At 63.3% G+C, this 56,836-nt stretch carries 50 protein-coding genes (1 of these 50 cut by a window edge); 19 read left to right on the top strand and 31 right to left on the bottom strand.

What is annotated here, in order from left to right; genetic code table 11:
- The 3 genes from PHW99_RS04810 to PHW99_RS04800 all read left to right on the top strand — a co-directional run.
- Positions 1–2,359, top strand: partial view of a DUF927 domain-containing protein gene (locus tag PHW99_RS04810; protein WP_300174328.1) — the 3' portion only. The gene continues 581 nt to the left of window position 1, outside the view; 2,359 of the gene's 2,940 nt are visible here — the last part of the coding sequence; its start codon lies beyond the left edge, outside the window; the stop codon is at positions 2,357–2,359.
- Complete coding sequence (locus PHW99_RS04805; protein ID WP_300174326.1) at positions 2,349–2,558, top strand: hypothetical protein; 210 nt, start codon at positions 2,349–2,351, stop codon at positions 2,556–2,558. The genes PHW99_RS04810 and PHW99_RS04805 overlap by 11 nt, the downstream gene beginning before the upstream one ends.
- A gap of 631 nt (positions 2,559–3,189) precedes the next feature.
- Positions 3,190–3,555: a YkgJ family cysteine cluster protein gene (locus PHW99_RS04800; protein ID WP_300174324.1), complete on the top strand. Its 366-nt coding sequence runs from the start codon at positions 3,190–3,192 to the stop codon at positions 3,553–3,555.
- A 49-nt stretch (positions 3,556–3,604) separates the two neighbouring features.
- Here the strand turns inward: PHW99_RS04800 and PHW99_RS04795 are convergent, their stop codons facing one another.
- Genes PHW99_RS04795 through PHW99_RS04765 form a run of 7 tightly spaced genes read right to left on the bottom strand, consistent with a single transcriptional unit; the run spans position 3,605 to position 9,727 of the window.
- Positions 3,605–4,510 carry an aminotransferase class IV gene (locus PHW99_RS04795; protein WP_300174322.1) on the bottom strand — a complete coding sequence of 302 codons (906 nt, stop codon included), beginning with the start codon at positions 4,508–4,510 and terminating at the stop codon, positions 3,605–3,607.
- 17 nt (positions 4,511–4,527) lie between these two features.
- Positions 4,528–5,571 (bottom strand): PLP-dependent cysteine synthase family protein, encoded by a 1,044-nt coding sequence (locus PHW99_RS04790; protein ID WP_300174321.1) that lies wholly within the window; start codon positions 5,569–5,571, stop codon positions 4,528–4,530.
- 1 nt (position 5,572) lies between these two features.
- Positions 5,573–6,349: an ATP-binding cassette domain-containing protein gene (locus PHW99_RS04785; protein WP_300174320.1), complete on the bottom strand. Its 777-nt coding sequence runs from the start codon at positions 6,347–6,349 to the stop codon at positions 5,573–5,575.
- A 32-nt stretch (positions 6,350–6,381) separates the two neighbouring features.
- Complete coding sequence (locus tag PHW99_RS04780) at positions 6,382–7,512, bottom strand: succinylglutamate desuccinylase/aspartoacylase family protein (protein ID WP_300174318.1); 1,131 nt, start codon at positions 7,510–7,512, stop codon at positions 6,382–6,384.
- A gap of 17 nt (positions 7,513–7,529) precedes the next feature.
- The gene (locus tag PHW99_RS04775; protein WP_300174316.1) at positions 7,530–8,243 is read right to left on the bottom strand and encodes an ABC transporter permease subunit; all 714 of its coding nucleotides are present in this window, start codon (positions 8,241–8,243) and stop codon (positions 7,530–7,532) included.
- Positions 8,243–8,929: an ABC transporter permease subunit gene (locus PHW99_RS04770; protein ID WP_300174314.1), complete on the bottom strand. Its 687-nt coding sequence runs from the start codon at positions 8,927–8,929 to the stop codon at positions 8,243–8,245. Before PHW99_RS04770 ends, PHW99_RS04775 begins: the two co-directional genes overlap by 1 nt.
- A gap of 30 nt (positions 8,930–8,959) precedes the next feature.
- A complete protein-coding gene (locus PHW99_RS04765) occupies positions 8,960–9,727 on the bottom strand; it encodes a transporter substrate-binding domain-containing protein (protein ID WP_300174313.1) in 768 nt (255 codons plus the stop codon).
- Between the two features lie 253 nt (positions 9,728–9,980).
- On the opposite strand from PHW99_RS04765, the gene PHW99_RS04760 reads away from it, so the two are divergent.
- On the top strand, positions 9,981–13,121 hold the full coding sequence (locus PHW99_RS04760; RefSeq protein ID WP_300174312.1) for an EAL domain-containing protein: 3,141 nt from the start codon (positions 9,981–9,983) through the stop codon (positions 13,119–13,121).
- Here the strand turns inward: PHW99_RS04760 and PHW99_RS04755 are convergent.
- The 9 genes from PHW99_RS04755 to PHW99_RS04715 all read right to left on the bottom strand — a co-directional run bounded on the left by PHW99_RS04755 (position 13,105) and on the right by PHW99_RS04715 (position 23,032).
- Positions 13,105–15,648 (bottom strand): ABC transporter permease, encoded by a 2,544-nt coding sequence (locus PHW99_RS04755; protein ID WP_300174311.1) that lies wholly within the window; start codon positions 15,646–15,648, stop codon positions 13,105–13,107. The two genes, PHW99_RS04760 and PHW99_RS04755, sit on opposite strands and share 17 nt — an antisense overlap.
- 5 nt (positions 15,649–15,653) lie before the next feature.
- Positions 15,654–17,384 carry an aminodeoxychorismate synthase component I gene (gene pabB, locus PHW99_RS04750; RefSeq protein ID WP_300174310.1) on the bottom strand — a complete coding sequence of 577 codons (1,731 nt, stop codon included), beginning with the start codon at positions 17,382–17,384 and terminating at the stop codon, positions 15,654–15,656.
- Positions 17,368–18,030 carry an ABC transporter ATP-binding protein gene (locus PHW99_RS04745; protein WP_300174309.1) on the bottom strand — a complete coding sequence of 221 codons (663 nt, stop codon included), beginning with the start codon at positions 18,028–18,030 and terminating at the stop codon, positions 17,368–17,370. The genes pabB and PHW99_RS04745 overlap by 17 nt, the downstream gene beginning before the upstream one ends.
- On the bottom strand, positions 18,027–19,046 hold the full coding sequence (gene miaA, locus PHW99_RS04740) for a tRNA (adenosine(37)-N6)-dimethylallyltransferase MiaA (protein ID WP_300174307.1): 1,020 nt from the start codon (positions 19,044–19,046) through the stop codon (positions 18,027–18,029). Before miaA ends, PHW99_RS04745 begins: the two co-directional genes overlap by 4 nt.
- 16 nt (positions 19,047–19,062) lie before the next feature.
- Positions 19,063–19,488: a DUF6691 family protein gene (locus tag PHW99_RS04735; RefSeq protein WP_300174305.1), complete on the bottom strand. Its 426-nt coding sequence runs from the start codon at positions 19,486–19,488 to the stop codon at positions 19,063–19,065.
- Entirely contained in the window at positions 19,485–19,958 is a 474-nt protein-coding gene (locus tag PHW99_RS04730; protein ID WP_300174303.1) for a YeeE/YedE thiosulfate transporter family protein, read from the bottom strand. The genes PHW99_RS04735 and PHW99_RS04730 overlap by 4 nt, the downstream gene beginning before the upstream one ends.
- A 41-nt stretch (positions 19,959–19,999) precedes the next feature.
- Complete coding sequence (locus PHW99_RS04725) at positions 20,000–21,313, bottom strand: MFS transporter (protein ID WP_300174301.1); 1,314 nt, start codon at positions 21,311–21,313, stop codon at positions 20,000–20,002.
- 62 nt (positions 21,314–21,375) lie between these two features.
- Positions 21,376–22,404: a MerR family transcriptional regulator gene (locus PHW99_RS04720; protein ID WP_300174300.1), complete on the bottom strand. Its 1,029-nt coding sequence runs from the start codon at positions 22,402–22,404 to the stop codon at positions 21,376–21,378.
- A gap of 190 nt (positions 22,405–22,594) precedes the next feature.
- Positions 22,595–23,032, bottom strand: coding sequence for a hypothetical protein (locus tag PHW99_RS04715; protein WP_300174299.1), 438 nt, complete (start codon positions 23,030–23,032; stop codon positions 22,595–22,597).
- A 388-nt stretch (positions 23,033–23,420) separates the two neighbouring features.
- On the opposite strand from PHW99_RS04715, the gene PHW99_RS04710 reads away from it, so the two are divergent.
- From PHW99_RS04710 to PHW99_RS04695, 4 genes are read left to right on the top strand one after another with little or no spacing between them, the layout of a single operon-like run.
- Positions 23,421–24,041: a response regulator transcription factor gene (locus tag PHW99_RS04710; RefSeq protein ID WP_300174298.1), complete on the top strand. Its 621-nt coding sequence runs from the start codon at positions 23,421–23,423 to the stop codon at positions 24,039–24,041.
- Between the two features lie 35 nt (positions 24,042–24,076).
- Positions 24,077–25,834 (top strand): hybrid sensor histidine kinase/response regulator, encoded by a 1,758-nt coding sequence (locus tag PHW99_RS04705; protein WP_300174297.1) that lies wholly within the window; start codon positions 24,077–24,079, stop codon positions 25,832–25,834.
- Positions 25,835–25,837: 3 nt separating this feature from the next.
- The gene (locus tag PHW99_RS04700; RefSeq protein WP_300174295.1) at positions 25,838–29,674 is read left to right on the top strand and encodes an AAA family ATPase; all 3,837 of its coding nucleotides are present in this window, start codon (positions 25,838–25,840) and stop codon (positions 29,672–29,674) included.
- A gap of 7 nt (positions 29,675–29,681) precedes the next feature.
- Positions 29,682–33,563 carry a BTAD domain-containing putative transcriptional regulator gene (locus tag PHW99_RS04695; protein ID WP_300174293.1) on the top strand — a complete coding sequence of 1,294 codons (3,882 nt, stop codon included), beginning with the start codon at positions 29,682–29,684 and terminating at the stop codon, positions 33,561–33,563.
- A 131-nt stretch (positions 33,564–33,694) separates the two neighbouring features.
- Here PHW99_RS04695 and PHW99_RS04690 read toward each other — a convergent pair whose 3' ends face one another.
- From PHW99_RS04690 to PHW99_RS04680, 3 genes are all read right to left on the bottom strand, one after another.
- A complete protein-coding gene (locus PHW99_RS04690) occupies positions 33,695–34,423 on the bottom strand; it encodes a hypothetical protein (protein WP_300174291.1) in 729 nt (242 codons plus the stop codon).
- A gap of 240 nt (positions 34,424–34,663) precedes the next feature.
- A complete protein-coding gene (locus PHW99_RS04685) occupies positions 34,664–35,278 on the bottom strand; it encodes a YitT family protein (RefSeq protein WP_300174289.1) in 615 nt (204 codons plus the stop codon).
- 29 nt (positions 35,279–35,307) lie between these two features.
- Positions 35,308–36,312, bottom strand: a complete 1,005-nt coding sequence (locus PHW99_RS04680) for an LLM class flavin-dependent oxidoreductase (protein WP_300174287.1) — start codon at positions 36,310–36,312, stop codon at positions 35,308–35,310.
- An 86-nt stretch (positions 36,313–36,398) separates the two neighbouring features.
- Here PHW99_RS04680 and PHW99_RS04675 point away from each other — a divergent pair, with 86 nt between their 5' ends.
- On the top strand, positions 36,399–36,767 hold the full coding sequence (locus PHW99_RS04675; protein WP_300174285.1) for a TfoX/Sxy family protein: 369 nt from the start codon (positions 36,399–36,401) through the stop codon (positions 36,765–36,767).
- A gap of 6 nt (positions 36,768–36,773) precedes the next feature.
- Positions 36,774–37,082 carry a DUF1653 domain-containing protein gene (locus tag PHW99_RS04670; protein WP_300174283.1) on the top strand — a complete coding sequence of 103 codons (309 nt, stop codon included), beginning with the start codon at positions 36,774–36,776 and terminating at the stop codon, positions 37,080–37,082.
- Positions 37,083–37,091: 9 nt separating this feature from the next.
- Here the strand turns inward: PHW99_RS04670 and PHW99_RS04665 are convergent, their stop codons facing one another.
- A complete protein-coding gene (locus tag PHW99_RS04665; RefSeq protein WP_300174282.1) occupies positions 37,092–38,747 on the bottom strand; it encodes a DUF4139 domain-containing protein in 1,656 nt (551 codons plus the stop codon).
- A 304-nt stretch (positions 38,748–39,051) separates the two neighbouring features.
- On the opposite strand from PHW99_RS04665, the gene PHW99_RS04660 reads away from it, so the two are divergent.
- Positions 39,052–39,435, top strand: a complete 384-nt coding sequence (locus tag PHW99_RS04660; RefSeq protein ID WP_300174281.1) for a VOC family protein — start codon at positions 39,052–39,054, stop codon at positions 39,433–39,435.
- Between the two features lie 88 nt (positions 39,436–39,523).
- On the opposite strand, the gene PHW99_RS04655 is transcribed toward PHW99_RS04660, so the two are convergent.
- Complete coding sequence (locus PHW99_RS04655) at positions 39,524–40,537, bottom strand: NAD(P)-dependent alcohol dehydrogenase (RefSeq protein ID WP_300174279.1); 1,014 nt, start codon at positions 40,535–40,537, stop codon at positions 39,524–39,526.
- A 101-nt stretch (positions 40,538–40,638) separates the two neighbouring features.
- On the opposite strand from PHW99_RS04655, the gene PHW99_RS04650 reads away from it, so the two are divergent.
- Positions 40,639–41,559, top strand: a complete 921-nt coding sequence (locus tag PHW99_RS04650) for a LysR family transcriptional regulator (protein WP_300174277.1) — start codon at positions 40,639–40,641, stop codon at positions 41,557–41,559.
- Here PHW99_RS04650 and PHW99_RS04645 read toward each other — a convergent pair.
- The 4 genes from PHW99_RS04645 to PHW99_RS04630 all read right to left on the bottom strand — a co-directional run bounded on the left by PHW99_RS04645 (position 41,459) and on the right by PHW99_RS04630 (position 45,246).
- A complete protein-coding gene (locus PHW99_RS04645; RefSeq protein WP_300174275.1) occupies positions 41,459–42,883 on the bottom strand; it encodes an AarF/ABC1/UbiB kinase family protein in 1,425 nt (474 codons plus the stop codon). The two genes, PHW99_RS04650 and PHW99_RS04645, sit on opposite strands and share 101 nt — an antisense overlap.
- Positions 42,858–43,397, bottom strand: coding sequence for a DUF2867 domain-containing protein (locus PHW99_RS04640; RefSeq protein WP_300174273.1), 540 nt, complete (start codon positions 43,395–43,397; stop codon positions 42,858–42,860). The genes PHW99_RS04645 and PHW99_RS04640 overlap by 26 nt, the downstream gene beginning before the upstream one ends.
- Entirely contained in the window at positions 43,394–44,149 is a 756-nt protein-coding gene (locus tag PHW99_RS04635; RefSeq protein WP_300174271.1) for a TetR/AcrR family transcriptional regulator, read from the bottom strand. The genes PHW99_RS04640 and PHW99_RS04635 overlap by 4 nt, the downstream gene beginning before the upstream one ends.
- Positions 44,150–44,388: 239 nt before the next feature.
- Positions 44,389–45,246, bottom strand: coding sequence for a LysR family transcriptional regulator (locus PHW99_RS04630; protein WP_300174269.1), 858 nt, complete (start codon positions 45,244–45,246; stop codon positions 44,389–44,391).
- A 73-nt stretch (positions 45,247–45,319) separates the two neighbouring features.
- Between PHW99_RS04630 and PHW99_RS04625 the strand changes: the two genes are divergently transcribed.
- Entirely contained in the window at positions 45,320–46,267 is a 948-nt protein-coding gene (locus PHW99_RS04625) for a DMT family transporter (protein WP_300174267.1), read from the top strand.
- Positions 46,228–46,449, top strand: coding sequence for a 4-oxalocrotonate tautomerase family protein (locus PHW99_RS04620; RefSeq protein WP_300174265.1), 222 nt, complete (start codon positions 46,228–46,230; stop codon positions 46,447–46,449). The genes PHW99_RS04625 and PHW99_RS04620 overlap by 40 nt, the downstream gene beginning before the upstream one ends.
- On the opposite strand, the gene PHW99_RS04615 is transcribed toward PHW99_RS04620, so the two are convergent.
- Positions 46,440–48,206 carry an alpha/beta fold hydrolase gene (locus PHW99_RS04615; RefSeq protein ID WP_300174263.1) on the bottom strand — a complete coding sequence of 589 codons (1,767 nt, stop codon included), beginning with the start codon at positions 48,204–48,206 and terminating at the stop codon, positions 46,440–46,442. The genes PHW99_RS04620 and PHW99_RS04615 overlap by 10 nt on opposite strands.
- A gap of 93 nt (positions 48,207–48,299) precedes the next feature.
- On the opposite strand from PHW99_RS04615, the gene PHW99_RS04610 reads away from it, so the two are divergent.
- Positions 48,300–49,682, top strand: a complete 1,383-nt coding sequence (locus tag PHW99_RS04610; protein ID WP_300174261.1) for an AMP-binding protein — start codon at positions 48,300–48,302, stop codon at positions 49,680–49,682.
- A 6-nt stretch (positions 49,683–49,688) separates the two neighbouring features.
- Here PHW99_RS04610 and PHW99_RS04605 read toward each other — a convergent pair whose 3' ends face one another.
- Positions 49,689–49,937 carry a hypothetical protein gene (locus PHW99_RS04605; protein WP_300174259.1) on the bottom strand — a complete coding sequence of 83 codons (249 nt, stop codon included), beginning with the start codon at positions 49,935–49,937 and terminating at the stop codon, positions 49,689–49,691.
- A 337-nt stretch (positions 49,938–50,274) separates the two neighbouring features.
- Between PHW99_RS04605 and PHW99_RS04600 the strand changes: the two genes are divergently transcribed.
- On the top strand, positions 50,275–51,195 hold the full coding sequence (locus PHW99_RS04600; protein ID WP_300174257.1) for a M14 family metallocarboxypeptidase: 921 nt from the start codon (positions 50,275–50,277) through the stop codon (positions 51,193–51,195).
- Between the two features lie 70 nt (positions 51,196–51,265).
- On the opposite strand, the gene PHW99_RS04595 is transcribed toward PHW99_RS04600, so the two are convergent.
- The 4 genes from PHW99_RS04595 to PHW99_RS04580 all read right to left on the bottom strand — a co-directional run bounded on the left by PHW99_RS04595 (position 51,266) and on the right by PHW99_RS04580 (position 53,871).
- Positions 51,266–51,592: a hypothetical protein gene (locus PHW99_RS04595; RefSeq protein ID WP_300174254.1), complete on the bottom strand. Its 327-nt coding sequence runs from the start codon at positions 51,590–51,592 to the stop codon at positions 51,266–51,268.
- Between the two features lie 23 nt (positions 51,593–51,615).
- Positions 51,616–52,257 (bottom strand): uridine kinase, encoded by a 642-nt coding sequence (gene udk / locus PHW99_RS04590; RefSeq protein ID WP_300174253.1) that lies wholly within the window; start codon positions 52,255–52,257, stop codon positions 51,616–51,618.
- A 161-nt stretch (positions 52,258–52,418) separates the two neighbouring features.
- Positions 52,419–53,210: a restriction endonuclease gene (locus PHW99_RS04585; protein ID WP_300174251.1), complete on the bottom strand. Its 792-nt coding sequence runs from the start codon at positions 53,208–53,210 to the stop codon at positions 52,419–52,421.
- 262 nt (positions 53,211–53,472) lie between these two features.
- Positions 53,473–53,871 (bottom strand): DUF924 family protein, encoded by a 399-nt coding sequence (locus PHW99_RS04580; protein ID WP_300174249.1) that lies wholly within the window; start codon positions 53,869–53,871, stop codon positions 53,473–53,475.
- A gap of 149 nt (positions 53,872–54,020) precedes the next feature.
- Here PHW99_RS04580 and PHW99_RS04575 point away from each other — a divergent pair, with 149 nt between their 5' ends.
- The 3 genes from PHW99_RS04575 to PHW99_RS18815 form a co-directional block, all read left to right on the top strand.
- Positions 54,021–54,821, top strand: a complete 801-nt coding sequence (locus tag PHW99_RS04575; RefSeq protein WP_300174247.1) for a hypothetical protein — start codon at positions 54,021–54,023, stop codon at positions 54,819–54,821.
- A 185-nt stretch (positions 54,822–55,006) separates the two neighbouring features.
- Positions 55,007–56,347, top strand: a complete 1,341-nt coding sequence (locus PHW99_RS04570) for an IS4 family transposase (RefSeq protein ID WP_300174245.1) — start codon at positions 55,007–55,009, stop codon at positions 56,345–56,347.
- 337 nt (positions 56,348–56,684) lie between these two features.
- The coding region (locus PHW99_RS18815; protein WP_366913030.1) for a CoA-binding protein at positions 56,685–56,836 on the top strand (152 nt) is incomplete at its 3' end.

Raw genomic sequence — 56,836 nt, 5'->3', positions numbered from 1 at the left:
CACTGACAAACTGTTTTTGAAGGGTGGCCGCAAGTCGGGCCTGTGGCACTTGATTGGTGATCTGGGCACCGACCCCGCCGGGCCTGCTGTGCTGATGATTGGGGAGGGCTACGCCACTTGCGCCAGCGTGCACCAGGCCACGGGCTACCCGGTGGCTGTGGCCTTTGACGCGGGCAACCTGATCCACGTGGCCAAAGCCCTGCGCCAACTCTACCCCGCAGCCTTGCTGGTGCTGTGTGGTGACGATGATCGTCAGACCTTTGCAGAAAAAGGCCACAACCCCGGACGCACCAAGGCCGAAGCAGCGGCCAAGGCAGTGGGTGGCCTGGCAGTTTTTCCCGAAGGTTTGCCCGAGGTCGGTAGCGACTTCAACGACATGGCGGCAGCCGCAGGCATTGAAGCCGTGCGCCTGGTGCTGCATCACGCCATAGACACCCGCGAACCCTACCCAATGACCCCAAGCGCCCCGCCATCAGAAAAGACAAGCAACCCCACCAAGGCCACACCACGCAAGCCCAGCGGCCCCAAATCAGCACCGCCCGAAAACGCTGCAAGTGCTGGCGCTTTTGATCGTTTCCAAGTCAATAATGATGGCCTGTGGTTCACACCACCCGGCGACGATGGCGGCACACCGCGCAGGGTGTGCGGCCCGCTTCGCGTCACCGGGCTGGCACGCGATGCGCAAGACAACCAGGCCGCGCTGCTGCTGGAGTTTGACACCCCGTTCAAGAAGGGCCGCTGCTGGTTGATGCCCTTGACCATGCTGTCAGGCGATGGCACGGCCTACCGCGCCGCGTTGCTCAGTCAGGGCTTCATGACCCCCACCGATGCCAAGCGCAGGGGCTGGCTGACCGAATATTTTCAAAGTCGTAACCCTGCCACTTTGGAGCTGGTGCGGCACGTGCCCCGTGTGGGCTGGCATGGCCGCTGCTACGTTTTGCCCAACGAAACACTGGGAACCAACCCCTCCGGGGAGCGGGTGATTTTTCACAGTGAGGCGGGCATTGAAGCCAACTTCAACCAGCGCGGCCATCTGGATCAATGGCAGCAAGACCTTGGGCGGCTGTGCATTGGCAATAGCCGGGCTGCGTTTGCGGTGGCCACGGCCTTTGCCGGGCCGCTGTTGGTGTGGGCACCGGGCACCACAGGCGGCGGGGTGCACTACACAGGGAAAAGCAGTATTGGTAAAACCACATGCTTTCTGTTGGCCGCTAGCGTGTGGGGCAAGGGCACAGAAAAAGACCCTGACAGCTACATGCAAAAGTGGCGGGCCAGCTCAAACGGCCTTGAGTACCAGGGCGAACAGCACAATGACTGCACGCTAATCCTTGACGAGCTGGGGCAAATGGATGCGTCAGACGCGGGGCAGTCGGCCTATATGTTGGCTGACGGAATGGGCAAAACCCGCAGCAAAGGGGCAGGCGGCTTACGCCCTAAAGCCACCTGGCGGCTGCTGTTCCTGAGTAGTGGTGAAGTCACGTTGTCCCAGCACATGGAAAGCGTGGGCGGCAAGATGAAGGGCGGGCAAGAAGTGCGGATGATCCCCATCCCTACCGAGGTAGCTCCAGAGTCAGCGCTTGAGACACTCCATGAATTCGCCAGTGGGCACGAGCTATCGGGCTGGGTGATGCAACACGCGGGCCGCTGCTATGGCACACCAGGGCGGGCCTGGCTTGAATACTTGGTCAGTCACACCGATGGCCTGGCGGCGCTGATGCGTGAGCGCATCGACGCGACCGAGGCGATGCTGTTGCCCAGCGGTGCAGCCGGGCAGGTCAAGCGTGGGGCGCGGCGCTTTGCATTGATAGCCGCAGCGGGTGAGCTGGCTACGCAAGCGGGCTTAACGGGCTGGCCTGAAGGTGAGGCTACCAGGGCGGCAAAGATTTGCTTTGATGCCTGGATAAGCTCACGCGGCGGCGCTGGCAGTAGTGAGGTGACAGCCATGCTGCGGCAAGTGCGCCGCTTTCTGGAAACCCACGGTGAAGGCCGCTTTGCCATGTGGCACCGTGGCAGTGATGATCACGCCCCCAAGACCTTGCAGCGGGCCGGGGTGCGGCGCATGCTCAACGATCAAGGTGAACCCATCAAGACCAACAGCCAGCACGGTGCAGAGTTTGGCGACCGCATGCCCGCAGCCCTGGGTGAAGGTGTGAGCTTTGAATACTTCATCCTGGCTGAAACCTTCAGGGGTGAGGTGTGCCAAGGGTTTGACTACAAGGCCGTGGCCAGCGTGCTGCTTAATCATGGGTGCCTGTTGCCCGACAAGGGCCGCCTACATGACTGCAAGGCCCGTCTGCCTGGCCTTGGCAATACGTGGTGCTATCGCATCCCGCCTGCCATCTTTGAGCTTGAGCTGTAAGCACCAGACCAATGCCATTGCCCACCTGGCCAACAGTGCCAGCGTGGCCACTGCGTCAGCGTGTACCGGTCCGCGTGTGGGCGGCGGCGTGGTGGAGTTCTACCCGCGCTGCAAAAGCCTGGCGCTGCTTGATTCCAGCACCAAGGTGGGGGTGACACCCCCCCATAGGTACTCCTGGAGCAAAACGCCATCCGGGTAATTCGACCCCCGTGCTTCCGCTAGCTGCTGTGGCGTGGAAAAGTCCGGTTTTTGGTCCTATTTCTTGCCCGTTGTCCGGTTTCTGAACGTCAGCGAACGACAACGGAACGATTTGCCCCCAGTGCCCCCAAACAAAAACGATTTGCCCCCAAAATTTTGGGGGCAGATTTCATCAATGGCGACAATGACTTAGGGCAGTTATCCACAGTTGCCCCCAGTGCCCCCAACTTTTTTGGGCGCCTCTCCGATGAAATACGCACAAATCACCTCAAATCCTGCCGGGTTGGATGGGGTTCGCTGATCTGACATGACATGGTGACACCCCCCTATAGGTACTCCCACACCAAAACCCTTCGGGGGTAATTCGACCCACGTCGTCCGTGCGTGCGCACATGTTTGGCTTGGGTAGTCACCCGATACACGATACAGGTGTATCCAGCAACCGGACACTACCGCCGATCACCAGAAATACCCCCAGCGGTTGTAGCCTGGGGGTATTTCTGGGGGTACTTTTTAAATTTTGAAAATCAAAACCCAGCATTCATGCGGGTTTTCTGCCATCTTTCGAACGACTCCGTTCCGCCAATATAAAAAGCGCCTCTTGAGGCGCTTTTTTGTTTCTGACGCATGCCATGTCTGACCACATCGACAATCCCTGTGTCTCCTGCGGTGCCTGTTGTGCCTATTACCGGGTGTCTTTTTATTGCGGTGAGTTGTCTGACGGCTCGGGCGGGTGGGTGCCTGCCGAGCTGGCCAGCAAGGTCAATGACGTGATGGCCTGCATGAAAGGCACCGAGCGTGGTGGCGGGCGCTGTCTTGCCTTGCAGGGCCAACTGGGCCAGCCGGGTATCCGTTGCAGCATCTATGCCAACCGGCCGTCGACCTGCCGGGAGTTTGTGACCTGGCTGGCCGACGGCTCGCCGAATCCGGATTGTCTTGATATGCGCGCCAGGATCGGCTTGCCGGCACTGCAACGGCGTGAATGTCAGACGGATTGATTCACCGTCTGACGGGTGTGGTCATCCATCTGTCCAGGTTGTCCCGGCCTTAGCGCGAATAATCAATCGCCAGGCTGTAGGCCGGGTTTTGGTGCCAGTCCCAGTAGGTCTGGATCAGCTGGCGAGTGATCGGGCCTGGGCGGCCGTCACCAATCTGGCACTGGTCGACCCTGGTCACCGGCAGGATGCCACCGCCCGAGGTGGTGATGAAAACCTCGTCGGCATGTCTTAATTCGTCAGCCGGCAGCGGGCGCAGCTGCGGGGTCATGCCCCGTGACTGGGCGATTTCAATCACGGTGCGGCGGGTGATGCCTTCAAGCATGCCGGCATCCGGCGTGATCAGGGCGCCGTGACGGAGGCAGAACACGTTGAATCCCGGGCCTTCCACCACGTTACCCTGCGCATCCACCAGCAGCACGCTGTCAGCGCCGGCGTCCAGGGCATCAAGCAGCCCCATGGTCAGGTCGTTCCAGTGGTAGTTCTTGGCCCGTGGGTCTACCGAGGTGGACGGAATCCGCTGCACCTCGCTGATCTTCAGATGCAGGCCCTGGTCGCGTTGTTCGGCATTGGCGATCCAGACATAGGGCACGGCAAAGGCATAAAACTGGTTGACCGCCTGGCGTGGGTCACGCGACCCCCAGGCGGGTTGGCCACGGGTGCAGATCATTTCGACATAAGACGAGCGCAAGCCGCTCAGACGCACACATTGCGACAGCACCTCGGTGATCTGCTGGGCATTCAGGCCCGGGTCGAGGCGCCAGCGCTGGCAACTGTGGAGAAAGCGCTCCAGATGGGCCTCCAGACGGAAAAAAGCGCCGTCCCAGACCGTCACTACGTCGTAAGTGGCGTCGGAGCGCAGGAACCCCCAGTCAGTGATGGGAATGGCGGCCTCGGCAATGGGGACATAACGCCCTTGGACAAAGGCCATGCCGTCGGGAAATTGGGTTGGGGTCATGGTGTGATGATGGTCAATCAGGTCAGTTGTTCCCGTAGCCGCGCCTGCGCGGCACCGCTGTCACCAATGTGGTTCAGTGCCCATACCGGGTCGAAGTACGACCCCAGATAACGTTCTCCGGAGTCACACAGCAGCGACAGGATCGAGCCACGTTCCCCTTTGTGGCGCATCTCGCAGGCCAGTGCCAGCATGCCGACAAAGTTGGTGCCGGTGGACGGCCCGACCTTGCGTCCCAGCAAATCGGTGAGGATGTGCATGGCCGCCACCGAGTCCACATCCGCGACGTCGATCATCCGGTCAACCAGGGTGCGGATGAAACTGGCCTCCACTCGGGGGCGGCCAATCCCTTCGATGCGTGAGCCCGGGCCGGTCAGACTGGCATCGCCGCTGCGGTAATACGCGCCAAACACCGAGCCCACCGGGTCAGGCACACAGACCTGGGTGGCGTGCCGCTGGTAGCGCACATAACGGCCAATGGTGGCGCTGGTTCCGCCGGTGCCAGCTCCCACCACAATCCAGCGGGGCACCGGAAACCGTTCGCGCGCCATCTGGCTGAACATGCTCTGCGCAATGTTGTTGTTGCTGCGCCAGTCGGTGGCGCGTTCGGCATAGGTGAACTGGTCCATGTAGTGCCCGCCGGTCTGGGTGGCCAGCGCCCGGGCCTCGTCGTAAACCGCTGAGGCACTGTCCACCAGGTGACAGCGACCGCCGTAAAACGTGATTTGCGCAATTTTTTCTGCCGAGGTGCTTTTGGGCATGACCGCAATGAAGGGCAGGCCCAGCAGGCGGGCAAAGTAGGCCTCGCTCACGGCGGTGGAGCCGCTGGAGGACTCCACCACGGTGGACCCCTCGTGCAGCCAGCCATTACACAGGCTGTAGAGAAACAGCGAACGCGCCAGCCGGTGTTTCAGGCTGCCGGTGGGGTGGGTGGATTCGTCTTTCAGGTACAGGTCAATGCCGTGCCGGGCAAAACCGGGCAGCGGCAGGGCGATCAGGTGGGTGTCCGCACTGCGCTGGTAGTCGGCCTCGATCTGGGCTATCGCGTGGTGCAGCCAGTTCATGTTATTTGAGGCTGCCTGACAGGAATTGAGCCAGGCGCACACTCTTCGGACTGGCCAACACCTGGGCCGGGTTACCCTGCTCTTCAATCAGGCCGCGGTGCAAAAAGATCAGGTGATTGGAGACCTCGCGGGCAAAACCCATCTCGTGTGTCACCACCACCATGGTGCGCCCTTCCAGCGCCAGGTTTTTCATGACCTTGAGCACCTCGGACACCAGTTCCGGGTCGAGGGCGCTGGTGGGTTCGTCGAACAGCATCACCTCGGGCTCCATGGCCAGCGCCCGGGCAATGGCCACACGCTGCTGCTGGCCACCACTCAAATGGGCCGGGTAGCTGTCCTCCTTGCCTTCAAGCCCCACCTTGGCCAGGTACTTGCGGGCGGTGTCTATCGCCTGGTCGCGTGGCACCTTCATCACATGCACCGGGGCCTCAATGATGTTTTGCAGCACCGTCATGTGGGCCCACAGGTTGAAATGCTGGAACACCATGGCCAGCTTGGTCCGCAGGCGCGCCAGTTGGGCGGGGTTGGCCGCATGCAGTTCGCCGTTTGAGGCGGCAGTCAGGTGCAGTTCTTCACCCGCCACGTTGATCCGTCCCTGATGCGGCTTTTCCAGCAGGTTGATGCAGCGCAGGAACGTGCTTTTGCCAGAACCTGAGCTGCCAATGATGCTGATCACGTCGCCGGCGTGGGCGGTCAGAGACACACCTTTGAGCACCTCATTGGCGCCAAAGCGCTTGTGGATGTTTTCAACCTGGAGTTTGAGAGGCGTGGTGGTCATGTCGATGGGTTCAGTAGGGCGCATGGACGTCTTCAGTCACCTAACAAGGTGCCGGTACGGAAGGCCTTGGCACCGGCGATTTTGCCCAGCTCCCCGCCGGTGGTGATGTAACGATCCCGGATGCGGGCATAAAACACGCCGTCAACCCCGGCCAGCACCGGCGCCGTGTGTTTGGCAATCGGGTCGATGATCTCGGCCACCAGGTCACCTTTTTTCAGGGTCTGGCCGGGCACCGCGGCAAAGACCACCATACCGGGGCTGCGGGCATACAGGGTTTCGGAGCCTGCCAGTGGTGTGGCTTCACACAACGCGGCCGGCACCGCGGGTGCGGTGACACAGGTCCAGACCCCGATGTATTGCAGCCAGTTGACGATGGCCTGGGCATCCTGCTGCGCCCAGGCGTGGCTGACATCGAGTTCGCCACGCAGCTCAATGGTGGTGCTGCAGCAGCCCTGCGGCAGTGGTTTGGAGTTGCCGGCGGCAGCGAGTTTTTCGGACAACTGCCACCAGGCGCTGGACAGGCATTCGTCGATCGGGCGATTGCCCGAATTGCGCGCCAGCAATGTCGCCCGGCTGCCCAGGAAATGCGCCAGCGGGGCCAATTGGGGCCAGCACGGCTCTTCGGTGTAGAAATGCAACACGGCTTCACAGTCGCAGTGCAGGTCGAGCATGTAGTCAGCATCGTGTGACAGTGTCAGCAGGGTGCGGCGCAAGCTTTGCAGCTCGGTATTGGGAGTCCAGCTTTGCAGGTAGTCCCCGATAGCGCGGCGCACCAGCTGCACGTTGGCGCTGGCGTCGTCGGTCAGCGCGCCCGAGACCACCTCAACAATGGCGCTGGCCAGGTCGGGGTAAAAGCGGTTGAAGTTTTCCGAGGTGTCAAGCTCAAACCGGCCCATCGGTTTATGGTCCAGCCGTTGCGCCAGGCCAATCGGGTTGGCCACCGGCACCAGCACAATCTCGCCCCGGATCAGACCGGCAGCCTCGGCGGCCTCCAGCTGTGCGCGCAGGTGATGCGCCGTTAGCATGCCGGGCAATTCTTCGGCGTGCAGGCTGGCTTGAATGTAGATTTTCCGCCCGCTGCCAGGCTGGCCAAAATGAAAACTGGTGAGGGTTTTGTGGCTGCCCAGGCTGGGGGATAACAGGGGGTGGTCAAAGCGCTGCATGGCAACAGGTCATCCGGTTAGGTTTTGCGCGGGGCCAGGTAAGCCAGAAGCCGCCCCTCGCTGAAGCGGAAAAAGCCGATCAGGCAAAACGAGGCCGCCAGGTAGATGGCGGCGGCAGCCAGGTAAGCTTCGAACGGCAGGTAATAGGTGGCATAGATGCGGCTGGCGGCTGAAGTCACGTCCAGCATATTGGGCACCGCACTGGCCAGGCTGGTGCTGTGCAACATCATCACCACTTCGTTGCTGTAGGCTGGCAGGGTACGGCGCAGGGCGCTGGGCAGCACGACGCGCAGCATGGTCTGGAAGCGGCTCATGCCATACGCCTGCGCGGCTTCGATCTCGCCAGCACTGGTTTCTCGGATGGCGCCAGCCAGCATTTCGGCGGTGTAGCCCGCTGTGTTCAGGCTGAACGCCAGCAGGGCACAAAAGAAAGGCTCTTTGAAATGGGTCCAGGGCCAAACCGAGTCCCAGCGGGCCTGAATCCACTCCAGCTGGCCCAGGCCGTAATAGATCAGATAAACCTGAATCAGCAGCGGCGTGCCGCGGATGACAAAGGTGTAGGCACCCACCAGCCAGCGTAACGGCGCCCAAGGGCCGGTCAGGATCAAGGCAAAGACCAGTGCCAGCACGGCGCCAACCGCCAGTGACGAGGCCAGCAACCACAGCGTGATCACAATACCGTTGCCAAACAGCGCCAAGTTGTCGGGCTCAAAAATGACCGCCCACTCCATCACAAGGTCCCCCGCTTGGCGCCCAGGCTGTAACGGGCATTGACCCGTCTGAGCACTGCCAGGGAAATCGAGGTGTAAATCAGGAACAGCGCGCCGGTGAACAGAAAAAACATGAACGGTGAGCGGGTGGCGGCGCTGGCCTGTTTGGCCAGATAGGTCATCTCCTGCAGGCCAATCAGGCTCACCAGCGCGGTGGCCTTGATCAGCACCAGCCAGTTATTGGTGAAGCCGGGCAGCGCGTAACGCACCATCTGCGGCAAGGTGATGCGCAGAAAGGTCTGCAGGCGCGACATGCCAAATGCCCAGGCGGCCTCCATCTGGCCTTTGGGGATGCTCAGAATGGCGCCGCGAAAGGTTTCGGTCATGTAGGCGCCGTAGATGAAACCAATGGTCAGTACCCCGGCGGTGAACGGTTCGATGTCGACGGTGGCTTCGCTGCCGAGTTTTTCCAGCAGGGTATTGATGCCAATCGTGCCGCCATAAAACACCAGCAGCATCAACACCAGATCAGGAATGCCACGGATGATGGTGGTGTAAAAAGTGGCCAGCCCCACCAGAATGGGCCGGCCCGAGAGTTTGGCCGCGGCACCGGCCAGGCCAAACAGAATGGCCACCAGCAAGGCCAGCAGGGACACCCCGATCGTCAGTAGGGAACCGTGCAGGATGACCCAGAAGTACGATTGCATCAGAGGTGGATCGCTGGCCGTGGGGTCGGATTACTTGCCGTAAACGTCGAACTTGAAGTACTTGTCGTTGATGGCCTTGTACTTGCCATTGGCGCGAATGGTCTTGATGGCCGCATTGATTTCCTTCTTCAGGTCAGCCTGACCCTTGCGCAGCGCCACACCGGCACCCACGCCGAAGTATTTGGGGATGAACAGCTCGGTGCCGACGAACTGGTAGTTCTCACCGCCCGGCTTGCTCAGAAAGCCACCGGTGACTTCCATGGTGTCGGCCACCGTGCCGTCCAGACGGCCGGCCTTGATGTCCAGGTAAACCTGGTCCTGGGCATCATAAGACACCACTTCCACACCCTTGGTCTTGAGTTCGCCCAGGGCGTATTTCTCCTGGGTGGAGGCCTTCAACACACCGATCTTCTTGCCCTTGATCGAGGCCGGGCCGTCAAACTTGATGTCTTTTTTCAGGACGATCTTGCTGGGGGTGTTGTAGTACTTGTCGGTGAAGTCCACCTGTTTCAGGCGTTCTTCGGTGATCGACATCGAGCTGATGATCACGTCGTATTTTTTGGCCAGCAGGCCGGGAATCATGCCGTCCCAGGCCTGTTCGACAAACACGCATTTGCGCTTGATCTGTTCACACAGGGCATTGGCAATATCCACGTCAAAACCGGTGGGTTTGCCGTCTGCGGTCTTGAAGGTGAAAGGTTCGTAAGTGGCATCAATCGCCACCTTGAGGTCTTTGTTCTGGGCAAAAGCCGAGGCGCACAAGGCGCTGATAGCAGCAGCAAGCAGGAGTTTCTTCATACTGTGACTTTCTTCAGGAATGCAGGCACAAGCCCGGCAGGTTAATAAAAAATGAAAAGCTGATTCTATGGCCAGCCCCGCGTCCGGATGGTGCAGGTTTTTACCTAGCCATCGGAGCCACTTTCCCAAGCAAGTTTCACACCATATCAGTGACTTATGATTTGACTTGCTTATGCATACCTTCTTCCGTTTTCAGCCCCCAGGTGGCGATTTGGTTCGCGTTGGGGGGTGCCGCAAGCCCCAACGGAGCCTGGTGTTGTGGGTTCTGGGCCTGGCCCTGCTGCTGGCGGCGTGGCCAAGCCATGCGTTGGATACGGTCAAGATCGCTGTGCTGGCGTTTCGGCCCAAGGCGCAAACCCTGGCACAGTGGCAGCCCTTGGTGAAGGTGCTCAAAGCCAGTGTCCCGGATTACGACTTTGAGGTGCGGGCCTACACCCTCGCAGAAATGGAGGCGGTGGTGGCCCGGCAGGAGGTGGAATTTGTCCTGACCAACCCGGGACACTATGTGAAGCTGGCCCGGCTGACCGACCTGAAGGCGCCGCTGGCCACCCTGCTGGTGAATGAAAGTGGCGTGGAGGTGGCCGGCTTTGGCGGCGTCATGTTCACCCGCTCCGATCGGCCCGAGCCGGTGTCACTGTCCGAACTCAAGAACATGACGATGGCGGCGGTTGGCAGCGACTCTCTCGGGGGCTACCAGATGCAGGCCTTTGAGCTGCTGCGCGTGGGTGTGGTGCTGAATGCGTCCAGCAAGCTGATGTTCACCGGGGTGCCGCAGGACCGGGTGGTGGCGGCCGTCTTGCAAGGCAAGGCGGACGTTGGTTTTGTCCGCACCGGCCTGCTCGAAGCCATGCAGCGCGAAGGCAAACTCGATCTGGCGCAGGTGCGGGTGCTCAATGCGCAGCAGCTCACCGGTTTTCCGGTGTTGTCGTCGACCCCGTTGTACCCGGAATGGCCGTTTTCCTATCTCGGTCATGTGGATGAACATCTGGCTCGGCGCGTGACTGCCGCGTTGTTCTCGATCCAGGCGGATTCCGCCAGCGCCCAGGCCATGGGTATCCGCGGGTTCTCGGTGCCGGACGACTATTCGCGTGTGGCCGACGTGCTGCGGGCCTTGCGCATGCCGCCGTTTGACGTCGAGCCGGCGTTCACCCTGCGTGATGTGGTGCTGCGTTACCGCACCGAGCTGATGGGGGCCGGTGTGGCCCTGCTGTTGATCCTGTTGCTCGGCGCGCGCCTGTGGATGACCGGGCAGCAATTGCGCTCGCGCCAGAACCAGGTGCTGCGCCAGCGGCAGGCGCTGGCGGAGAGTGAATTTCGCTGGAAGTTTGCGGTCGAGGCCTCTGGCGGCGGCTTGTGGGACTGGAATATTCCAGCGGGCACGCTGTTCCTGTCGGAAAGCTGGAAAGCCACACTCGGTTACCAGGACCATGAACTGGGCCAAAACACCAACGAGTGGGAGTCGCGCCTGCATCCGGACGACCGCGCCTCGACGCTGGCGGCGCTTAACCAATGTCTGCGCGGTGAGACGCCGCGTTATCGCCATGAAAACCGTGTGCGCTGCAAGGACGGCAGCTACAAGTGGATGCTGGAGCAGGGGCAGATTGTCAGCCGTGATGCCCATGGCAAAGCCCTGCGCATGATCGGCATTGACACCGACATCACCGAGCGGCGCCAGACCGAAGACCAGCTGCGGCTGGCCGCCAGCGTGTTTGAACACGCCCGCGAAGGCATTTGCATCACCGATGCCGACGCCAACATCGTTGACGCCAATGCCGCCTTCGCCACCATCACCGGCTACCGCCGCGAAGAGGTGCTGGGCCGCAACCCCCGGATCCTGAGTTCGGGTCGGCAAAGCCACGAGTTTTACCAGGCCATGTTTGCCGAACTGAAGTCAGTCGGCCACTGGCAAGGTGAACTCTGGAACCGGCGCAAGGACGGCGAGGTGTACGCCGAACTGCTCACCATCAGTGCGGTCCGTGATGCCGCGCAATCGGTCCAGCACTATGTGGCCATGTTTTTCGACATCACGGCCAACAAGGAACACCAGCAGCAGCTGGAACACATTGCCCACTTTGACGCGCTGACCAACCTGCCCAACCGGGTGTTGTTGGCCGACCGGCTCAAGCAGGCCATGGCCCAGGCACAGCGCCGGGGCCAGCTGGTGGCCGTGGCCTATCTGGACCTGGATGGCTTCAAACAGATCAACGACACCTATGGCCACGAAGCCGGTGACCAGCTGCTCGTCGGCGTGGCCGGCAACATGCGCAACGCCCTGCGTGAGGGCGACACCCTGGCGCGCCTGGGCGGCGACGAGTTTGTGGCGGTGCTGGCCGACCTGTCCGATGCCAATGACTGCGCCGGAACCCTGAAACGGCTGCTGGCCGCCGCCGCCCTGTCCATGCCGTTTGGTGATGTGCGGCTGCAGGTGTCGGCCAGCCTGGGTGTGACCTTTTATCCGCAGGCCGAGCCGGTGGATGCCGACCAGCTCATGCGCCAGGCCGATCAGGCCATGTACCAGGCCAAGGTGTCGGGCAAGAACCGTTACCACGCCTTTGATGCGGCGCATGACCGCAGCGTGCGCGGGCTGCACGAAAGCCTGGATGAAATCGCCCGCGCCCTTGAACACGCGGAATTTGAGCTGTATTACCAGCCCAAGGTCAACCTGCAAACCGGTGTGGTGATCGGTGCCGAAGCGCTGATCCGTTGGCAGCACCCGACCAAGGGGCGGCTGTCGCCGGCCGACTTTTTACCGGTGGTGGAAGACCATGCGCTGGCGGTCAGCCTGGGGGAATGGGTGATCCGCGCCGCCCTGACACAGATGCAGCAGTGGCAGGCCCAGGGCCTGGTGTTCCAGGTGAGTGTGAACGTCGGCGCCCGCCAGCTGCAGGAGGAAAATTTTGTCCAGCGTCTGGCCGAGATGCTGGCCCGGTTCCCCGGCGTCGATACCACCTTGTTGCAGCTCGAAGTGCTGGAAACCAGCGCGCTGCATGACCTGGAGCGCACCGCCCGGGTGATCCATGACTGCCAGCAGCTCGGGGTGGGGTTTGCGCTGGATGACTTCGGCACCGGTTATTCCTCCCTGACCTACCTGAAGTACCTGCCGGTCGAGGTGATCAAGATCGACCAGAGTTTTGTGCGCGGCATGCTGGCAGATGCAGACGATCTGGCCATCATGGAAGGGGTGATCGGTCTGGCGCGTGCCTTCAAGCGTCAGGTGATTGCCGAAGGTGTCGAAACCGTGGCGCACGGCACCCTGCTGCTGCGGCTGGGCTGCCATCTGGCGCAGGGCTACGGCATTGCCCGCCCGATGCCGGCCAGCGAACTGCCCGGCTGGCTGGCCAGCTGGCACCCCGATCCGGCCTGGGCCGGGGTGGCGCCTACCAGTCTTCCTTGACCGCCAGCACCGCATCCTGAGCCGCTGCCGCACGGGCCGCCAGCCAGGCCGTGACGGTGCCGGCCAGCACCACCGCCAGGCACAGTGCCAGCAATTTGAGCCAGGGCACCATCAGCGTCATGGTCCAGTGAAAACTCTGCGGGTTGACCACATGCACCAGCACCACCGACACCAGCAGCCCCAGGCCCAGACCGGCCAGCGCACCCAGGGTGGTCCAGGCCAGCCCCTCCAGCGCCACCACCGTCTGGATCTGGCGGCGCGTCAGCCCCAGGTGCGCCAGCAGACCGAACTCCTTGCGCCGCGCCAGCACCTGGGCGCTGAAGCTGGCCGCCACGCCAAACAGGCCAATCGCGATCGCCACCGCCTGCAGCCAGGTGGTGACGGCAAAGCTGCGGTCAAAGATCTTCAGCGAGCGGGCGCGGATCTGCGCTGCGCTGCCAAACTCCAGCGCCAGCTCCGGGGCCAGGGCCTGCAGCGCCTGCTGGACGGCTGGCGCGGTGTCGGGCTGCGTCAGCCACAAGGCCAGATCATTGGTGCGCCCATCCCCCGTCAGACGCTGGAAGGCGGCCAGATCCATCGCGATGGCGCCACTCTGGCGGGCGTAATCACGCCACACGCCAGCTACAAAAAACGTAGCTGATGAGGCATATTCCTTCCGGGCTAGAGGCCTAAAAGCCTGGTCAAACAAGGGGAAAGGCTGACCCACCCGGGCGCCATGCAGATCGACCACCGCCTCACTGACAAACAGGCCGATCTGGCCTGGCGGCACCGGCAGCGCGGTTGTGGTCAGTGGCAGGCTGCGCGCCGGGTCACCCAGTTCACGCGCCAGCAGCGCCACCGGCGGCAGACTGGCCTGCAAGGGCAGAGGCACCCAGCGCTGGGCCTGCACCTGTCGCACCCCGGGCAGCTGGGTCGCGGCCTCGACCAGCTGCGGGCTGAAAAACACCGGGTCGTGGCTGCTTGAGAGGACGGCGCTGCGCACATACAGGTCGGCTGGCAGCAGCTGGTCCAGCCACTGGCTGACCGAATCCCGAAAACTCGCCACCATCACCGTCAGCGCCACCGCCAGGCTCAGGGATGCCACCACGCCGCTGACCGCCACAGCCGCGGTGTCGCGCTGGCGGCGCGCGCGCTCCAGCGCCAGCAGCGGCAGGGTCTGGCGCGCCAGCCGCGGCGCCAGTTGGCCCAGCAGCAGACCAATCAGCCCCGGCAGCGCCGTGATGCCGCCCACCAGCAGCAGGCCAATGGCCACATAAGCCGCCAGCGGGATGCCAGCCACCGGCGGTGCCTGCGTCAGCGCCGCGCCGGCCACGATCAACACCAGACTCAGCCCCGGCCCGCTGCGCTGCGGTCCCTGGCTGCCCAGGCCCTTGAGCGTCTGGGCGGGCGGCAATTGCTGCGCCCGGCGCGCCGGCCACCAGCCACCGGCCAGGGCGGCGGCCACACCAAGCGCGCCATAAACCAGCGCCGCGCCGGCGCTGAACTGCAGGTCGGGTGCCGCCCCGGCAAAAAAGCCGCCGCCCAGATCGCCCCCGAGCAGGCGCAAGGCCAGCGCCGCCAGTGCCGTGCCCAGCGCCAGCCCGGCGCCGCTGCCGACCAGGCCCAGCGCCAGCGACTCCCACAGCACCAGCGCCAGCCGCGCCCGCGCGCCCAGGCCCAGCACCCCCAGCAGGGCGAATTGCTGCGCGCGTTTGGCGACACTGAGCGACAGCACCGAAAACACCAGAAACGCGCCGGTGAACAGGGCCATCAGCGCCAGCACCGTCAGGTTGACACGGTAGGCGCGGGACAGGTTGCCGATCTGGGCTGGGCTGTTGTCGGGCACGGCCACTGTCACCCCTTGCGGCCAGTCGGGTGCGGCCTGCAGGGTGCGTGCCAGCGCCTCGCGCGACACCCCGGGCTGCAGCCGCAGGTCGATGCGGCTGAGCTGGCCCTGCCGGTCAAACAGCTCCTGGGCGGCACCTATGTCCATCACCGCCAGCGCTGGCCCGCTGGCCCGCACGCTGCCGGCCACCACCACGCTGTGCCATTGCCGGCCGCTTTGCAGTTGCAGCGTGGGGGCAGCGGCCGTCAGGCGCTGGGCCGCGGGGTTCAGAAACACCTGCCCCGGGCTCAGCAGAGCCCAGCGGCTGGCGTGGGCGGCGGACGGCTGCGGCATCAGGTCCGGGGCCAGCGCCGGCAGCACCAGGGCATCCACGCCCAGCACGCGCAGCGGCCGCAGGCCTTGCGGCGTCTGGATGGCGCTGCCGATGTCCAGCACCGGCGCCGCCAGCGCCACGCCGGGGGTGCGCGCCACCCGCGCAAACAGCGCCTCGTCAAACGATCCCTGCACGGCGCGCAGCTCCAGGTCACTCTGGCCGCCGACCGAACGCGCCGCCTGGGCAAACTCGTCCAGCGCCGAGTTGTTGATCAGGTGCACCGCAAACGCCAGCGCCACCCCCAGCATCACCGCCAGCACCGCGGCACCATGGCGCCACGGGTGCTGGCGCAGCTCCTGCCAGGAGAAGGTGCAGAGCAGGGATAACACGCGCTTCACACCAATTCGGCATCCACCCAGCCACGCAGGCTGTTGATGAAGGCCCAGGCCTGCACCCGGGGCAGGTCGGCCAGGGTGATCACTGCCTCGCGCAGGCGGCCCTCGGCCAGATGGTGGGCACGACCGACGCCAGCGAGCAGGCCGCAATGCAGCGCCGGGGTGCACCACTGGCCGTCCAGCAGCACGGCGATGTTGCCGCGGGTGCATTCGGTCAATTCACCACGCGGGTTGTAGAGCAGGGTGTCAAACAGCGCCGGGTCGGTTGGGGCGAAGGCCTCGTAATGCGCGCGGCGGCTGGTTTTGAAACGGGTGAATTCACTCTCGAATGCTTCAAAAGGTGTAGCTGCCAGGGCAATTTTGACGCGGGCTGGCGTGCTGTTTTGTTCAAATTTTTCGGCGCTGGGCGTGCCGCTGGCGTCCAGCTGCAGGCGCACCCGCCAGACCCGTTCATCAGGGGTGGGTGGCACCAGCGCGCGCAGCGCGGCGTCGACCTGACGCAAGTCAAACGGGTAGCCAAAGTGGCGGGCGGCCGCTTGCAGCCGCGCCAGATGCCAGTCCAGCAGATGAAACTCGCCGCCTTGCAGGCGCAGGGTTTCCAGCAGGGTGAAGCGCTGGCTGGCGCGCTCCAGAAAGCGGCGCTTGTGCTGCCACTCCTGCCACTCGGCGTCGGCGCTGGCGTCGGCGGTGATGCCGCTGCCGATGCCGCAGCGCAGCAGCTGGCCCTGGCGGGTGACGGTGCGGATCGCCACGCTGAAGGTGGCGTGGCCGCCTGGGCGCACCACCCCGATGGCGCCGCAGTAGACGCCGCGGGGCTGCGGCTCCAGCGACTTGATCAGCTGCATGGCGCGCACCTTGGGCGCGCCGGTGATCGAGCCGCATGGAAACAGGGCGGCAAACACGTCAGCCAGCGTGGTGCCGGGCCGGGTGCGGGCGCGCACGTCCGACACCATCTGGTGCACGGTGGGCAGGGTCTGCACCGCAAACAACGCCGGCACCTTGACCGAATGCGGCTCGGCGATGCGAGACAGGTCATTGCGCAGCAGGTCCACGATCATCACGTTTTCGGCGCGTTCCTTGGGCGACTGGGTCAGCGCGGCGGCCCGAGCTGTGTCTTCCTCGGCACTGTGGCCACGCGCGGCCGTGCCTTTCATCGGGCGGGTCAGGATGGTGCCGTCTTTCCAGTCAAAGAACAGCTCGGGGGAGACCGACAGCACTTGCTCGAAACCGCTGTCGATACAGGCGGCATAACCACCAGGCTGGGCGCGTTGCAGGCGGGCAAACAGCGCCGCGGTGCTGCCGCTGAACCCGGCCTGCAGCATGGTGGTGTAGTTGACCTGGTACAGCTCTCCGGCGGCGATGGCCTGGTGAATGGCGGCCATGTTGGTGGCAAACTGCGGCTGGCTCAGCGGGTCGTGCCAGCTCAGCGCGCCGGGGTCGTCGTCGGTGGTGGCCGCGTCGGGCCAGGGTCGGGCCTGGTCAAACACGCCAAACCAGGCCAGCGGGCCGTCGGCGGTGTGGGTCTGCAGGGCCGCATCAAAGGCGCTGGCGGCTTCATACCGCAGGTAGCCGACACACCAGCGGCCTTGTTGCGCCCAGGCGGCCACCGCGTCAAGCAGCGGGCGGACTTGCGCCACCGTGTGCGCCACCAGTGTGTGTTGCGGCGGGTCAAAGGCACAGCGCAGCGCCGCACCGCCGTGCGGGTCGGCAAAATCAATCCGGATCGGCATGGGGCATCAGTCCATCAGCGGTGAGTTGCAACACCCGGTCGGCGCGGGCCGCAGCGGTGGCCGAGTGGGTCACCAGCACCATGGCGGCACCGTGGGCGCGGGTCTGGCTCACCAGCGCGTCCAAAACACGTTCAGCGGTGCGCGGGTCCAGGTTGCCGGTGGGCTCGTCGGCCAGCAGCAGTTTCGGGCGGTGCACCAGCGCGCGGGCGATCGCCACCCGCTGCAATTGCCCGCCGCTGAGCTGCTGCGGCAGGCGTTCGCCCAGGCCGTCGAGCCCGACTTCGGCCAGCATGGCCTGCACGCGGGCGTCATCAGACTGGCCCAGCAGCATCAGCGGCAGCGCCACGTTTTGCGCCACGCTCAGGTGGGGCAGCACGTGGAAGGCCTGGAACACAAAACCGGTTTTCTCGCGCCGCAGCTGCGCCAGTTGGTCGTCGTTGAGGGTGTTCAGATCAAGTCCGTCCAGCCGCACCGTGCCGTAGTTCCAGCTGTCCAGCCCGGCCAGGCAGTTGAGCAGGGTGGACTTGCCCACACCCGATTCACCGATGATGGCGACGAACTCACCTGCCGCCAGGCGCAGCGAAACGTGGCGGAACACCGGTGTGTCGCCGTAGTGCTTGCCCAGGTGTTCGGCCACCAGGATCATGCCGTGTTGTCCACGAACTGGCGGGCCAGCGCCAGCACCTGCGCCAGCGCATCGGGCGCGTCACAGGCCACCACGCGGCGCTCGGGCATGCTGCGCAGCCAGGTGATCTGCCGTTTGGCCAGCTGGCGGGTGGCAAAAATGCCGCGGTCGCGCAGCTCAGCCAGCGGCCATTGGCCGTCCAGCGCCTCCCAGGCCTGGCGGTAACCGACGCAGCGCATCGACGGCAGGTCGGGGTGCAGGTCGCCGCGCGCACGCAGGGCCAGCACTTCTTCCAGCAATCCGCCCGCCAGCATGGCGTCAAAGCGCTGGGCGATGCGTTGATGCAGCCAGGCCCGGTCCTGCGGCTCCAGCGAGATCAGCAGCGAATCGCCCGGTGTTTGGGCATCAAATAGGCCGTTAGCCCGGGTGGAATCTGCCTCATTAGCTATCAATTTTGTAGTATGGAAGCTGGCCATCGGCCGACCGGAGAGGCGGTACACCTCCAGCGCGCGGGCAATGCGCTGCGAGTCGGCTGGTGCCAGCCGGGCGGCGGTGACCGGGTCCACCTGCGCCAGTTCGGCGTGCAGGGCGGGCCAGCCCTTTTGCGCGGCTTCCTGTTCGATCACCAGGCGCACGGCGGCGTCGGCCTTGGGCATGTCGTCCAGGCCCTGGCGCAGCGCCTTGAAATACAGCATGGTGCCGCCCACCAGCAGCGGCAGCTTGCCACGCGCCGTGATGTCCAGGATCAGCGCCCGGGCGTCAGCCACAAACTCGGCGGCGCTGTAGGCCTGCAGCGGGTCGCGGATGTTGATCAGGTGGTGCGGCACGGCAGCCAGCTCGGCGGCGCTGGGCTTGGCCGTGCCAATGTCCATGCCCCGGTAGACCAGCGCGGAATCGACGCTGATGATCTCCAGCGCGTGGTGTTGGGCCAGCGCCAGGGCCGCCGCGGTCTTGCCCGAAGCCGTGGGCCCCGCCAGCGCCAGATAACGCGGCAGCGCGGCGGCCGGGGCCGGCAGGGAGGGTGAGGATGTGGTCATGCGCTGGCGGCGGTGCTCAGCCCTTGGCGCGCAGGCCCTGGACCAAAGCGCCCAGGGCCATGCCGCCCAATGCCCACAGCAGGGTCCAGTTGCCGGCACCCAGTCCGGCAATGGCCGGCCCGGGGCAGACGCCGCACAGGCCCCAGCCCACGCCAAACAGCGCCGCACCGGCGGCGGTGTCGCGGTTCCACTGGCTCACGTGCTGGTGAAAGTAGTCGCCCAGCAGCGGTTTGCCCAGCAGGCGCGGCGCCAGTTTGTAGACCAGCAGGGTCACCATCACCGCGCCGCCCATCACCAGCATCAGGCCAAAGTCCTGCAGGCGCAGAAAACTCAGCACCACTTCGGGGCGGATCATGGTTGACAGCGCCAGGCCAAAACCAAACAGCCCGCCCGCGGCCAGCACGGCCAGAAAGCGCCCGGGGGTCAGCCGCTGGGCGCTCATGCCAGCCACCTCGCAGCCAGATTGGCCGTCAGGAAGGCGGTGGCCATGAAGGTCAACACCGCCAGCAGCGACGGCCACTGCAGCGACCCCAGGCCACAAATGCCGTGGCCCGAGGTGCAGCCATTACCCAGGCGGGCGCCGTAACCCACCAGGAAGCCGCCCAGCACCAGCTGCCACACCGGCACCTGGGTGACTTGGGGGGCAGCGCCCGCAAAACCCAGCCACCACACCAGCGCGCCCAGAATCAGGCCCAGCGCGTAGACCAGGCGCCAGGCGCGTGAATCGGTGAAGCGGGCCTGCTGGAAAAACCGCTGGTGCAGCACAAATGACCAGGTGCTGGAAAACACCGTGCTCATGCCACCGACCAGGCCGGTGAGCACAAACAGCAGCGCCACCCCGGCACCAATGGCGACCCCGCCCAGCAGATAGTGCTGCCAGCCCAGGGGAAAGAGAGTAAGTGTCAGATTCATGGGGGTGGATTATCCCCATGTGGCCTGCGTCCATGACGCCGTCAGGGCTGCGTGATGGCATCGGTGACCTGCCGCAGGGGGGAAGTCAGCATGGCACCCAGCGCCAGACACAGCAGCAGGCCGCCGCAGCCCAGAAACAGCTGGGGCAGGGTGATGGCACGCATCGCCCAGCCGGTGACCGCCCCCGACAGCGGGGCCAACCCCAGAAAGATGAACATGAACATGCTCATCACCCGGCCCATCAGCGCCGCCGGGGTGCGTTGCTGCAGCCAGCTGAAGATTGCCACCTGCATGAAGCCGCCCAACACGCCAATGGCCCCCAGCAGTGTGGCGCCCTGCCAGGTGGCTGTGATCAGCCCCATGGGCATGAACAGCAGGCCCACCAACGCGTCGATGCTCAGCATGGTCAGGCCCAGCGTGCCCAGGCGCAGGCCCGGCCGGGCGCCGGACACCGCCATGCCCACCAGCGTGCCGGCGCCATGGGCGCCGAGCAGGATGCCCAGCGCCGCCGCGCCGAGCTGCAGGGTGCTGGCCAGCACCGGCATGGCAATCTGCACCGGTCCGGTGATCAGCACCGCCACCGCAGCCCAGTAGATGAAACACCGGCGCAGGTCCTGGTCCTGCCACAGGTGGCGCAGGCCGGTCTTGACCGCGTGGAACACCGGTTCATGGGCGGCTGGTCCAGCCCCCTGCGCCGCCGGGCTGGCCGGGTGCAGGCGCACCTGCGCCAGCGTCCAGGCCGAGACGGCAAAACTCAAGGCGTCCAGGCCAAAAGCCACGCCCAGGCCAAGCGCATCGGGCACCGTGCCAGACGCGTTGCCTGAAGCACCATCGCCAAACAGCGCAATCAGCACCCCGGCCAGCAGCGGGCCGACAAACATCGACAGCTGGCGCAAGCCCATCATCAGGCTGTTGGCGGCGGGCAGCTGCGCGCGCGCCATCACATGCGGCAGCATCGAGGTGGCCGAGGGAATGCTGAACGCCGTGGCCAGCCCGATGGCCAAGGCCAGCGTGTACACCGTCCACAGTGCCAGGCCTCCGGTCAGCACCAGCCCGGCCAGGGCCGCCAGCAGCAGGGTGTTGACGTATTTGGTGAGCATCAGCACGCGCTTGGGTGAGTAGCGGTCCACCACCGCGCCGCCAATCAGGATGAACAGCGCGCGTGGCAGGCTCATCAGCCCCAGCACGGTGCCCAGCACCAGTGTGTCGCCGGTCAAACGCAGCACCAGCCAGGGTAGTGCCACCAGCGTGAACTGGTCGCCCAGCATGGAAATCACGGCGCCGCTCATCAGCCAGCGAAAGTTTTTGTCGCGCATCAGCGTTGCGCGGGCGGGGTCGGTCGGGTGTGGGTGCATGGCTTGTCCTCCTGAGAAGCGTTGTCAAGACCCGAATGTTCAGCCCTCACGCAAGGTGAGGGTCAAGCACTTTTTGGTGCACTCAAAGGATGACCTTGCGCGGCCAGGGTGCGCTGGATCACGTCCAGGGTGATGTCGTCAAACACCGTGGTGCCTTGCAACAGAGGTTCGGCGTTGAAGGCCGCGATCAACTTGCGCAACAGCGCGGGCTGGCCGCCACACAGGTTCAGCATCACCTGTTCCCAGTGCGCGACGAAAGCCCTGGCGGCGGTAGAGGTCGGGTCAGCCCGGCTGGTATGCAGCGTATGGGCCTCTTGTGTCAGTTGAGTGATGACCGTTTCCGGGATGGTACGCAGCGTGCGCAATTCCGCCGGGGTCATGTGGCGCTGCATGGCCGCCATGCGCAAGGTGATGGCGGCACTGATGTAGCTGATCACTTCAGGGCCGGGGCCGTTCTTGAACTGGCCCTTGGGTTCAGTGTTGTACATCTGGCCCCAGCGGTCAATCAGATGAAAGTTGTCGTTCATCATCGCCAGCGTCAGGTTCATCCAGCGCAGGGCCAGTGACTGCACCGGCTGGCTGTCAGCGGCTTGTTGCTGTTGCATGGCCTGCCGAACCTCGCCAATCAGGCGCTCCCAGCTGGCGCTTTGGGCTTTGCGGTTGTCCAGGATCAGCCGGATTTCATCACTACTGAAATACTTGGCATAGGTGCTCATCAGCGACAGGGTGGACAGCCAGTCACTCATGTCGGGCTCGCTGCCCGCGGCCAGGCGGTCTTGCAGCAGGTGCAGCCGCGCGCGCAGTTCGGTAGCTTGGGTGATTTCATGGTCCAGGGCGCGGATTTGTCGGGCAATGGTGTCGCTCAGGCCTTCACCACCGCGCGCCAGCATGCTGGCAATGTCGGCCAGCGGCAAGCCCAGGTGGCGCAGTGCCTGGATGCTGTGCAGGCGGCCGACGTCGGCCTGGTTGTAGAGCCGGTAGCCTGCCTCGGAGCGGGCCGAAGGTGTCAGCAGGCCAATGCTGTCATAGTGGTGCAGGGTGCGCACCGTCAGGCCGGTGCGCTTGGCCAGTTCGCCAACTTTGAGGTGCACGACAGGGCTCCTTGACGTGATGGGGCAGGCCACCGTGGCGCCACCGGAGGTCACAGTATCAACCCTGACGTAAGGTCAGGGTCAAGGCCGCAGCCTATTCACCCAGCCTGGTCAGTCTCTGGTTGGTGATTGCTATAAATTCAATAGCTATATATTGTTTGTGTACGCGGGCTATGTGGCAAAAATGCCATTAACACGGGCCCGCTTTCTGGTACCAGACGATGCAGGAGTCAGGTCCTGTCAAGCTGGTTCCGATGCTGCAGACCGGCGTTGCCGGGGTTGGCAGTGCCACATCGGTTGGCGCCGGGGGGCTGCTCGGATCAAGGGCTGAATAACCGGCACGGTAACTGATCGAGGAAATGGCGGCTGTGCCCGCACCACTCTTGATCCAGACATAACCAATCGGGCCGCACACTGGCCCGGGCGTCATCCACGCCACATCGGTTCCGGTCAGTTCATGGCCGCTGATGCCCAGTGCCTGCAGTATGGGGGCGCCATAGGCGTAGCCGTTGTTCGTCTGCAGCAGCGTGGTAGCGCCGGTCAGCATCGACAGCGTCAACAGAAACAACCCGCGCCCGGTTTTCCGGCGGATAAACACCAGGCCCATCACTGCCAGCATCAAAGTCATGGTCGCTGTCAGCCAGGGCGACAGTGGCACCGGGCTGACGGTGGTTGTGCTGAACCCAAGAATGACTTGTGCGGAGGCGTCGTGCGCCGCTGTGGCGGCGAGCAGGAGGACTGCACAAAGGAATGGCTTCTGAGTTTTCATGGTTTGTATTGGCGGTGGAGATGGGTGTGTGGTGGGCCGATCAGACGACCCAAAACGGGAATTGTTGGCGGATGCTATGGCGCAGGCGTTCACCAAACGTTCGCAATGCACTACGCTGTGCCCTGGTGGGACAAAGGTCCCGGTTGCGCGAGTGTTCAGAGTGATGGTGTTAACGTGAGGCAACCCATGATGCTCAAGGTCCATTCAGGAACAGCGGGTTGCAAAGTCAAATACCGGGGGAGATAACGTGCCGTACAAAATTCTGATCGTGGATGACCATCCGCTGGTGCGTGATGGTCTGGCAATGCTGGTGTCCTCCTTGCCTGGTGGTGTGGAAATTTTCAAAGCGGCCACAGCCGCGCAGGCGTTGGAGCAGGCCGAATTTCACACGCCATTGGATGTGGTGTTGCTGGATTGTGGTTTGCCTGACGCGGATGGCGGCGGTTTGATCAAGGCCTTGCAAACGCGCAGTGGTGGGGCACCGGTGATTGTGGTTTCAGCCAACGAGTTTGATGGGATTCCCGAGCGTATGCTCAGCCTGGGGGCCTGCGCCTTTGTGCCCAAGAGCAAGGCTTCCGCCTCCATTCTCAATGCGGTGAAGGTGGCGCTGGCACACGGCAGCAGTGCCAGCCTGCCAGCGCCTGTGGCCGCCCAGGCGGCTCAGGCCGTAGCGCCCCAGCTCACCGCACGCCAGCTTGACATCTTGCTGATGTTTGACCAGGGCCTGACCAACAAGGATATTGCCCTGCAGCTGGGGTTGTCCGAGAAGACGGTCAAAAACCATATCACGGCGCTGTTTCAGGCCCTGGGTGTGGTGAGCCGTCTGCAGGCGGTCCGGCAGGCCCGCAATTTGAAGTTGCTGGCCTGAGCGGGCGATGTGCCATCAAGACATCGGGGAATCTGATGAGTAGAGACGAGGCGGTCCGGCTCGAACAGGCGCGTAACCTGCATGATGGCAGCCCTTTGGTGTTATGGGGCAATTTTGGTGGTGCCTTGTGTGCCTTTGTGATTGTGTTCCTCGGGCTGGGGGCACTGCAGCTCTTTCTGTCGGTATGGCTGTTGCTGTTTGTCGGCAACATGGCCTGGACCTTCGGCTTGCGTCGGCGTTATCCGCGTGCGAGTCTGGGTGACCCCAGGTTGATGCGCCAATGGTTTCATTGGAATGTGATTGGCAACATTTTGCTGGGCCTGCTTTGGGGTGTCATGTCGGCGGTGGTGATTTCTGCCGGGGTGCCAACGTACCAGTTTGCGATGCTGGCCGGGATGGCCATCCTGACGGTGGGGGGCATGTTCAGCCTGGGGGCCTATTTCCCGTCTTTTCGTGGCTTTTTCCTGGTGTTGATGACACTCACCATTGCGGCATTGATGGGGCAGGGAACGATGCTGCACGGCGGGATGGGCGTGGCCACCTTTCTGTATCTGCTGTTCATGTTGTGGTCCGGCCAACGGTTCAACCGCAGTTATATTGACTCTCTGCTGTTGCGTTTCCAGAACCTGGACCTGGTGCGTGAGTTGACTTTGCAGAAAGAAGCGGCGGAAAACGCCAACCTGGCCAAGTCGCGTTTTCTGGCAGCGGCCAGCCATGATTTGCGCCAGCCCATGCACGCCCTGAACCTGTACCACGGTGCCATGGAGAATGTCGAGCTGTCTTCGGAGGCGCAGCTGTTGTTGTCTTACGCCCGGCAGTGCGCCGTGGCCATGGACGACATGTTCAGCGTGTTGCTGGACATGTCGCGTCTGGATGCTGGTGCCGTGACACCGAACCTGACCATCTTTCCGGTCAGCCAGCTGCTGGAGCGCATCCGGGTGGAGTTCGAACCCCCGGCCAGGGAAAAAGGGCTGGATTTGCGGGTGGTCAAGTCAAGTCGGTTCATCCGCACGGACCCGGCGTTGGCCGAGCGCATCGTGCGTAATCTGGTATCCAACGCGGTGCGCTACACCCACCAGGGCAAAATTCTGGTCGCTTGCCGCCGGCGCGGCCAGCTGTTGCGGTTGGCCGTTTTTGACACCGGGACCGGTATTCCGCAGGACAAACAGCAAGCCGTGTTTGAGGAGTATTTCCAGTTGTCCAACCCCGAGCGTGACCGCACCAAGGGGCTGGGTCTGGGGCTGGCCATTGTCAACCGGGTGTCCAACCTGCTGGGTGCGCCGATTCACCTGCAGTCCGAGCCCGGGCGGGGCTCGATGTTTGCCGTGGATTTTGAATGTGAAGACACGTTTGAGCACGCGCCGGAGCCGGCTGACAAACCCGAAGTTGGCGCGGGCAGCCTGGTCGGGCGACTGATTGTGGTGATTGATGATGAGGCAGCGATTCGCGCCGCCATTGGCATGTTGCTCAGACAGTGGGGTTGTGTGGTGGTGACAGCAGCTACCGGGGACGATGCGGTGGAGCAATTGGCGGCCTACCCCACGCCGCCCGATGTCCTGGTGTGTGATTACCGGTTACGCGGCACGGAAAACGGGCTGGACGCCATTGACAAGGTGCGCATGGAGTTTTGTGTGGATGTGCCTGCCTTGCTGGTGACCGGGGACACCGCACCGGACCGGATTCTTGAAATCCGTGAAGGCGGCTTTCCCGTGTTGCACAAGCCCTTGCAACCCGATGAATTGCGCGCCGCCCTGCAGCGGGTCATGTCGGGCTGCCAGACGGCGCTGGTCTAGGCCATGACCGCATGGTCTTCTCCAGGCCCTGACTTCCAGTGGTTTTTTTTGGGCGGGTTTGAGGCACGGCTCAATGGCCATCCAGTCACCGGCTTGTCTTATCAGAAGATGCGCGCCTTGTTGGCCTACCTGGTCATGGGACGGGAGCAACATCACAAACGGGAAGTATTGGCCGGCTTGTTGTGGTGCGGCAGCGATGCCACCACTGCGCGTGGCAACTTGCGCCGAACCCTGACCGATTTGCGTCAGGCGCTTGAGCGTCCTTGCGGGGCGGCCGTGCTTTCAGCCAGCAAAGTGAGCTTGCAGTTCATCGCAAAAGGGTCTGTGGATGTGATGGATTTTGTCGCAGACGCCCCCCATGCGCCAGACAGTGTCCTTGCGATTGAGCATGAGGAACGCATCCTGGCCCTTTATCGGGGCCAGTTCCTGGCCGGCATGTCCTTGCCTGACTGTCCCGGTTTTCAGGACTGGCTGCAAAAACAGCGCGCTGCCTTGCATCGTCGCGCCTTGTTTTTGCTGGAAAAGCTGAGCAGTTGGTATGAGCAACGCGGCCGCTACCGTCAGGCTTTGCCATTTGCCTTGCGTTATGCCGAGCTGGAGCCGTGTGACGAGACGGCCCAGCGCCGGGCCATGCGTTTGTATACCTTGAGCGGTCAAAGTGGCGCGGCCCTGCGTCAGTATGAGCTTTGCAGCAGCCAGCTGAAGAGTCTGCTGGGTGCGCAACCTGAGGAAAGAACCAGGCAACTGGCAGAGCAGATTCGCGGCGGCACCTTGTTGACGATGCCTCCAGGCACGGTGTGGGAGGAAGGATGGTCCATTGGGGAGCCGCTGTTGCCGCAGCGCCGCCAGGTGACCGTGTTGTGTTGCGAATTGGGCCTGGCGGGTGTCGAGGATCTGGAGGAGATGGTGGCGGCGCTCGGTCCCCGGCAGGCGCGTTGCGTGGATATTCTGCGGCAGTTTTCAGGGCATGTCGTACAAACCCACGGGGGTGGTTTGTTGGCCTATTTCGGTTTCCCCTGCGCCCGCGAGGATGCTGCCCGCCAGGCTGTGCAGGCGGCTTTGGCCGTGGTGGATGAGGTGTGCTGCGGTGTTGACCTGCGGGTGGGCATTCACACCGGTCTGGTGGTGACCGGCGGGTCTTCGGTCATGCCCGACACCTCGGGTCAGACCACGAAGGTGGCCATGGGCCTGTGCCAACAGGCGGCGCCCCGGGAGGTGCTGATCAGCCGGGCGACGCATCACATCGTGGCAGGGTATTTTGATTGTGCTGCCGCAGATGAACCGCTGCCGTGTGACGGTGGTGAAGCGGTGCGTGTGTTCGGGAGAAGTGGCGCGCAGCACCGGCTGGATGCCGCAGCGCAGCTCACACCTTTGATCGGGCGTGAGGCGGAAATGGCACAGCTGTTGTCGTGGTGGCGCCAGGGGATGCGGGGTGAACGCCAGGTGGTGATGCTACAAGCCGAGGCGGGCATGGGTAAATCGCGTTTGCTGCATGCTCTGAAAGCGCGACTGGCGGGGTCAGCTTTTGCACTGTGTGAATGGCGTTGCTTCCCGGAGTATGCCCAGTCGCCGTTTCACCCACTCCTGGTGATGCTGGAGGGGACCTTGGGTTTTGCCACGGGGGACACGCCCAAGGCCAAATTTGACAAACTTCAGGCGTCTCTGGCCAGGCACGACTGGACGCCGGGCCTCGACATGGTCGGGCTGCTGGCGCAATGGTTTTCCCTGCCGCTGGCGCCCAGTGCGGCACCTGTGCTTGCGGCGCCCCAACAGCAGGAGCAGATACTGGCGGTTCTTCTGGCATTGTTGAGCAGCCTGACAACACGGCAAGCCACGTTGCTGGTGGTGGAAGACCTGCACTGGATCGACCCTTCCACATTGGAACTGTTGACGCGGTTGATTCGCCAGACGGCCAAAAGCCCGGTTTTGGTGGTGCTGACGGCCCGGCCTGAATTCATCGCACCCTGGCCGCCCGCCTTGATGAAGGCCTTGGACTTGCGTCCGTTGACAAAAAACGAGGTGACCTCCATGGTCGCCGCCATCCGTGCCGACATGATGCCGGAAGCGGTTCATGGCATTGTGGAACGCGCCGACGGGGTGCCGTTGTATGTTGAGGAGATGACCAAAATCGCTGCGTCTGGCAACCCGGCGGGGATACCGGCCACACTGCAGGATTTGCTGGCCGCGCGCATGGACATGCTGGGTTCGGCCAGACACGCCGCCCAGCTGGCAGCCACGCTGGGGCGCGAGTTCGACTTGGCTTTGCTGCGGAAAATCCACCCCTCCAGTGCCGGCGAATTGGTAACCCAACTGGACGCTTTGCGTGATGCTGGCCTGATTTTGAACGTGAGTGACACCACAGGCCAATTCAAACACGCGTTGATTCAGGAGGCCGCTTATCAATCCCAATCAACACCAGATCGGCAGGCCGCACACCGACGGATCGCGCAGGTGCTGCAAAGCGATTTCCAGGAATTCATTGCGCAGCAGCCAGAACTTCTGGCACAACACTTGTCCGCGGCTGGGGAAATCTGTCCTGCCATGGACTGCTGGATGACGGCTGCTCGCCATGCCGCTCAGCGCTCGTCCAATCAGGAGGCCATCGGCCATTTGCATGCCGCCCTGAAGCTGGTGGAGGCGCTGCCGACCGGTTTGAACCGGGATCAGTCCGAATTCAGAATTCTGGTCAACCTGTGCCCGGTGCTCTACAGCGCAAAAGGGTATGGCTCGCTGGAGGCGTCACAGGCGAATGCACGCATTTCGGTGTTGTGTGACCAGGTGGGGGACAGCCCGGAACTGTTTCAGGCGAGATGGGCGCTGGTGATCAACACCCTGACCGTTGTGGGCTCACACAAGCGTGAGGTGCTGAAGTCAGCCAGGCAGTTGTTGGGCATGGCACATGGTGATCCCCTGAGACTGCAGGCGGCGCACTATGTCGTGGCCAATGCGGCTTACTGGCTGGGTGACTTTGAAACCACCTGTACCCATGCCAGGCAGGCGCTGGCGCTGTATCAGCCAGAGCACAGCCAGGAGTTGCTGGCGCGATTTAATCAGGATCAGTCCGGGCCCATGGCCTACATGTCGTGGGCGTTGTATTTGCTTGGGTTTGCGGATCAGGCGCTGGCGGTGTGTGATCGCATGCTGAACCAGGCGCGAGCGTGCTCAGACCGTCCGCAGACGCTGGCCTCAGCCATGAGTTTTGCGCTGGCACTCTATCGCTGGATGGGCCTGTCTGCTCAAGCGTTGTCCCTGTCTGCCGAAACGATTTCCCTGGCGCGCCAGCATGGTCTTTCGGTCTGGTTGACGGTGGGTGAAATGTCGCACGGCTGGGCCATGGTGATGCACGGGCAGCACGACGAAGGTATTGCCGAACTCCAGTCAAGTGTGAGCCGAATGCGGCAGGCGATGGGGGGCATCTCGGTGGCATTTTTGGTCCCCCTGGTGGAGGCCTATGTGCATTTGCGCCGGTACGAAGAGGCGCACTGCCTGTTGGTGCAGACCCAGGCGGACGCGCAGCGTTGTGGTGATGGCCATTTCACCGCTGAGTTGTACCGGCTCCAGGGCGTGTGTTTGCTCGGGCTGTCCACCGCCAGCGTCGCCCAGGCCGAAGCCTGCTTTGCCCAGGCGCTGGCGGTCAGCCGCCGACAACAGGCCAGATCTTTGGAGTTGCGTGCTGCGATCAGCCTGGCGCGTCTTTGGCAATCACAAGGCCAGTCTGCCCAGGCGCGGCATTTGCTGGAAGAGGTTTGCCGCTGGTTTGCGCAGGGCCGAGACACGCGTGACTTTCAGGCGGCGCTGGAATTGCTGCGCGTTTTGAATGGGGCGCTCGTTCCCGCATGACAACGACATGAATGCCAAAGCAGCCGAGAAGGCAGCGCCACAACAACAGTTGTTGCAAGTGAGATTTTTTGGAGGCTTCTCTGTCAGTGTCGGGGGGGTGGCGCTGCGGAAATTTTCTTATGACAAATTGCGCGTGTTGTTGGCCTATCTGGTGATGCAGCCGCAGGAACAACGCCGTGAACATTTGGCGAAGTTGTTCTGGCCAACGGTCCCGGCAACGACGGCACGGGGCAATCTGCGGCGTTGCCTGTTTGACCTGCGTGCCGCGTTGGCCGAGCTTGGTGCAGCAGACACAGGCGGCAAGTCGGCGGCCAGCTCGGTTGACCGCTCCCCGAAAGCACTGCGCTTTCCGGCCTCCCTGGCCCACCATGTGGATGTGATGGATTTCCTGGGAACCGATGCGGCATCAGCGGCTACGCCGGCAGCTGAGCTCCATCGGCTGGAGCAGCGCATGGCGCTCTATCGGGGGGAGTTCCTGGCCGGCCTGTTCATCCCGGACTGCCCGGAGTTGAATGACTGGCTCCAGCGCCAGCGGGAAATCCTGCATCGGCAGGCCTTGACTTTGCTCGATCAGCTCTACACGCGTTATGGGCCCATGGGGCAGCAGCACAAGGTTTTGCAGGCGGCCTTGAGGTACACCGAATTGGCGCCCTGGGACGAAGAGGGCCACCGCCGGGTCATGCGTGATTACGCGTCAATGGGGCACAGCGGTGCAGCGCTGAGTCAGTATGCATGTTGCTGCAGCTTGCTGAAGCAGGAACTGGGTGTGCTGCCCAGCGAGGAAACCCGGCAATTGGCTGAGCAGATTCGTCTTGGCGCACCCGTTAAGGGGTGGCACGGGACAAGGCCGCGGCGCCACGGCCCGGCAGGCGAGCCGGCCCAGTCGCGGCAGGTGACAGTGGTGTACTGCGAGTTGGTGCACGCCGTGATGGACGATCCTGATGAGGTCATGGCCCTGCTACGCGCCCCCCAGGCGCGCTGTGTGGAGATCATGGCGCAGTTTTCTGGACATGTTGTCCAGGCGCATGGCGGGGGACTGCTGGCATATTTTGGGTATCCGCAGGCCCATGAAGAGGTCGCCCACCGCGCCGTGCTGGCGGCGCTGGCGCTGACGGGCGAGGCGGCTCCAGGTGTCGGCATCCGCGCCGGTGTGCACACGGGTCTGATCATGACCGGCAGAGACTCATCCATGCCGGATACGTCCGGCAGAACAACCCGTATCGCCATGGCGTTGAGCCACAGGCCAGCACAGCACCCGGTGGTGATCAGTCAGGACACCCACCACCTGGTGGCCGGATATTTCGATTGCCACAGCCTGGGCGCACAGACGCTGCCTGGTGGTGGACACGAGCAGGACATATTCGAAGTGGTCCGGGAAAATGGGGTGCGCACCCGACTGGACGCCGCCGCGCAACTCACGCCGTTGATTGGCCGCAAGGCAGAAATCATGGAACTGGTCGGTTTGTGGCAAGCGTCAACGCAAGGCGCGTGCCACGTGGTACTGCTTGAGGGTGAGGCCGGTATTGGCAAATCCCGCTTGTTGCACACCCTGAAGCAGCGCCTGGCAGACCAGCCGCATGTTGTTTGCGAGTTGCGTTGTTTTCCGGAATTCAGCCAATCACCTTTTCACCCGCTGCTGGTGATGCTGGAGCGGCTGTTGGATTTTGTGCCCGGCGATTCGGCTGCGGTGCGCTCGGGCAAGCTGGTTGCATACCTTGAAACCCGGTTCCCGGCTTCGGTGGCGACGGCGGTGCCCTTGTTGACAGGTCTTTTTTCGCTGCCGCTGGATCAGCGGTACGCCCTGCTTGGTTCCTCACCGTCAAAGCAGAAGGAGCAGATCAACCGTATGCTGATGGAGATGGTTCATGCGTTGGCGGTGCAACGACCGGTATTGTTCCTCGTGGAGGACCTGCATTGGATGGACCCGTCCACACTGGAATGGTTGACACTGTTCATTGAGCAGAAAGGTTCCCAGGCGATTTTGGCGATATTGACCGCGCGCCCTGACTTTGATCCACCGTGGCCGTCATCGCTGGAGCGCACCCTGGTGTTGGCCCCGCTGGGGGTGGACGAGATGATGCGCATGATGGCTGCCCTTCGGCCCGACATGCCGGTTGTCACCAGGCGCCGCATTGTGGGGCGCGCCGATGGTGTGCCGCTGTTTGTGGAAGAGATGGCCAAAATGGCCTCGTCCGGCAATCCGGCCAGTATTCCGGCCACGCTGCACGACTTGCTGGCCAGCCGTATTGACAGTCTGGGAGACGCCAAAACCACGGCACAGCTTGCCGCCACCATCGGGCGCCAGTTCAATCTGGCTGTGTTGACGCACATTGCCGCCACGGCACCGAACGAACTGGCGCGCAGCTTGCGCACCTTGGAGGAGGCGGGGCTGATCGTCAGGGTGGATGGGGCATCCTGCCAATTCAGGCATGCCTTGATTCAGGAGGCGGCCTATCAATCACAAACCAGGCTGGTGCGGCAGGCTTCGCATCAACGTATTGCGCAAACGCTGCTCAGTCATTTCCCGGACGTGATCGCGGTCCAGCCTGAATTGTTGGCGCGCCATTTGTCTGCAGGCGGTGACACACGGCAAGCGGTCGACTACTGGCTCAAGGCCGGGCAACGCGCGGTGCTGAGTTCGGCCCATCTGGAAGCCCTGGATCATCTCAACACCGGTTTGCAACTTCTGTTGGCGCTGCCACCTTCGGCAGAACGTGATCGACTGGTGTTGACGACGCGCACCCGCCTGGGGGCGATCCTGATCGCCGTCCAGGGTTATGGCTCGGTGGAGGCCGGCGCCGAGTACACACAGGCCACGCAACTGGCCGAGGCGCTGGGTGAGCGGTCCGGACTGTTCAGGGCCACCTGGGGCCTGTGGCTGGGGGCAAGTTCATGTGCCGGGCACGGCCATGCCCTGCAGCTGGCCAAGAAACTGTTGCAACTGGCGCAGCGGGATCAAGATCCGCTGCACCTGCAAAAGGCACATTACGCCATGGGCAACAGCTTGCTCTGGACCGGTCGCCTGAGTCAGGCGCGCCGTCATCAGGAGCAAGGCATGGCGCTGTACCAGACGGCGCACCACGACATCATGGTGCGTGAATTGGGCGAAAACATCTGTGTCTCCACCGGCTCTCAGTTGACCTGGGTGTTATGGCTGCAGGGGTTTCCTGACCAGGCACGGGTGGTTGGTGAAAAGACACTGGCTCTGGCGCGTGAAGTCAATCACCCCTACAGCCAGTGTTATGCCTGCGCTCACGTCATGGTGCTTCAGCGTTGGCTGAGACAGATCGGCACCACACGGCAAATGGCCGAGGACACCATGGTTCAGGCCCACCAGCATGGCTTTCCGTTGTGGTTGCTGACGGGGACCGCGTTTCAGGGCTGGGCCGTGACCATGCAGGGGCAAGGCCACGGGGTTGCCCAACTGCAATCGGGTGTGGCAACGGTGCGTGCCGCGATGGGCGGGGTCGAGGCGTTTTTCCTGGTGCCATTGCTTGAAGCCCAGATGCGTTTGGGCCAGTGGCAGGAGGCCCTTTCCACGGCGACCACGGCGCTCGCTGTGGCCCAGGCCAGGGATGACCGTTTTCAGGAAAGCGAGATCCTGCGGCTCCAGGGCGAATGCCTGCTGGGACAGTGGCTGCCTGATGTTGCCGCGGCCGAAGCCTGCTTTGGTCAGGCTCTGACGATTTGCCAGCAGCAGGGGGCGAAATCGCTGGAGCTGCGTGTGGCCACCAGCCTGGGGCGGCTGTGGCTCAGCCAGGGCAAGCAGGCGCAGGCCCAACAGCTGCTGGGGGCCGTCAGCTGCTGGTTTACTGAGGGCCTGGACACGCCAGACTATCAGGACGCGCAGTGCTTGTGGCGTCGTTGTCGGTCCGAGGTGGTGCGGTAGACGACAACAGCGCAACCGTGCTCAAAAACAAGGCAATCTGATCAAAGCCAAGGCTGGCGCGGGTTTGGCGGCTTGTGAACACGCTTATCCACAACGCTGCCCACAGTGGCTTGGGGTAAGTTTTTTGGGGCTTAGGCGGTGCGGGTCGCCTGACCCGGGGCCTGACCGGTGGCTGAATAATGGCGGATGGCTGCCAGTGAGCCGGCGGCGCTGTGGCGGATCTGGTTGTCTTCGTAGCGGTGTTGCGCACCGACCGGGCAGGCGCGCCGCGCCAGGCAGCCCAGAGCGCAGGTGGAGCCTTCGGCCAGCCGGCCGGCGTTGCAGGCTGGCAAATCAAACTTGCCGCTGGCCAGGGCACCCGCTGGGCAGGCGCTGATGCAGGGTTTATCCACACAGCTGTCGCAGGGGTAACCGTTGTCTACCGGGGCCGATGCGGGCAGCGTTGTGTCGGTCAGGATCGCGCAGCGGTAGGCAAACCAGCTGCCCCATACCGAGTCGATGCCGACCATGAAGGGGGCAGCGCGATGCCAGCCAGCGATGGCGCCCAGCCGCTGCAGACCAATGCGTCCGGCGCCAGGAAATAACACCCTGGCCCGCGCCTGCGGCAGCGCCTGGGCCAGCCAGGCCTGGACGGTGCGCACACTGTAGTCGTCAATCGGGTGGGCGCTGTGAATGCCTTCGGCCTGCACACATTCCCACAGACGCCGGCCCGCGTGGCCAAACAGGATCAACTGGCGTTCGTGCGGTGTGGGTTCCAGCGGGGCGACCAGGTCTGGCGGCAGGGCGGCCAGATCGAACACATGCTGGCGGTTTAGCCCGGCCTGGTTGAGGAAGTCGGCAAATGGCAAGGTGGTGGACATGGGGGTGTGGTTTGAGAACAGTGCCTGCGAGTTTACGGGCAGAGGAGGTGCCTAAAAATCAGGCAGTCCGGGCAAAACCAATGCTGGCGCGGGTTTGGCGGCTTGTGAACACGCTTATCCACAACACTGCCCACAGTAGCTTGGGGTAACTTGGTTGGGCTATTTGCTATTAATATGATAGCTGTATAAGTATGCTATATCCGGGCTGGAGCCCTATTTTGCTTGCAAACCGGGTCAGGATCAGCTGCCGGTGTAGCGTCCTGGCCGGTGGTTGATGGCCAGAAACAGGCTCATCACCAGCGCCCCCAGCACGGAGTACAAGGCCTGCGGCAGCGGCAGCAGCAGGGTGGCCAGGGCCAGCACCGTGACATCGATCACCACCTGCACCTTGCCGGCGCGCCAGCCGCGGGTTTGCTGCAGATACAGTGAAACCACGGTGGCGCCCCCGAGACTGGCGCGGTGCCGGGCCAAGAACAGGCAGCCGGCGCCCAGCAACAAACCGCCAAGCATGGCGGCATAAGCCGGGTGCAGGCGTTCAATGGCAAACAGCGCTGGCGACCACTCGGTCATCAAGGTCAACAAGCTCACGGCGGCGAGTGTCTTGAGGGTGAATTCCCGCCCCATGCGGCGCCAGGCAAAGCCGTAAAACGGCAGATTCACGGCAAAAAACAGCTTGCCAAAGCTGATGCCGGTGAGGTGGTGCAGCACAAACGCCACCCCTGCGGTGCCGCCCGTGATCAGGCCGGACTGGTTGAAAAGAATCAGGGCCAGCGAGACAAACAGCGTGCCGGTGAAAACCGCCTGGGTGTCTTCAAACGCGGTATGGGGTGCGGTGGTGAGTGTGCTGGTGGACATGTATCAAAAGCAAGCACAAAACGTGCCGATCAGGCGGCACAAGCCGCTGCCGCGATGTCCAGCGAACGCAGGCGCAGCGCCGGGTCATAGATGTCACACACCAGCATGAATTCGTCGGCCTGGCTGTCCTGCAGCAGCGCGTTCAGGCCCCGGCGCACCTTGTCCGGGCCGCCAATGACAGCCGCACCGAGGAAGTCGCCAATGGCGGCGCGCTGCTGTGGCAGCAGTTGGTCCATGAAATGCGGCGCCGGCGGCTGCAGGCGGGAGCGGTGCCCGCTCAGGATACCGTGGACGCGCTGATACGTGCTGCTGGCCAGCAGTTCGGCTTCGTCGTCGCTGGCGGCGGCAATCAGTGGCACACCGATCATGACGTAGGGCTTGGCCAGGACGTCGGAGGGGCGAAACCGGGCGCGGTACATGTCCACGGCCGGGTGCAGCAGCCGAGGGGCAAAGTGGGAGGCAAAGGCGTAGGGCAGACCGCGTTCAGCCGCCAGCTGGGCCGAATACAGGCTGGAGCCGAGCAGCCAGATCGGCACCTGGGTGCCCGCGCCCGGCATGGCCACGATCTGCTGCCCGGGCTGTATCGGCCCCAGCAGGGTTTGCAGTTCCGCCACGTCACGCGGGAAGTCGTGTTCGGTTTCGGCCAGGCGGTCACGGCGCAGGGCGTGCATGGTGAGACGGTCGGTGCCGGGCGCGCGCCCCAGGCCCAGGTCAATGCGCCCGGGGTACAGCTCGGCCAGCGTGCCAAACGCCTCGGCCACCACCAGCGGGGCGTGGTTGGGCAGCATGATGCCGCCGGCGCCAACGCGAAGATGCTGCGTGCCCGCAGCGATGTGTCCCACCAGCACGGCGGTGGCCGAACTGGCAATACCCTCCATATTGTGGTGTTCGGCCAGCCAGTAGCGTCTGAAGCCCAGAGCTTCGGCGTGTTGGGCAGTGCGCAGCGCAATGGCCAGCGCGTCGGCGACGCTGCCGCCCTCGCGCACGGCCACCAGGTCCAGCATGGACAGGGCAAGGTTTTGAAGTGAAGGCATGGGTGATCTCGGCGGGGTCAACAGACCAATGAGCAAGTGCCTGATTTTGCACCCGGATACCGGGTTCAGACGGTTAAACTTTTGCCATGAGCACCCATGCCAACGAATTTGCCCAATACTGCTGTGAACTGTTGTCCACGGTCGGGCCGTGTGTGGCACGCCGGATGTTTGGCGGTTATGGCATCAGCACCGATGGGCTGACACTGGCCCTGCTGGCCGACCTGGGTGGTGGCGAGCGGCTCTGGCTCAAGGCCAGCCCCGAGACCCGGGCCCGGTTCGAGGCCGCAGGCTGTGAGCGTTTTACCTACCTGGTCAAGGGGCAACCCAAGAGCATGAACTACTACAGCGCGCCTGACGAAGCCATGGAGTCGCCGCCCGAGATGGCGCCGTGGGCGCGTTTGGCGCTGGAGGCCGCACTGGCCGCGCGGCAGCCCAAACGTTCCAAAAAAAGGTGATCTCCCATGCCCTTTCGCGCTCCCAATGTCCACCAGTTCACGCCCGGAACCCAACTGCGGCATTACAAGGGTGGGCTCTACACCGTGGTGGGCACCTGCCTGATTGAAGCCACCCTGAAGCCCGGGGTGCTTTACAAACCAATGCAGGGTGACAGCCAGGACATCACCTGGATGCGGCCAATGGCCGAGTTTCAGGACCAGGTGGCCACCCCCGAGGGCATGGTGCAGCGTTTTGTGCTGGTGGCACCCCGGGGTCAAGCCGGTCTGACGCCGCCTCGGAATGACGGCCAGATTCAGCCGGCTGATGGCCCGTGAACGACGGTCTTACTGAAGCTGGGCGTCCTTGGGGTAGCTGATGGCGTAATGGGCCGTGAAGCGTGCCGTCTTGCCGGCGTCCAGCCGGGTACGCCACTGCACCACGCCGGGCTGTTCGTTCCAGAGGGCGGTTTCAGGTGGGGGCGCGAACTTGTTGTCCACCGTGACCTTCTCGTCGATGGACACCGGTGAGGCTTCCAGCACCTGCAGGTTGATCGGGGTGTGGTGGCGGTTTTCCACGGTATAGGCGCGCTCCACCGTGCGTTCGGCGCGGGTACCGACAAAGCCGGTGCTGCCGCGCATGTCCTTCTGTGGCTCGACCCGCACCGAAACCAGTTCGTCACGGCCAAACGACAGTGCCAGGGTGCCCTTGGTGGCGCTGCGCAGAGTGTCGGCCCCGACATAGGCACCGTCGCGGTACAGCTGCAGGGCGCCGCTGGGCCACACCCCGTCGGGCTGGGGCAGTTCGGCCACCAGCCAGGCGCTGGCGTCCTGCAACGGGCTGGTACGCGTCAGCAGGGTCACGGCGGCCTCCTGCGCCCCCAGTGCCAAGGTGACGCGCTGGCCGCTGGACGGCACGTCAATGCGCTGCGGCACCGCAAATTCGGTGGCAAAGGTGCTGTTGAAGACACTCACGTCAAACGACGGCGCCTGGGCTGCGCCGTCCTGGGCTTCGAGCTTGCGCATCGGTGCCGGGGCGGCGGCAGGCCGGGCCTGCATCTTGGCCAGCGCCACCGGCTGCGGCTCGGCAATGCCAATGCGCCAGGGGTAGGGCTGTGGCCCGGTGGTGCCACGGCGCGGCTGCCCGGTGGACAGGCGCATCGGCACCCCCAGCCAGTCTTCCCCCGTGGTTTGCGCCACCTGTGCCTGGCGCTCCAGTTTGAGGGTGTTGTTGCGGCTGTCGAGCAGGGCACGGTAGCTGGGCGCCCAGCCGGGGCCGTTGATCTGGTAGCTCAGCCGCAGCTCGGCCTCGCGCGGGGCGTCCAGCGTGACGCTGACCGACACCACCCTGGTCCGGCCAGCCAGCACCCGGCTGCGTTCGGCCAGCAGCGGTTTGAGGGTGCGATCCAGCTCTTCCTGCTGGCGCTTGAGCTGGTGCTGGCGCGTCAGGGCGTCTTGCCCGGTGCGGCGCAGCACATCACTCACGGCGGCCAGGTTTTTCGGGTCGGTGCCGACGCGGGCGCCACTGGCCGTGTCGTCGGTCGGGCTCAGACCCTTGAGGTAACCCGTGACCAGGGTGAGGGCGTCGGTCTCGGCGGCCAGCAGGGCTTTTTTGTCTTCCAGCTCGCGAATGCGGGCATCGAGCATCGTGCCGGCGCAGGCCGGGTTGGCCTCGCGCTCTTCATTCAGGGTGGCGAGCTCGCCCAGGCGAACCGAGGGGTCGGCGGTCACGCTCAGGCTGGGTACATCCAGGCCGGCGGGCAGGCAGGTGAAGGTGAACTTCCGGGTACCCGCCGCCACTTTGGCCACCCGCTCGACGGTGGCGCTGCCAGGGTAGAGCGTGACCTGGGCAATGCGCGACTCGGATGCGCCCGCTGGCTGGGCCCAGCTGGGCAGGCCGCACAACACGCCGCACAGTAGCGCTGTGGTCAGGGGCAGCTTGCGCGCGGCAGCCTGATGCGGGCCACGCCAGTCCACCAGGTTAAAAGCAAAATTGGTTTTCATGGTGATGTCACTCCCGTGTTGGATGATGGCCCCCGAGGGAATTGGCACTCTCCACAGGGGCGCACAGCGGCACCATTCTGCCATTGAAAACCCGTGCTGGCGATTTTTGATCATTACCTGTCTGGGGCCGTTTTGCTATCTAATGAATAGTTAGATAATGAACCTTTATGCGGGCTGATGACCTGTTGGATGCCTCGTGACCCGGGGCCGGCAGCGACCACCGGTTGGTCGGTTTTATTCAAGACAAAGGGGCGCGTTCGCCTTATCCTGGCAGCCTGATCTGTCTGAAACCAAGGAGCCTTCCATGAAACTCGGCTACACCATTTTGTATGTTGACGATGTCCGGCGCAGCCTGGACTTTTATGCCCAGGCCTTTGGCCTGACGGTCAAATTCCTGCACGACAGCGGTGATTTTGGCGAGCTCGACACCGGCAGCACCACCTTGGCGTTCTCCTCGCGCCAGTTGATGGCGCAGTTGCAGAAGAACCCCAAGCCTGCCGACGCCAAAGCCCCGAGTTTCGAGATCGCCTTCACCACCGACGACGTGGCGGCTGCCGTGACCCGCGCTGTGGCAGCCGGCGCGCCGCTGATGCAACCGCCCGAGCAGATGCCCTGGGGCCAGACCGTGGCCTATGTGGCGGACCTGGACGGTTTTCTGGTGGAAATCTGCACACCCATGGAGGTCTGATTGCTATAAAAATAGTAGTTTTATAGACAATAAATACACGGCATCCATGGCCAGACTCCGCCAGGATGGCCAGCGCAGACACCAGCCATCAGTGTGTGAAGGTGAGTACCACCTTGCCAAACGCGCCGCGTGCCAGGTGTTCGAATGCGGCAGGCAGATCATTCGCCGGATATTCGGCGGCAATCACCGGTTGCAGGGTATTGGCGTCCACTGCCTGCACCAAGGCTTCCAGCGCGCGGCGGTGGCCCACGTTCACACTCTGTATCACGGCGCGTTTGTGTATCAGGTCGAAGCCGGAGCCTGCGAGTTCGCTACCGTCGAGCACCCCAATGAACGCCACATGTCCGCCCATGGCCAGCGCCTGCAGTGAACGCCCCAGGTTGACACCACCCACCGTCTCCAGCACCAGGTCCGCGCCGCGTCCCTGGGTCAGGGTCAGCACGGTGGCGGGCCAGTCGCTGGCGCGGTCCAGCACATGGTTGGCACCCAGCGCCAGGGCTTGAGCGCGCTTGTCGGCGTCGCCAGAGATCACAATCACCCGTGCGCCGTGCAGGCGGGCAATTTGCAGCCCGAACAACGCAACGCCGCCGGTGCCATGGATGAGAACGGTCTGGCCGGCGTGCAGCCGACCGTTTTCCACCAACCCGGTCCAGGCGGTCAGCGCCGCGCACGGCAAGGTGCTGGCTGCCGCAGCCGTGAGTGTGCTCGGTGCGGCCACCAGCCAATGCGCGTCCATGACCACATGTGTGGCCAGCATGCCGGGACCGCGGCCGCCCAGTGACACGGTATCGGGGGGGGCAACACCGTCCAGCCAGCCCGCTACAAAGGTGCTGATCACGCGCTCGCCGCCACGCCAGCGTGTGACCGCGGAACCCACTTCGAGCACCGTGCCTGCCATGTCCGAGCCTGGAGTGAATGGCGGCATGGGTGCCATGCCGTAGTGGTTTTCAATCAGCATCAGGTCGCGGTAATTGAGCGCCACCGCCTCCACCCGAACCAGAACCTGATGGGGTGCCAACGGGGGCAGTGTGGCTGGAACGTAGCGCAAGTTTTCTGGTCCAAAAGCAGTGAGTTGCCATTGGTGGGGCAGTGGGAGTGTCATGGTGGATCCTTGTGGAAGTTTTGGAGAAACGTTATGCTAATGTCGCAAATTAGTCCCGTGTGACATCAATAATTCAACTCAATGTAGAGAAAATATCACCAATGAGTGAACGTTTACAAGGCATTGCCACCTTTGTGGCGACCGTCGAGGCTGGGAGCTTTTCTGCTGCTGGCGAGCGCCTGCAACTGAGTCGCTCAGCGGTGGGCAAGGCCATTGCCAGGTTGGAAACACGGCTGGGTGTGCGGCTGTTCCACCGCACCACCCGCAGCCAGCGCCTGACCGAAGATGGCCAGATGTATTACGAACGCTGCCGGCGTGCACTGGTCGAACTGGACGAAGCCAGCGTCGCGCTGGAGGCGGGCCGCAGCGAGCCGGTGGGGCATTTGCGCCTGTCGATGCCGGAGCTGCTGGGCCGCCGCTGCGTGGCACCATTGCTGCTGGAATTGGGGCGTGAGCATGCGGGACTGTCGGTCGAAGTGGCGTTCACCGACCGTCGTATCGACTTGCTGGAAGAGCGTATTGATCTGGCCTTGCGCATCGGCCCGTTGGCCGACAGTGGCCTGCTGGCGGCGCGGCCCCTGGGACGGCAATGGATGGGGGTCTACGCGACAGCCGCTTATCTGGCCGCCCATCCGCATCCGCACAACCTGGACGAACTGCAGACCCAGCGTGACCAACACAACTACATCGTCTACGCACGTGATGGCGGCTTCAAGCCCTGGTTGTTTACCGATGAGGCTGGGCGAACCACGAGCTTCGAGGTCACCAGCCGTTTTGCCTGCGACAGCCTGGAGGTGGTGGCCGAAGCCGGCGTGGCCGGACTGGGGCTGGTGCGCCTACCCACCTGGCTGGCCGCCCCGGCGCTGCGCAGCGGCGCGCTGGTACGGGTATTTGACGAGCCGTACCCCTACGGTTATGAGATCAACGCCATCTGGCCACAAGCCCGGGTGATGCCCCAGCGCCTGCGGGTGGTGATTGACCGCCTGGTGCAGCGCTTGCCGGCGCTGCTGGCGTCGTGTTGACTGGATTTGTGCCTGGCTCCTGAAAAATCCAGGCATTGCCGGTGCGCACCCGTGCCCCCATGCTGCGCAGCATCTGAACCAGCCCCAGGTGCGCCCGGTCAAAGTAGGGCAGGTCGGGTGGCACGGCTTGCAGGTGTTGCATCACTTGGCGATGCTCTGCACCCGGGCGCGGCGGCAGCGGCAGTTGGCCAAAGTCATACACCGCGCTGCGAAACGGCAGGCACTGCCAGTCTTGCATGGCTTGCAGCGCGGGCAGCAGCTCGGTAAGAAACACGGCCTCGCTCATGGCCGGGTCGATCAGGCCGAGCTGGCTGTACGCGGCTTGCAGCGCGGCGGTGTCTTTGGGGCGGCGCAGCACGGCGCACCAGGCGCGGGTCAGGCCCTGGCAAAACGCCGGCTCAAGCGTGCGGGTGCAACCAAAGTCAAGCAGACCGAGCCGGCCACCGGGCATGAACAAAAAATTGCCGGGGTGTGGGTCGGTTTGCAGGTGTTGCAGACAGAAGCAGCTGTGTAGAAACAAGTCAAACAGCAGTTGACCGTAGTGGTCACGCTCGGCTTGGCTGGGGTGGGTGGCCAGCCAGGCCTCCAGGTGCAAACCGCCCAGCTTGTGCATGGTGAGCACCCGCGCCGTGCTGTGGCTGGGCACCGGCTGCGGCACCACCAGCCAGGGGCTGGGCAGGTGTTGGGCAAACCATTGCAGTTGCCTGGCTTCTTGCACATAGTCCAGCTCCTGCGCCAGGGTGGTGCTGATGTCGGCCAGGGTGCGTTCCAGCACCTGCGGGCTGGGCATGGCGGTGGTGTGCTGGCCCAGGCTGCTGAGCAATAAGCGCAGCAACTGCAGGTCGCTTTGCAGGGTGGCCGCCATGCCGGGGTATTGCAGCTTGACGGCCACGTCTTCCCCCGTGTGCAGCGTGGCGGCGTGCACCTGGCCCAGGCTGGCGGCGGCAAAGGCCTGGGGCTCGAACTGGGCAAACAAGTCGTCCGGCCCCTGGCCAAACTCCTGGCGCAGCAGCTTGAGCACCAGTGCCCGGTTCAGCGGCGTGGCCTGGTAGTGGGCACGGGCCAGTTGCTGGCGCATGGCTTCGGGCAGCAGCCCGATGTCCATGCTCAGCAGCTGTGAGGCTTTCAGCGCCACACCTTTGAGCTGGTTGAGCGCCTGAAAGGCAATGCGGCCCAGCGCCTCATCGTGCGCTTCGGTGTTGGTCGGGGTGGCTTGCACCCGTTGCCGGGCTGAATGTGCCAGCTGCGCCACACCGGCACGCGCCACCGCTACGCCGACCACGGCGCTGCGGGCCAGCTTACCGGTGCGTGGTGCTTGGGGCATGCAACACCTGCTTGAGCATGATCGGCACAATGCGCTGGTGCACCGGCCCAACCACCGCCATGTAGAGACGGCCCAGCCGGTTGTGGTTGTGCACCACGGTGCTGACCGAGACCATGGGCCGGTCCTGCACCTTGTGTTTGTAGACCGACAGCTGCACACGCAGGTGCTTGTCGTCGTCGCAGACGATCACCTCGTCTTCGGCCATGTGGATCAGGCTGAAAATGCCCACCCGTTCACCGACCCGATAGCTGCTGGCGGGTTTGGCGCTGAGGGAGGCTTGGTCTGCGTCCAGGTGTTTCAGCCCCGCCAGCCGCACCACCCGGTTGCGCACGGCCATCAAAAAATCCATCCAGCGCGGGGTGCGGCCCATGACGGCCAGGTAGGTGGCCATGGCGCTGGCGTCGGGGCAGGGGTCGGCAAAACAATAACAGTCGGCAAAGTCAGCGCCTGGGGTCTGGCTGGCAATGTGGCTGTGCTCGGGCAGGGCTTGCCGGGCGATGTTGGTGGTGTTCATGCTGGGGCCTTTGGCGTGGCATTGGCGGCGTTTTGCAGACCCTGGCGCGCCAGTTGCATCAGGCTGGTCAGGCCGTTGCCGTCTTGCAGCAGACGGGTGAGCTGGCTGCGCAGCACAAAACCACCCAGCGCCAGCAGCTTGTCGATCAGACCGCTGCGCAGCGCCAGCACCAGCACCCCCAGGCCCATGTCGACCAGCTGCGTGGTGTGGGCAAATTGGTCGGAACTGTCGCGCAGCCAGTGGCTGATGACGGCGTAGACCGAGTCGGCCAGCAAACCCGCCAGGCTGCCCTTGAAGCCGCAAGGAGGGATCTCGCCAGAAGCTTCTGCGGCGTCCAACATCTCGGCATAAGCGGTTTGCAGCGCGGCTTTGCCGGGCAGGGCCTCACTGAGCAGCGACAGCGGCAAACGCCCGACCAGCTGATAAACCAGGGCGACAAATTCACGGTCGGCCAGCAACTCATCCAGAACGCAGTCCATCAGCAACTGCATACGTTCTTGCAGGCCAAAACCCGCCAGCCCCTTGGTTTTGGCCATGCGGGTGAGGGCATCACCAATGGCTTGCTCAAAGTAGGCCAGCACCAGTTTTTCTTTGGTGGGAAAGTATTTGTAGATGGTGGCATCACCCAGCCCGGCGGTGCGGGCGATCTGTTTCATGGTGGTGCCGTCAAACCCCTGCTGGGTCATCAGGTCAACCGCAGTGCGGATCAGCAGGCGCTGGTTTTGGGCTTGTTGGGTTTTGGTGGTGCGCATAAACGAACTTTACTATCTTTTAAATTTAATTTCAATCATTTTAAAAGATAGTAAATATTCTTTATGAAACCCAACAGTCATCCAACGACCATGGTGCCGCGCGATCTGGTTGGCGCCGTCTGACCGGGCAGATGGGGGGATTTCATCAGAAAATCAGGCCTCAGCCCGGATCAAATCAGCAGATGTTGCTATATTAAATATAGCGAATGCGAACGAGTGATGGCTGGCGGCCGATGGGTTCAGGGCGCCTGCAGGATTTGCGCCAGCGCCACCACATTGCTCGATGGTGCACCCTTGCGCCACACCAGCTGCGTGTGGGTGCGCCCCAAGGCGGCGGGCAAGGCGTGAACGCTGAGGCGTTCACGCTGCGGAAAGATCTCCAGCAGACCGCGTGGCAGCAGCGCCACACCCATGCCGGCCACGGCACAGCCCAGGATGGCATGGTAAGAAGACAGCTCGACAATTCTCTGCGGGTTGACCCCGCCGGCTGCGAACCACGCCTCCAGCCGGCGCCGGTATGTGCAGCCGCTGCCAAAGGCCAGCATGGTGGACTGCCGTACGTCCTTGGGCGACCGGATGGCGGGTTGGCCGGCTTCGGCCACCAGCACCAGTTCCTCGGTAAACACCTGGAGCGACGCCAGCCGCTCGTCGGTGGCGGGGTCGGCCACCAACGCCGCGTCCAGCTCACCAGCGAGCACCTGCGCCACCAGTGGCCGCGTTGGGCCGGTGCTGAGTTCCAGCGTCACCTGTGGGTAGAGCCGGTGGAATTCGGCCAGCGGACCGGGCAGCCGGGTGGCCGCCGTGCTTTCCATGGTGCCAACCCGCAGCGCCCCGCGCGGCGCGGGGTCCTGCATGGCGTCGCGGGCTTCCTGTGCCAGGCTGAGGATGCGCTCGGCGTAGCCCAGCAACAACTGACCGGCCGGCGTGATCGACAGGCGCTTGTTGTGGCGCAGAAAAAGCGGGGTGCCGAGATCAGCCTCCAGCAGGCGCAGCCGGGTGGTCACGTTCGAGGGCACACGGTGCAGCTGCTCGGCGGCCCGTGTGATGCCGCCGGCCAGGGCCACGGCACGAAACACCTTCAGGTCAGAAAAATTCATGTTCTCTAAAACAAAACAACATGTTCATGATTATTCAGTTTACAAGAATGAAAAGCAACTCTACAGTTGACGCATGAGTTCTGCCACACACCACCACGCGCACCATCCACCCCTGAAGGGCTACCTTTATGCGGCGCTGGTGGTGGCGATCTGGACCGGCTTCATCCTGGTCTCGCGGGTCGGTGGCGTCAGCCAGCTGACATCATGGGACGTCATTGCCATCCGCTACCTGACGGCTGCCGGTGTGTTGTTGCCGTTCTGGTGGTTCCGACGCCGGGTGGTTTTGATGGATCGGCGGCTGTGGTTGCTGGCTGCCATGGGCGGGCTGGCTTATGCGGTGCTGGCCTTTGCCAGTTTCAAGCTGGCGCCGGCCGCCCATGCCGCTGTGCTGCTGCCGGGCTTGCAGCCTTTTGCCGTCGCCCTGGTGGCGTGGTGGCTGCTGGGCGAGGTGCCTCATGCCACACGCCAGCGCGGCCTGGCCATCATTGCCGGTGGGGTGGCCTGTCTGGCGGTGGATGTTTTCCTGGGCAACCGCGCCGTGTTTCAGGGTGACTTGCTGATGGTGGGCGCTGCCGCCTGCTGGGCCTGTTACTCGGTGCTGTTGCGGCGCTGGGCGGTGTCGCCCTGGGACGCCACGCTGGGGGTGACGCTGCTGACCGCCCTGGTGTATCTGCCGATTTACCTGCTGGCGCTGCCCAAACAACTGGCGCTGGCCCCGTGGGGGGATATTGCCCTGCAGTCGGTCTACCAGGGCCTGGTGGTCACCATCCTCCAGATGCTGCTGTATGTGCGTACCGTGGCACTCATCGGCCCGACACGTCTGGGCATGTTGATGGCCTTGGTGCCGGCGCTGGCCGGCATCGCCGCCGTGCCGCTGCTGGGGGAAGCACTGTCCCTTTGGGTGCTGGCTGGTCTGGGGCTGGTTTGCCTCGGGGCGTGGCTGGGCAACCGCAAACCTGTTGTCAAACCAGGAAATCCGTCATGCCTTACGTCAATATCAAAATCACCCGCGAAGCTGTAACGCCGCAGCAGAAGGCGGCCCTCATCGCGGGTGCGACCCGCTTGCTGGTTGACGTCCTGGGCAAGAACCCGCAGACCACGGTGGTGGTGATTGATGAGGTGGACACCGACAACTGGGGCATCGGTGGCGAGACGGTCACAGAGCGGCGCCGTTTGGGCAGCCCGGTGCCCGCTCAGTCCTGATAACGTTGCAGCACGTAGGTGCCGGGGGCGTCGCACAACACGGCTTTGGCCGGAATGGGCCGCGCCGCGACCTTGCGGCCTGAGTGGGCTGCCAGCCATTGTTGCCAGGCCGGCCACCATGAACCTTCAAACCGGGGGGCCTGCTGCGCCCATTCCTGATGCCCGACCCAGGCGCTGTGGGCGGCACGGGTCTGCATCTGGTAGCTGCGATTCTTGTGGCCGGGCTCGGAGATGATGCCGGCGTTGTGGCCGCCGCTGGTCAGCACAAAAGTGATCTCGGCGTCACACAGGTGGTGCAGCTTGTAGACCGACTGCCAGGGCGAGACGTGGTCACGCTGGGTGCCAACCATGAACACCGGCATGCGGATGTCGGACAGGGACACGCCGCGGCCCCTGACCTGGTAGGCGCTGCTGGCCAGGGCGTTGTTGAGGTAGAGCGAGGTCAGGTACTCGCGGTGCATGCGGGCCGGCAGGCGGGTGGTGTCGGCGTTCCAGGCCATCAGGTCGTTGGGATGCTCGCGTTCGCCCATCAGGTACTCGTTCATGCGCCGGGTCCAGACCAGGTCGCGGGAGTGCAGAAACTGGAACGAACCTGCCATCTGTTTGCCGGTGAGGTAACCCTTGGCGCGGGTCACGTCTTCCAGGAAGGCCAGCTGACTCTCATCGATGAACAGACCCAGCTCGCCTGGCTGGGAGAAATCGGTCTGCGCGGCCAGCAGGGACAGGGTGGCGATCTCGGGCATCCTGGCGTAGTCCGACATGCCGCCGCGCCGGCCCAGTGTGGCGGCTATGGCCATCAGCGTGCCGCCCAGGCAGTAGCCCATGGCATGGACACCATGCTGCATGCCGCTGAGTTCCCCCACGGTGTGCAGCGCGTCAATGATGCCCAGGCGCAGGTAATCGTCCATGGTCAGGTCATGGTCCGAGGCGTCGGGGTTGCGCCACGACAGCATGTACACCGTGTGGCCCTGTTCAACCAGGTAACGCACCAGCGAGTTGTGGGGCGACAGGTCCAGGATGTAGTACTTCATGATCCAGGACGGCACGATCAGCACCGGCTCGGGGTGAACCTTGTCGGTCTGCGCTTCATAACGGAGCAATTCGATCAGGTGGTTGCGAAACACCACCTTACCCGGCGTGATGGCCACGTCGCGGCCCACCAGATACTGCTGCGCCGGTGCGTCGGCCTCGGGGGCGGGCACGCCCGAGACATCACTGAACCAGTTTTGCAGGCCTTTAAGCAGGTGCGCGCCGTTGGACTCGGCCACGTCCTGCAGCACCACCGGGTTGGTGGGCAGCCAGTTGGCGGGCGCCAGCATGCCCAGCCACTGCTTGGCAAAGAACTGGGTCATGTGGGCATGGTGGGCGGTCATGCCGGGTACCGTGGCGGCTTCGCGCCAGAAGGTTTCGGTATTGCGAAAACCGGTGCGGATCTGGCTGAAGGGCCAGTTGGCCCAGGCTTCGTGGCGAAAACGCGGGTCGTCATCAGGATGGCTGGCATCGTCTGGCGAGGCATCGTGTTGCAGCGTGTCCTGACCCAGGCGCCAGGCCAAGGCGGTCAACTCAAGCTGGCGCCCGGGCGACACCCCCAGGTGCCAGGCCCAGTCGACAGTGGCCAGGGCCAGGGCGACGGGGGACAGTCCGCCTGAGACGGGGGCGATGGCCGCGTGCACCAGCCGGTCCAGATGCTGGGTGGGCGTTTCGCTGGCAAGCGCAGGGGTGTTGACTGCGATGGCTTTGTCATTTGTGGTGGACATGGCGCGTCCTTGTGGAGTAAAACTGATGGCATCTATCCTATCGGTTGTGCCCATTTCTATATTGACCAATGTCATGTTTTTTGGCGCCTTATGATGCCTGTGTTTGACCCGCTGCGTTTAGGTACCACATCGCTGGACGTTCTGGTCAGCGCACGCACCACGGCGCTGGCGTTGGCGGTGCGTCAGCGTGAGCGGCTGGAGGCGCTGCTGCTGACGGCGCGGCGTGACTCCCGCTTTTACCGCGAGCACTTGCGCGCTATCCTGCCCGGCGTCACGCCGCTGGGCTTGTTGCCGCCAGTGACCCGGCATCAGCTGATGGCCCGGTTTGATGACTGGGTGACAGACCCGCGGCTCACCCTGGCCGGCTTGCAGGCCTTCACCGCCGATGCGCAGCGCGTCGGTGAGCCTTATCTGGGCCAATACCTGGTGTGGGAGAGCTCAGGCAGCAGCCACCAGCCGGGCATTTTTGTGCAGGACGCGCGGGCCATGGCCGTGTATGACGCGCTGGAGATGTTGCGGCGCCATTCACCCCGCCCCACGCAGCGCTGGCTGGACCCCATGATGCTGACCGAGCGCATCGCTTTTGTCGGCGTGACCAACGGGCATTTCGCCAGCTTTGTGACCATGCAGCGACTGCAGCGGCTCAACCCGTGGCTGCCGTTGCCGGTGCGCTGTTTTTCGATCATGCAGTCCACCCGGGCATTGGTGGACGGGCTCAATGCTTTCCGGCCCACCGTGATCGCCACCTATCCCACCGTTGCCGCCATGCTGAGCGACGAGGCCAACCACGGTGCGCTGCAGTTTGCGCCGCAGGAGGTCTGGACCGGTGGCGAGACCCTGAGCGCGACCGTGCGCCGTTGTGTCACACGGGCACTGGGCTGTACCGTGCGCAACAGTTATGGTGCGTCGGAGTTCTTGTCCATCGCCTGGGAGTGTGGTCATGGGCAGCTGCATGTCAACGCCGACTGGGTGATCCTGGAGTCGGTGGACGAGCGCGGGCGACCCGTGCCGCCCGGGGTGCTGTCCTACTCCACGCTGCTGACCAACCTGGCCAACCATGTGCAGCCGCTGATCCGTTACGACCTGGGCGACCAGATCACGCTGCACCGCGAACCCTGCACCTGTGGCTGCACCCTGCCGGTGCTGGAGGTGCGCGGCCGCCGTGACGACCCGCTGCGCATGGCGGGCCAGAGCGGCCGCCTGGTGACGCTGCTGCCGCTGGCACTGACCACGGTGCTGGAAGAGGCCGGGGTGTGTGACTTCCAGTTGCGCCAGCAGGACGCCCAGACACTGTTGCTGCGGCTGCCGCTCCAGGGACCGGAGGGGGCCGCCGCCGTGAAACGCTGCCGCGCTGCGCTGAAACAGCTGGCCACCGCGCAGGAACTCCAACCCATCAAGCTGCTGGCGGAGCTGGGGCAAACCATGCCGCGCGGGCGCAGCGGCAAGGCGCACCGGATCGTGGCGCTGGCCGGGTGACTTGGTCTAGTGGGTGACAAACTCGTAGGTCACTTCTTCACTGTCAACCATGTCCAGCAGGTCGTTAAGCACGTCATCGTCTTCGGTGCTGGACCAGGTTTCTTCGGGGTTGCTGGCAAACAGCGGTTCGATGGCAATGTCCAGATACTGGCCATTGGGCAGCTTGAGCACATGGCCACCTTCCGAGGTGCGGGCCAGCTCCCAGTCGTCAGGGACGGACATTTCCAGCTGGATGGTGACGTTGAGCTTTTTCATGAGGTTTCCTTGTTGGATGGCAGGTGCTGATTGTCACGCCACCTTGACGGCGTTGCCAAATGCCACGCGGCCACGCACCATTTCGGCGTTACCAGGATGGTGTCATCACTTTCGGTGATGACGATGGCGTTCCAGCTTGCTTTCATGGGGCTGCGCTTCTCAACGGTTCGCAGGTGGGGGGAAGATACCTGCGGAGTTTTGTGAGAAAAATTGACCTCCAGCCCGGATATAACCTGCTTGAATAGCTATTGAATTTATAGCAAAAAAATTTGTACGATCCAGTCTGCACAAGGTGGCCAGACCGGCCTCCAACCCTGACCAACCGCACCCACAGGCCATGAACCATCCTGATTTCTACCCCATCGGCACACCGGGCCAACCCTGGGGGCCAGCCGAACTGGTCCAGTGGCGGGCACGCCAACGGCGCCAGCGCAGTTATGCTGATGAGGTGCTCAGCCGCATCGAGCGCCTGCGTGAGCGTTTTGACGTGGCCACCTATGGCGAGCTGGTCTATGCCGACGAGTGTTTTTCGTTGCTGGCCATCCGCAGCCGCCGCTGGCGGAACGACCTGCCCACCGTGCTGGTCACCGGTGGTGTACATGGCTACGAGACCAGCGGCGTGCACGGTGCGTTGCGCTTTGTGGAGGAACATGCCGCCAAGTATGCGGGCCGGGTCAACCTGCTGGTGGTCCCCTGCGTCAGCCCCTGGGGTTACGAGCGCATCCAGCGCTGGAACTATGACGCGCTCGACCCCAACCGCTCTTTCCGCGCAGACAGCCCGGCGCAGGAGTCGGCGGCCTTGATGCGTCTGGTGGCACCCCTACATGGCCAGTTTGCCGCCCACATCGACCTGCACGAAACCACTGACAGCGACGCCACGGAATTCATGCCCGCCCTGGCCGCACGCGACGGCAAACCCCTGGAGGCCCACAGCATTCCCGACGGCTTCTACCTGGTGGATGACACGGCCAACCCCCAGCCCGCCTTCCAGCAGGCCATCATCCAGGTGGTGCAGCAAGTGACCCACATTGCCCCGGCGGATGAACACGGCGGCATCATCGGCTCGCCACTGGTGGCGCCGGGGGTCATCGAATACGACATGCGGGCGTTGGGCCTGTGCGCGGGCATCACCGGCGCACGCTACACCACCACCACCGAGGTCTACCCCGACAGCCCCCGCGCTACGCCCGAACAATGCATTGCTGCGCAGGTGGCGGCGGTGTGTGCCGGGCTGGCGTTTGTGCTTGAATCTGTGTAATAAATTGGGCCCTAGCCCGGTTGGAATAAGCATATATTGCTACTAATAAAGTAGCAAAATATGCCAATATTCAAGCCTGCCACACCCCAAACCCTGCGGAGCGCAGGTCGATGCCGACGTCGATCTCCTTGTCCACCGCCTCCTGATAGCTCATGGGGTTGAAGGCCTCGTACAGGTCGTGCAGCAGGCGCAGGCCGTAGTGCTGCACAAAGCGGTTGGCCTGGATGCCGGCCTTGTGTTTGTCAAAGCGCAGGTCCGGGTCCAGGCCGGTCAGCCCGACGTAGACGCAGGGCTTGCCAGCGATGTAGTTGGGGTTGTTCTTGCGAAAGCGCGGCTCCAGCAGCACGTCCTTGGACAGTTCAATCACATAGACGTGGTGGTGCTGGCGCCGGGGCATGGTGGGGGAGCGCGCTGTGGGCCTCAGGCCCCTTTGATGTCCCGAATCAGCGACACCACCTTGGTGATGATGATGTCCACCGCGGGTTCGTTGGCGCCATGGGGAAAGATCACATCGGCGTGGCGCTTGGTCGGTTCGATGAACTGCTTGTGCATGGGGCGCACGGTTTCCAGGTATTGCCGGATCACGCTGTCGGTGCTGCGCCCGCGCTCGGAAATATCGCGCTGCAGACGGCGGATGAAGCGCACGTCGGCGGCGGTGTCGACAAAAATCTTCAAGGACATCATCTCGCGCAACTGGGCGTCAAACAGCGCAAACAGGCCTTCCACCACAATCACCGGCGCGGGCTGGACGGTGATGGTCCGGCTGGCGCGGTTGTCCAGCGTGAAGTCGTAGCTGGGCATGTCAATCGGCTCGCCACGGCGCAGCGCCCGCAGCTGCTGCACCATCAAAGGCCAGTCAAAGGCATCCGGGTGGTCGTAATTGGTTTGGCGCCGCTCCTCTGGCGACAAATGGGTCTGGTCGAGGTAGTAGTCATCCTGCATCACCACCGTCGCCATGTCCGGCCCGATGGACGCCAGCACCTCACGCGTGACCGTGGATTTGCCACTGCCGCTGCCCCCGGCGACACCAATCACGAAGGGTTTGTAGTGCGGGGAAGTCATGTCAGTGTTGGCACCCAGTCTGTGAAAGACGCCATCTTACAAGTTGGAACAGCAGGGTTAGACATGGGCTGGAATTTGACGGCACACGTTGGGGCGTGTGTCAAATGGTTCCCTGACCCTTGTGGAATATGGTTGTCAAGATATTCAAAAGATAGCAGTCTTCATTGCGCAGCCATCGCCATAGGCAAGCGTGACTTGCAGTTGGGGTAGTTGCCGCAGCCCCAGAACTGCGCGCGGCCTTTGGCAGGTGTGCGCTCCAGCATCTTGGTGCCGCAGCTGGCGCAGGTCGGGCGCCAGTACTCGCCCTCGTAGGCGACGTCCAGTAGCGCTCGCTGTTGCTCAGGCGTGCGTTTGGCGATCAGTGCCAGCAGGCCATGGCCGTCCAGCGCGTTGATGCCGTTGTCTTTGGCGAACTGCCGTGCGTCCGCGGTGTAGGTGGATGTGGTGGCGTAGGTGCCGCGCCTGAGCTGGTGCGCACTCATCACACCAAAGAACTCGCGCATCTCTTTCACGCCCACGGGCTTTCCCTGCCAGTGCTTGCACTGCACTATGGCGACCGGCCCTTCGGCGTTGCGGCTGTGCAGCCAGATGTCCACACCGCCATCGGCACCGTGGGATTGGGACCTGGTTTCAAACCCGGCCTGTGCAAACAGCTTCTCGCACACCGCTTCGAACCGGCGCCACTCAATGGCGGCAAAGACGGCGGGGCTCCAGCTGGTGGCGGCCTCATGTATCTGTGGTGCCGGCAGATAGGGCTCTCTCCGGACCATGTGGTTGGGCTCCCGAATGTCGCGCAATGCCTCTTGCTCTTTGGGCTCTGATGCACGTGGGCCTTGGTGAGCCAGCTTTTCGCCTTTGGCTTTGGTGATGTGGTGGATGCCCAAGAGCAGCACCCCGGCTGCCAATGCCATCCAGCCAGGCATGCGCAAGCCGGAAGCCACGGCAGCCATCATGGGTGACGCGCCCAAGAAAAGCGGAACAACCAGCATCCCAACGCCCAGAGCACAAAGCCCCAAACCCTTGTCCTGCAGGGTGTTGAGTGCGCGGCTCCGCCGCTTGTCGGACCTTGGACGTGCCATCTGCTTCCCCCGTTATTGCTGCCCACTATGGTTATGGGTTGATCTCAGTGTAACTTTAAGGGAAATTGGACTCTAGCCCGCGTGGAATATGCGCAATAAGCTACTATATATGTAGCAAATGTGCGACATGGCAAGGCTAGAACGAAGACCCGGGCTCGCTCAGGAATGCCAGCTCTTCAGCGGTGGACGTTCGCCCCAAGATGGCGTTGCGGTGGGGGTAGCGGCCAAAGCGGTTGATGATGGCCTGGTGGCGCAGCTCGTAGTCCAGATTGCCTTCCATGCCCGGCTGTGAAAACAGCACTGCGGCTTGTACATGCACCAGCGCGGACTCGCTGTGCATGTAGGGCATGTAGGCAAACACGCGTTGCTCCACCGGCAGGCTGCGGTCCTGTCCGCTGGCCACCAGCTCCTGCGCCAGCACAATGATCTCGGCCAGCTGCCCCTCTGGCGTGGCGGAAAATTCGAACCCGGCCCCTTTTTTTGCCTCAAAGGCGCGCAGGATGCGCCGGCGCAAGATAAATAGCTGCTTGCGCATATTCAACAAGCACCACAAGCACTTTTTATCCAAAGTTTGGGCTGCAATTCCCATCACCCAGACAAGCACGAGAACCTCGTTTTGTTGCAGACTTGTTGTGGGCTTAGGGGTAGAGTCACGGCATCGCAACCTTCATGCAAGGCACAGCCATGAAACCGCAAACCCCCAAAGACTGGTGCAACACCGCCATGGTCATCGCTGTCGCGCTTGGGCTGGCCGCCTGCGGCGGGGGTGATGCCACGGTCTTACGCGGCACGGCAGCCACCGGTGCGCCGCTGGTGGATGCGCAAGTGTCCCTGGTCTGCGCCAGCGGCCCGGTCTTGACGACCCGCACCAACACGGCGGGCGACTGGCAGCTCACCCTCAGCGCCCAACGCGCACCCTGTGCCGCCCAGGTCAACGCCGACCCTCTGGCCAACGGCCTGCGTTATCACGCGTTAAGCGCCAGCACTGACGGCGGCGTGCTCAACATCACACCGCTGACCGATCTGGTGGTAACCCGCCTGATTGGCGCAGAACCCACGGCCTGGTTTGCCACGCTCCCCCCCCAGACGCTGCGCCTGTACCAGGACAGCCAGCGCATCAAAGCCGCACAAACCCAGGTGCTCGATGCGCTGGGCCTGCAAAGCATTGATGCGATCAACTTCATGGGCAGCGCCTTCAAGGCCAAACCAGGGAATCCGGCAGATGACCTGCTGACGGCGCTGCAAGCGGCTTCGCAACAAACGCAGACCACGCATGCCAGCTTGCGCACGGTCTTTGCCAGTGCCAATGGCCAAGTGAGTGCAGACTTCAAGAGCGCTTTGACCAACGCGTTTTTTGCGCCCGCGGGCGGTGGGTCTGAACTGATGACGGCATGCAACATCTGCAGATTTAATTGCCAATTTGATAAAGATAAGTGGGCTTGCCTCGCCACATGCGAATTGTTGGCCTGCGCAGGACAAGAATAAGAAATGCAAGGCTCCCAAAGCAAGCAGAGAATAATAATCGAGCCTGGCCCCAATGGCACTACCTTAAGCCAATAGTTCAACAAAAACAACGACTTAGAGCCCCAAACAAGTTGGGCTGAAAACACCAAATGGGTACCATGCGGGTGTCGAATCCGTCACACGTACCAAAAAGGGAATCAGCCCAAATGGATACTACCAAAGCACACAGCACTGGTGTTGGATCTTTACGGCACCAAGTCCGCCAGTTTCTTGATCGATTTGCCCAAACAGGCACCGATGCCCTGAGCAGCCTGCTTGACACCACACAACTCGAACACCTGATACGCCTGCACTGCGCACACCAGCGTGAACGCACCTACCCACCCATGATCACCGTGGGTTTGTTTCTCGAACAAGTGCTCAGTGCCGACCACAGTTGCCAGGACGCTGTAGCGCGGGGGTTGAGCCACCGTGTGGCGCAAAACCTGTCTACCTCAAGCCTGAACACTGGCCCCTACTGCAAGGCTCGCCAACGCCTGAGCTCCACCCTGCTGCCGGCCTTAGGCAAGACACTCGGACAACATCTATGCCATGCCCAGTCAAAGCCATGGCGCTGGCGTGGGCGAGAGGTCAAACTCATTGACGGCACCACCGTCACCATGCCCGATACCGCGCCCAACCAAGCCAGCTACCCGCAAAGCACCTTGCAGAAAACTGGCCTGGGCTTTCCTGTCATGCGCATCGTGGGCATCCTCTCGCTGGGCTGTGGTGCCGTGCTGGACTGGGCGCAAGGTGCTTGCAGCGGCAAGCTCAGTGGCGAGACGGCGATGCTGCGCCAGCTCGATGCAGCCTTGAGTCCAGGCGACATCGTGCTGATGGATCGCTACTACACGGGCTACTTTACGGTGGCCAGACTATTGGCCCAGGGCATCGACTTTGTCAGCCGCCAGCATCAACTGCGCCATACAGATTTGCGCAAAGGCCTGCGCCTGGGTAAAGGCGATCATGTGGCCGTGTGGAGCCGCCCGGTGCGCCCGAAATGGATGACGGCAGAGGAATACGACAGCACCCCTTTGAGCCTGCAGGTGCGTGAGGCCCGCGTAGGCCAGTGGATTCTGATCAGCAGCCTCAAAGATGCCAAAGCGGTGAATCGTCAGGAACTCAACCAACTCTACTGCTGGCGTTGGCATGTGGAGCTGGACTTTCGCGCCATCAAATCGGTGATGCAGATGGATGTATTGCGCTGCAAGACACCTGAGATGGTGACCAAGGAGGTGGCAGCCCACTTGTTGGCGTACAACCTGGTGCGCTCGGTGATGGCGCAATCAGCTAGCCAGATTGGGGGCTTGCCCAGGCAGCTCAGTTTCAAGGGGGCATTGCAGCAACTGCGTGTTTTTGAGGAACAGTTGCGCCACGGGGCTTACACCCGCGTGCTTTGGTTGTGTGAGGTATTGATCGCCGGTGTGGCAAAGCTGAAGTACCGCATCGCCCGGGTCGGGTGGAGCCCAGGGCGATCAAGCGACGATCAAAGAATCAGTCGTTCTTGACGCAGCCGCGTGGTGTCCTCAAAGCACAATTGCAGGCCCAGCGCGAACGCAAGATCGCTGGCGCTTGGGCTTAAGGTAGTGCCATTGGAGCCTGGCTCGATTTAACGCGATTTAACGATTTAGCTATTCATTCAATAGCTACTAACCGATATTTAGTGCGGGCTACCGGCTTATTTCATGCCAATTCCGGCCAAGCCGCGCAGTGGAGCGACATCAACTACGGCCTGGACACCAGCGCCAGTGCCCCAGCCAACCAACTGGCAGCCTCAAAAGCTGTCAAACTGTTGATGGCTTGATTTGCGCAGAATATGAACCCCCAAGCATTGAGAGGAACCCCATGACAACCCCCAAACCGTCCGAGTTGACAGAGCAGCAAGCCATCAGCCACATTCTGCGCCATTGCCGCACCGTCGCGGTGGTGGGGTTGTCCCCCAAGGCGCACCGCGAGAGTTACCGGGTCAGCCAGTACCTGCAGGCGCAGGGCTGGCG

Origin of the sequence: Rhodoferax sp. (assembly GCF_028689305.1) — a bacterium.
Taxonomy (GTDB): Bacteria; Pseudomonadota; Gammaproteobacteria; order Burkholderiales; family Burkholderiaceae_C; genus Rhodoferax.
This window is presented reverse-complemented; position numbering and strand designations above follow the sequence as displayed.

Excerpts from the sequence above, each read along its gene's own strand:
- PHW99_RS04800 (WP_300174324.1), top strand. The coding sequence starts at position 3,190 with ATGTCTGACCACATCGACAATCCCTGTGTCTCCTGCGGTGCCTGTTGT.
- PHW99_RS04795 (WP_300174322.1), bottom strand. The coding sequence starts at position 4,510 with ATGACCCCAACCCAATTTCCCGACGGCATGGCCTTTGTCCAAGGGCGT.
- PHW99_RS04790 (WP_300174321.1), bottom strand. The coding sequence starts at position 5,571 with ATGAACTGGCTGCACCACGCGATAGCCCAGATCGAGGCCGACTACCAG.
- PHW99_RS04785 (WP_300174320.1), bottom strand. The coding sequence starts at position 6,349 with ATGACCACCACGCCTCTCAAACTCCAGGTTGAAAACATCCACAAGCGC.
- PHW99_RS04780 (WP_300174318.1), bottom strand. The coding sequence starts at position 7,512 with ATGCAGCGCTTTGACCACCCCCTGTTATCCCCCAGCCTGGGCAGCCAC.
- PHW99_RS04775 (WP_300174316.1), bottom strand. The coding sequence starts at position 8,243 with ATGGAGTGGGCGGTCATTTTTGAGCCCGACAACTTGGCGCTGTTTGGC.
- PHW99_RS04770 (WP_300174314.1), bottom strand. The coding sequence starts at position 8,929 with ATGCAATCGTACTTCTGGGTCATCCTGCACGGTTCCCTACTGACGATC.
- PHW99_RS04765 (WP_300174313.1), bottom strand. The coding sequence starts at position 9,727 with ATGAAGAAACTCCTGCTTGCTGCTGCTATCAGCGCCTTGTGCGCCTCG.
- pabB (WP_300174310.1), bottom strand. The coding sequence starts at position 17,384 with ATGCCGATCCGGATTGATTTTGCCGACCCGCACGGCGGTGCGGCGCTG.
- PHW99_RS04745 (WP_300174309.1), bottom strand. The coding sequence starts at position 18,030 with ATGATCCTGGTGGCCGAACACCTGGGCAAGCACTACGGCGACACACCG.
- miaA (WP_300174307.1), bottom strand. The coding sequence starts at position 19,046 with ATGACCACATCCTCACCCTCCCTGCCGGCCCCGGCCGCCGCGCTGCCG.
- PHW99_RS04735 (WP_300174305.1), bottom strand. The coding sequence starts at position 19,488 with ATGAGCGCCCAGCGGCTGACCCCCGGGCGCTTTCTGGCCGTGCTGGCC.
- PHW99_RS04730 (WP_300174303.1), bottom strand. The coding sequence starts at position 19,958 with ATGAATCTGACACTTACTCTCTTTCCCCTGGGCTGGCAGCACTATCTG.
- PHW99_RS04725 (WP_300174301.1), bottom strand. The coding sequence starts at position 21,313 with ATGCACCCACACCCGACCGACCCCGCCCGCGCAACGCTGATGCGCGAC.
- PHW99_RS04715 (WP_300174299.1), bottom strand. The coding sequence starts at position 23,032 with ATGACTTTGATGCTGGCAGTGATGGGCCTGGTGTTTATCCGCCGGAAA.
- PHW99_RS04705 (WP_300174297.1), top strand. The coding sequence starts at position 24,077 with ATGAGTAGAGACGAGGCGGTCCGGCTCGAACAGGCGCGTAACCTGCAT.
- PHW99_RS04700 (WP_300174295.1), top strand. The coding sequence starts at position 25,838 with ATGACCGCATGGTCTTCTCCAGGCCCTGACTTCCAGTGGTTTTTTTTG.
- PHW99_RS04695 (WP_300174293.1), top strand. The coding sequence starts at position 29,682 with ATGAATGCCAAAGCAGCCGAGAAGGCAGCGCCACAACAACAGTTGTTG.
- PHW99_RS04690 (WP_300174291.1), bottom strand. The coding sequence starts at position 34,423 with ATGTCCACCACCTTGCCATTTGCCGACTTCCTCAACCAGGCCGGGCTA.
- PHW99_RS04685 (WP_300174289.1), bottom strand. The coding sequence starts at position 35,278 with ATGTCCACCAGCACACTCACCACCGCACCCCATACCGCGTTTGAAGAC.
- PHW99_RS04680 (WP_300174287.1), bottom strand. The coding sequence starts at position 36,312 with ATGCCTTCACTTCAAAACCTTGCCCTGTCCATGCTGGACCTGGTGGCC.
- PHW99_RS04675 (WP_300174285.1), top strand. The coding sequence starts at position 36,399 with ATGAGCACCCATGCCAACGAATTTGCCCAATACTGCTGTGAACTGTTG.
- PHW99_RS04670 (WP_300174283.1), top strand. The coding sequence starts at position 36,774 with ATGCCCTTTCGCGCTCCCAATGTCCACCAGTTCACGCCCGGAACCCAA.
- PHW99_RS04665 (WP_300174282.1), bottom strand. The coding sequence starts at position 38,747 with ATGAAAACCAATTTTGCTTTTAACCTGGTGGACTGGCGTGGCCCGCAT.
- PHW99_RS04660 (WP_300174281.1), top strand. The coding sequence starts at position 39,052 with ATGAAACTCGGCTACACCATTTTGTATGTTGACGATGTCCGGCGCAGC.
- PHW99_RS04655 (WP_300174279.1), bottom strand. The coding sequence starts at position 40,537 with ATGACACTCCCACTGCCCCACCAATGGCAACTCACTGCTTTTGGACCA.
- PHW99_RS04650 (WP_300174277.1), top strand. The coding sequence starts at position 40,639 with ATGAGTGAACGTTTACAAGGCATTGCCACCTTTGTGGCGACCGTCGAG.
- PHW99_RS04645 (WP_300174275.1), bottom strand. The coding sequence starts at position 42,883 with ATGCCCCAAGCACCACGCACCGGTAAGCTGGCCCGCAGCGCCGTGGTC.
- PHW99_RS04640 (WP_300174273.1), bottom strand. The coding sequence starts at position 43,397 with ATGAACACCACCAACATCGCCCGGCAAGCCCTGCCCGAGCACAGCCAC.
- PHW99_RS04635 (WP_300174271.1), bottom strand. The coding sequence starts at position 44,149 with ATGCGCACCACCAAAACCCAACAAGCCCAAAACCAGCGCCTGCTGATC.
- PHW99_RS04630 (WP_300174269.1), bottom strand. The coding sequence starts at position 45,246 with ATGAATTTTTCTGACCTGAAGGTGTTTCGTGCCGTGGCCCTGGCCGGC.
- PHW99_RS04625 (WP_300174267.1), top strand. The coding sequence starts at position 45,320 with ATGAGTTCTGCCACACACCACCACGCGCACCATCCACCCCTGAAGGGC.
- PHW99_RS04620 (WP_300174265.1), top strand. The coding sequence starts at position 46,228 with ATGCCTTACGTCAATATCAAAATCACCCGCGAAGCTGTAACGCCGCAG.
- PHW99_RS04615 (WP_300174263.1), bottom strand. The coding sequence starts at position 48,206 with ATGTCCACCACAAATGACAAAGCCATCGCAGTCAACACCCCTGCGCTT.
- PHW99_RS04610 (WP_300174261.1), top strand. The coding sequence starts at position 48,300 with ATGCCTGTGTTTGACCCGCTGCGTTTAGGTACCACATCGCTGGACGTT.
- PHW99_RS04605 (WP_300174259.1), bottom strand. The coding sequence starts at position 49,937 with ATGAAAAAGCTCAACGTCACCATCCAGCTGGAAATGTCCGTCCCTGAC.
- PHW99_RS04600 (WP_300174257.1), top strand. The coding sequence starts at position 50,275 with ATGAACCATCCTGATTTCTACCCCATCGGCACACCGGGCCAACCCTGG.
- PHW99_RS04595 (WP_300174254.1), bottom strand. The coding sequence starts at position 51,592 with ATGCCCCGGCGCCAGCACCACCACGTCTATGTGATTGAACTGTCCAAG.
- udk (WP_300174253.1), bottom strand. The coding sequence starts at position 52,257 with ATGACTTCCCCGCACTACAAACCCTTCGTGATTGGTGTCGCCGGGGGC.
- PHW99_RS04585 (WP_300174251.1), bottom strand. The coding sequence starts at position 53,210 with ATGATGGCTGCCGTGGCTTCCGGCTTGCGCATGCCTGGCTGGATGGCA.
- PHW99_RS04580 (WP_300174249.1), bottom strand. The coding sequence starts at position 53,871 with ATGCGCAAGCAGCTATTTATCTTGCGCCGGCGCATCCTGCGCGCCTTT.
- PHW99_RS04575 (WP_300174247.1), top strand. The coding sequence starts at position 54,021 with ATGAAACCGCAAACCCCCAAAGACTGGTGCAACACCGCCATGGTCATC.
- PHW99_RS04570 (WP_300174245.1), top strand. The coding sequence starts at position 55,007 with ATGGATACTACCAAAGCACACAGCACTGGTGTTGGATCTTTACGGCAC.